Origin of the sequence: Bartonella sp. AU15XJBT (assembly GCF_028618615.1) — a bacterium.
Taxonomy (GTDB): domain Bacteria; phylum Pseudomonadota; class Alphaproteobacteria; order Rhizobiales; family Rhizobiaceae; genus Bartonella.
On record NZ_JAQITG010000010.1, the window covers coordinates 1 to 57,671 of the forward strand.

The 57,671-nt window shown below is 36.2% G+C and carries 51 protein-coding genes, 1 tRNA gene and 1 pseudogene (1 of these 53 running past the window's edge); 28 read left to right on the forward strand and 25 right to left on the reverse strand.

Going from position 1 to position 57,671, the window contains the following annotated elements:
* Positions 1 to 817: 817 nt before the first annotated feature.
* Positions 818 to 2,059 carry a UbiH/UbiF family hydroxylase gene (locus PVV57_RS05745; protein WP_273718376.1) on the reverse strand — a complete coding sequence of 414 codons (1,242 nt, stop codon included), beginning with the start codon at positions 2,057 to 2,059 and terminating at the stop codon, positions 818 to 820.
* A 178-nt stretch (positions 2,060 to 2,237) separates the two neighbouring features.
* Here PVV57_RS05745 and pcsA point away from each other — a divergent pair, with 178 nt between their 5' ends.
* Genes pcsA through PVV57_RS05760 form a run of 3 tightly spaced genes read left to right on the forward strand, consistent with a single transcriptional unit; the run spans position 2,238 to position 4,535 of the window.
* Complete coding sequence (gene pcsA / locus PVV57_RS05750; protein WP_273718379.1) at positions 2,238 to 3,056, forward strand: phosphatidylcholine synthase; 819 nt, start codon at positions 2,238 to 2,240, stop codon at positions 3,054 to 3,056.
* 22 nt (positions 3,057 to 3,078) lie between these two features.
* Positions 3,079 to 4,125, forward strand: coding sequence for an enoyl-CoA hydratase/isomerase family protein (locus tag PVV57_RS05755; protein ID WP_273718381.1), 1,047 nt, complete (start codon positions 3,079 to 3,081; stop codon positions 4,123 to 4,125).
* Entirely contained in the window at positions 4,122 to 4,535 is a 414-nt protein-coding gene (locus PVV57_RS05760; protein WP_273718383.1) for a DUF6163 family protein, read from the forward strand. The genes PVV57_RS05755 and PVV57_RS05760 overlap by 4 nt, the downstream gene beginning before the upstream one ends.
* A 391-nt stretch (positions 4,536 to 4,926) precedes the next feature.
* On the opposite strand, the gene PVV57_RS05765 is transcribed toward PVV57_RS05760, so the two are convergent.
* From PVV57_RS05765 to PVV57_RS05805, 9 genes are all read right to left on the reverse strand, one after another.
* The gene (locus PVV57_RS05765; RefSeq protein WP_273718385.1) at positions 4,927 to 5,286 is read right to left on the reverse strand and encodes a hypothetical protein; all 360 of its coding nucleotides are present in this window, start codon (positions 5,284 to 5,286) and stop codon (positions 4,927 to 4,929) included.
* 115 nt (positions 5,287 to 5,401) lie between these two features.
* Entirely contained in the window at positions 5,402 to 6,211 is an 810-nt protein-coding gene (locus PVV57_RS05770; RefSeq protein ID WP_273718386.1) for an MBL fold metallo-hydrolase, read from the reverse strand.
* Positions 6,212 to 6,221: 10 nt separating this feature from the next.
* The gene (locus PVV57_RS05775; protein WP_273783632.1) at positions 6,222 to 6,995 is read right to left on the reverse strand and encodes a TatD family hydrolase; all 774 of its coding nucleotides are present in this window, start codon (positions 6,993 to 6,995) and stop codon (positions 6,222 to 6,224) included.
* Positions 6,985 to 8,544 carry a methionine--tRNA ligase gene (metG, locus tag PVV57_RS05780; protein WP_273718390.1) on the reverse strand — a complete coding sequence of 520 codons (1,560 nt, stop codon included), beginning with the start codon at positions 8,542 to 8,544 and terminating at the stop codon, positions 6,985 to 6,987. The genes PVV57_RS05775 and metG overlap by 11 nt, the downstream gene beginning before the upstream one ends.
* 76 nt (positions 8,545 to 8,620) lie before the next feature.
* On the reverse strand, positions 8,621 to 9,667 hold the full coding sequence (locus PVV57_RS05785) for a DNA polymerase III subunit delta' (RefSeq protein ID WP_273718392.1): 1,047 nt from the start codon (positions 9,665 to 9,667) through the stop codon (positions 8,621 to 8,623).
* Entirely contained in the window at positions 9,664 to 10,308 is a 645-nt protein-coding gene (tmk, locus tag PVV57_RS05790) for a dTMP kinase (RefSeq protein ID WP_273718394.1), read from the reverse strand. The genes PVV57_RS05785 and tmk overlap by 4 nt, the downstream gene beginning before the upstream one ends.
* Positions 10,309 to 10,338: 30 nt before the next feature.
* Positions 10,339 to 11,502: a D-alanyl-D-alanine carboxypeptidase family protein gene (locus tag PVV57_RS05795; protein WP_273718396.1), complete on the reverse strand. Its 1,164-nt coding sequence runs from the start codon at positions 11,500 to 11,502 to the stop codon at positions 10,339 to 10,341.
* 1,046 nt (positions 11,503 to 12,548) lie between these two features.
* The gene (locus tag PVV57_RS05800; protein WP_273718397.1) at positions 12,549 to 13,445 is read right to left on the reverse strand and encodes a septal ring lytic transglycosylase RlpA family protein; all 897 of its coding nucleotides are present in this window, start codon (positions 13,443 to 13,445) and stop codon (positions 12,549 to 12,551) included.
* Positions 13,446 to 14,031: 586 nt separating this feature from the next.
* Positions 14,032 to 14,107, reverse strand: a tRNA-Lys gene (locus PVV57_RS05805).
* A gap of 1,373 nt (positions 14,108 to 15,480) precedes the next feature.
* Between PVV57_RS05805 and lexA the strand changes: the two genes are divergently transcribed.
* Positions 15,481 to 16,194 carry a transcriptional repressor LexA gene (lexA, locus tag PVV57_RS05810; protein ID WP_273718399.1) on the forward strand — a complete coding sequence of 238 codons (714 nt, stop codon included), beginning with the start codon at positions 15,481 to 15,483 and terminating at the stop codon, positions 16,192 to 16,194.
* 473 nt (positions 16,195 to 16,667) lie between these two features.
* Positions 16,668 to 17,981, forward strand: coding sequence for a 30S ribosomal protein S12 methylthiotransferase RimO (gene rimO, locus PVV57_RS05815; RefSeq protein ID WP_273718401.1), 1,314 nt, complete (start codon positions 16,668 to 16,670; stop codon positions 17,979 to 17,981).
* 533 nt (positions 17,982 to 18,514) lie between these two features.
* Here rimO and ttcA read toward each other — a convergent pair.
* From ttcA to PVV57_RS05835, 4 genes and pseudogenes are all read right to left on the reverse strand, one after another.
* Positions 18,515 to 19,390, reverse strand: a complete 876-nt coding sequence (ttcA, locus tag PVV57_RS05820) for a tRNA 2-thiocytidine(32) synthetase TtcA (protein WP_273718403.1) — start codon at positions 19,388 to 19,390, stop codon at positions 18,515 to 18,517.
* A 261-nt stretch (positions 19,391 to 19,651) separates the two neighbouring features.
* Positions 19,652 to 20,269 carry a 30S ribosomal protein S4 gene (rpsD, locus tag PVV57_RS05825; protein WP_012231733.1) on the reverse strand — a complete coding sequence of 206 codons (618 nt, stop codon included), beginning with the start codon at positions 20,267 to 20,269 and terminating at the stop codon, positions 19,652 to 19,654.
* A gap of 170 nt (positions 20,270 to 20,439) precedes the next feature.
* Positions 20,440 to 21,267, reverse strand: a complete 828-nt coding sequence (murI, locus tag PVV57_RS05830; protein ID WP_273718406.1) for a glutamate racemase — start codon at positions 21,265 to 21,267, stop codon at positions 20,440 to 20,442.
* Positions 21,260 to 22,097, reverse strand: a pseudogene (locus PVV57_RS05835) (RNA methyltransferase). The gene murI and the pseudogene PVV57_RS05835 overlap by 8 nt, the downstream one beginning before the upstream one ends.
* Positions 22,098 to 22,396: 299 nt before the next feature.
* Here PVV57_RS05835 and sfsA point away from each other — a divergent pair.
* From sfsA to radC, 3 genes are read left to right on the forward strand one after another with little or no spacing between them, the layout of a single operon-like run.
* A complete protein-coding gene (gene sfsA / locus PVV57_RS05840; RefSeq protein WP_273718409.1) occupies positions 22,397 to 23,113 on the forward strand; it encodes a DNA/RNA nuclease SfsA in 717 nt (238 codons plus the stop codon).
* Positions 23,106 to 23,936 carry a type I methionyl aminopeptidase gene (gene map / locus PVV57_RS05845; protein ID WP_273718411.1) on the forward strand — a complete coding sequence of 277 codons (831 nt, stop codon included), beginning with the start codon at positions 23,106 to 23,108 and terminating at the stop codon, positions 23,934 to 23,936. The genes sfsA and map overlap by 8 nt, the downstream gene beginning before the upstream one ends.
* 17 nt (positions 23,937 to 23,953) lie before the next feature.
* Entirely contained in the window at positions 23,954 to 24,751 is a 798-nt protein-coding gene (gene radC, locus PVV57_RS05850) for a DNA repair protein RadC (RefSeq protein ID WP_273718413.1), read from the forward strand.
* Positions 24,752 to 24,795: 44 nt separating this feature from the next.
* On the opposite strand, the gene PVV57_RS05855 is transcribed toward radC, so the two are convergent.
* From PVV57_RS05855 to PVV57_RS05870, 4 genes are all read right to left on the reverse strand, one after another.
* The gene (locus PVV57_RS05855; RefSeq protein ID WP_005773530.1) at positions 24,796 to 25,008 is read right to left on the reverse strand and encodes a DUF3126 family protein; all 213 of its coding nucleotides are present in this window, start codon (positions 25,006 to 25,008) and stop codon (positions 24,796 to 24,798) included.
* Between the two features lie 589 nt (positions 25,009 to 25,597).
* The gene (locus PVV57_RS05860) at positions 25,598 to 26,371 is read right to left on the reverse strand and encodes an alpha/beta fold hydrolase (protein ID WP_273718418.1); all 774 of its coding nucleotides are present in this window, start codon (positions 26,369 to 26,371) and stop codon (positions 25,598 to 25,600) included.
* Positions 26,368 to 26,880 (reverse strand): DUF192 domain-containing protein, encoded by a 513-nt coding sequence (locus PVV57_RS05865; RefSeq protein WP_273718421.1) that lies wholly within the window; start codon positions 26,878 to 26,880, stop codon positions 26,368 to 26,370. Before PVV57_RS05865 ends, PVV57_RS05860 begins: the two co-directional genes overlap by 4 nt.
* A gap of 235 nt (positions 26,881 to 27,115) precedes the next feature.
* A complete protein-coding gene (locus tag PVV57_RS05870) occupies positions 27,116 to 27,691 on the reverse strand; it encodes a cold-shock protein (RefSeq protein WP_273718423.1) in 576 nt (191 codons plus the stop codon).
* A 301-nt stretch (positions 27,692 to 27,992) separates the two neighbouring features.
* On the opposite strand from PVV57_RS05870, the gene PVV57_RS05875 reads away from it, so the two are divergent.
* The 5 genes from PVV57_RS05875 to PVV57_RS05895 all read left to right on the forward strand — a co-directional run bounded on the left by PVV57_RS05875 (position 27,993) and on the right by PVV57_RS05895 (position 32,849).
* Positions 27,993 to 29,126: an ABC transporter substrate-binding protein gene (locus PVV57_RS05875; RefSeq protein ID WP_273718425.1), complete on the forward strand. Its 1,134-nt coding sequence runs from the start codon at positions 27,993 to 27,995 to the stop codon at positions 29,124 to 29,126.
* 112 nt (positions 29,127 to 29,238) lie between these two features.
* Positions 29,239 to 30,315: a branched-chain amino acid ABC transporter permease gene (locus PVV57_RS05880; RefSeq protein WP_273718426.1), complete on the forward strand. Its 1,077-nt coding sequence runs from the start codon at positions 29,239 to 29,241 to the stop codon at positions 30,313 to 30,315.
* Complete coding sequence (locus tag PVV57_RS05885; RefSeq protein ID WP_273757708.1) at positions 30,315 to 31,373, forward strand: branched-chain amino acid ABC transporter permease; 1,059 nt, start codon at positions 30,315 to 30,317, stop codon at positions 31,371 to 31,373. Before PVV57_RS05880 ends, PVV57_RS05885 begins: the two co-directional genes overlap by 1 nt.
* Entirely contained in the window at positions 31,370 to 32,152 is a 783-nt protein-coding gene (locus PVV57_RS05890; RefSeq protein ID WP_273718429.1) for an ABC transporter ATP-binding protein, read from the forward strand. The genes PVV57_RS05885 and PVV57_RS05890 overlap by 4 nt, the downstream gene beginning before the upstream one ends.
* On the forward strand, positions 32,139 to 32,849 hold the full coding sequence (locus PVV57_RS05895) for an ABC transporter ATP-binding protein (protein ID WP_273718431.1): 711 nt from the start codon (positions 32,139 to 32,141) through the stop codon (positions 32,847 to 32,849). Before PVV57_RS05890 ends, PVV57_RS05895 begins: the two co-directional genes overlap by 14 nt.
* 94 nt (positions 32,850 to 32,943) lie before the next feature.
* Here the strand turns inward: PVV57_RS05895 and gatA are convergent, their stop codons facing one another.
* Together gatA and gatC are read right to left on the reverse strand one after the other, a co-directional pair.
* Entirely contained in the window at positions 32,944 to 34,428 is a 1,485-nt protein-coding gene (gene gatA / locus PVV57_RS05900) for an Asp-tRNA(Asn)/Glu-tRNA(Gln) amidotransferase subunit GatA (protein WP_273783633.1), read from the reverse strand.
* A 31-nt stretch (positions 34,429 to 34,459) separates the two neighbouring features.
* Positions 34,460 to 34,747, reverse strand: coding sequence for an Asp-tRNA(Asn)/Glu-tRNA(Gln) amidotransferase subunit GatC (gene gatC / locus PVV57_RS05905; RefSeq protein ID WP_273718435.1), 288 nt, complete (start codon positions 34,745 to 34,747; stop codon positions 34,460 to 34,462).
* 147 nt (positions 34,748 to 34,894) lie between these two features.
* Here gatC and ruvX point away from each other — a divergent pair, with 147 nt between their 5' ends.
* Complete coding sequence (gene ruvX, locus PVV57_RS05910; RefSeq protein ID WP_273718437.1) at positions 34,895 to 35,374, forward strand: Holliday junction resolvase RuvX; 480 nt, start codon at positions 34,895 to 34,897, stop codon at positions 35,372 to 35,374.
* On the opposite strand, the gene PVV57_RS05915 is transcribed toward ruvX, so the two are convergent.
* A complete protein-coding gene (locus tag PVV57_RS05915; protein WP_273718439.1) occupies positions 35,359 to 36,978 on the reverse strand; it encodes an acyl-CoA dehydrogenase family protein in 1,620 nt (539 codons plus the stop codon). The genes ruvX and PVV57_RS05915 overlap by 16 nt on opposite strands.
* Before the next feature lie 125 nt (positions 36,979 to 37,103).
* Between PVV57_RS05915 and PVV57_RS05920 the strand changes: the two genes are divergently transcribed.
* Genes PVV57_RS05920 through dprA form a run of 4 tightly spaced genes read left to right on the forward strand, consistent with a single transcriptional unit; the run spans position 37,104 to position 41,200 of the window.
* Positions 37,104 to 38,069 carry an aspartate carbamoyltransferase catalytic subunit gene (locus PVV57_RS05920; protein WP_273718441.1) on the forward strand — a complete coding sequence of 322 codons (966 nt, stop codon included), beginning with the start codon at positions 37,104 to 37,106 and terminating at the stop codon, positions 38,067 to 38,069.
* Positions 38,066 to 39,367, forward strand: a complete 1,302-nt coding sequence (locus PVV57_RS05925; protein ID WP_273718443.1) for a dihydroorotase — start codon at positions 38,066 to 38,068, stop codon at positions 39,365 to 39,367. The genes PVV57_RS05920 and PVV57_RS05925 overlap by 4 nt, the downstream gene beginning before the upstream one ends.
* Positions 39,368 to 39,378: 11 nt before the next feature.
* On the forward strand, positions 39,379 to 40,011 hold the full coding sequence (gene plsY / locus PVV57_RS05930) for a glycerol-3-phosphate 1-O-acyltransferase PlsY (protein WP_273718445.1): 633 nt from the start codon (positions 39,379 to 39,381) through the stop codon (positions 40,009 to 40,011).
* Entirely contained in the window at positions 39,968 to 41,200 is a 1,233-nt protein-coding gene (dprA, locus tag PVV57_RS05935; protein WP_404977242.1) for a DNA-processing protein DprA, read from the forward strand. The genes plsY and dprA overlap by 44 nt, the downstream gene beginning before the upstream one ends.
* On the opposite strand, the gene PVV57_RS05940 is transcribed toward dprA, so the two are convergent.
* The gene (locus tag PVV57_RS05940; protein ID WP_273718448.1) at positions 41,130 to 41,336 is read right to left on the reverse strand and encodes a hypothetical protein; all 207 of its coding nucleotides are present in this window, start codon (positions 41,334 to 41,336) and stop codon (positions 41,130 to 41,132) included. The genes dprA and PVV57_RS05940 overlap by 71 nt on opposite strands.
* A 265-nt stretch (positions 41,337 to 41,601) precedes the next feature.
* On the opposite strand from PVV57_RS05940, the gene topA reads away from it, so the two are divergent.
* From topA to PVV57_RS05975, 7 genes are all read left to right on the forward strand, one after another.
* Positions 41,602 to 44,175 (forward strand): type I DNA topoisomerase, encoded by a 2,574-nt coding sequence (topA, locus tag PVV57_RS05945; RefSeq protein ID WP_273718449.1) that lies wholly within the window; start codon positions 41,602 to 41,604, stop codon positions 44,173 to 44,175.
* Positions 44,176 to 44,178: 3 nt separating this feature from the next.
* Positions 44,179 to 46,449 (forward strand): ribonuclease R, encoded by a 2,271-nt coding sequence (gene rnr / locus PVV57_RS05950; protein ID WP_273718450.1) that lies wholly within the window; start codon positions 44,179 to 44,181, stop codon positions 46,447 to 46,449.
* A gap of 284 nt (positions 46,450 to 46,733) precedes the next feature.
* Positions 46,734 to 47,903 carry an MFS transporter gene (locus PVV57_RS05955; protein ID WP_273718451.1) on the forward strand — a complete coding sequence of 390 codons (1,170 nt, stop codon included), beginning with the start codon at positions 46,734 to 46,736 and terminating at the stop codon, positions 47,901 to 47,903.
* 103 nt (positions 47,904 to 48,006) lie between these two features.
* Positions 48,007 to 48,174: a 50S ribosomal protein L33 gene (gene rpmG / locus PVV57_RS05960; RefSeq protein ID WP_004864083.1), complete on the forward strand. Its 168-nt coding sequence runs from the start codon at positions 48,007 to 48,009 to the stop codon at positions 48,172 to 48,174.
* Between the two features lie 343 nt (positions 48,175 to 48,517).
* Positions 48,518 to 49,078 (forward strand): thermonuclease family protein, encoded by a 561-nt coding sequence (locus PVV57_RS05965; RefSeq protein WP_273718472.1) that lies wholly within the window; start codon positions 48,518 to 48,520, stop codon positions 49,076 to 49,078.
* Positions 49,079 to 49,106: 28 nt separating this feature from the next.
* The gene (locus tag PVV57_RS05970) at positions 49,107 to 49,736 is read left to right on the forward strand and encodes a uracil-DNA glycosylase family protein (protein WP_273718473.1); all 630 of its coding nucleotides are present in this window, start codon (positions 49,107 to 49,109) and stop codon (positions 49,734 to 49,736) included.
* Positions 49,737 to 49,752: 16 nt separating this feature from the next.
* Positions 49,753 to 50,244, forward strand: coding sequence for an Lrp/AsnC family transcriptional regulator (locus tag PVV57_RS05975; protein WP_273718474.1), 492 nt, complete (start codon positions 49,753 to 49,755; stop codon positions 50,242 to 50,244).
* Positions 50,245 to 50,273: 29 nt separating this feature from the next.
* Here PVV57_RS05975 and cobT read toward each other — a convergent pair whose 3' ends face one another.
* The 3 genes from cobT to glpD form a co-directional block, all read right to left on the reverse strand.
* The gene (cobT, locus tag PVV57_RS05980) at positions 50,274 to 51,281 is read right to left on the reverse strand and encodes a nicotinate-nucleotide--dimethylbenzimidazole phosphoribosyltransferase (protein WP_273783634.1); all 1,008 of its coding nucleotides are present in this window, start codon (positions 51,279 to 51,281) and stop codon (positions 50,274 to 50,276) included.
* Positions 51,282 to 51,648: 367 nt separating this feature from the next.
* Positions 51,649 to 52,632, reverse strand: a complete 984-nt coding sequence (gene dusA / locus PVV57_RS05985; protein ID WP_273718477.1) for a tRNA dihydrouridine(20/20a) synthase DusA — start codon at positions 52,630 to 52,632, stop codon at positions 51,649 to 51,651.
* Between the two features lie 679 nt (positions 52,633 to 53,311).
* Positions 53,312 to 54,841 carry a glycerol-3-phosphate dehydrogenase gene (gene glpD / locus PVV57_RS05990; protein ID WP_273718478.1) on the reverse strand — a complete coding sequence of 510 codons (1,530 nt, stop codon included), beginning with the start codon at positions 54,839 to 54,841 and terminating at the stop codon, positions 53,312 to 53,314.
* Positions 54,842 to 55,176: 335 nt separating this feature from the next.
* On the opposite strand from glpD, the gene PVV57_RS05995 reads away from it, so the two are divergent.
* The 3 genes from PVV57_RS05995 to accC form a co-directional block, all read left to right on the forward strand.
* Positions 55,177 to 56,049 (forward strand): DsbA family protein, encoded by an 873-nt coding sequence (locus PVV57_RS05995; RefSeq protein WP_273718480.1) that lies wholly within the window; start codon positions 55,177 to 55,179, stop codon positions 56,047 to 56,049.
* Between the two features lie 262 nt (positions 56,050 to 56,311).
* On the forward strand, positions 56,312 to 56,812 hold the full coding sequence (gene accB / locus PVV57_RS06000) for an acetyl-CoA carboxylase biotin carboxyl carrier protein (protein WP_273718481.1): 501 nt from the start codon (positions 56,312 to 56,314) through the stop codon (positions 56,810 to 56,812).
* A gap of 14 nt (positions 56,813 to 56,826) precedes the next feature.
* Positions 56,827 to 57,671: the 5' portion of an acetyl-CoA carboxylase biotin carboxylase subunit gene (gene accC, locus PVV57_RS06005; RefSeq protein ID WP_273718483.1), read on the forward strand. It continues 514 nt past the right edge of the window; 845 of the gene's 1,359 nt are visible here — the first part of the coding sequence; its start codon is at positions 56,827 to 56,829; its stop codon lies off the right edge, out of view.

The window sequence follows — 57,671 nt, forward strand, 5'->3', positions numbered from 1 at the left end:
AAATATATTTATTTTTTCTCTTACTTCATATCAATATGCTAAATATATAGAGTAATTTTTTCAGAAAATATGAGATATATAAATATTAGTTTTATATATATTATTATACACATTAAAAGAAATATGCTTCGTCATTTTAATATAATTTGTTTTTTTAGAAAGAACAAAAATGGTGTAAAAAAAACAGTACAGAATTTTAAATGCTTGATAACAATATGAAAATCAAAAATTTTATCATATCAGTAAGAGATATGCTTCAAAGCGCAATATTAAACCATAGAGCGATTATATTGCTCATTGATAACCATAGATTTATAACGATAACTCATTATTTTGTATGTTAAATAAGCGTTTCGAATATTGTATGATTGCTCTCATTTGAAATCTGTTTATTCTGAATTAATTAAAATCATTTGTTTGTATGTCAAAAAGGGGCTGGTGTATGAGTAAAAAGCTATGAAGTGTACAGATTTGCACTTTCATAAGTATAAAAATGATAGGTTTAATAGCTTTTTGTTTATAGCATTAACGAAGCGCTATTGCGAAATAGATTTAAGTGCTAGATGTTGCTTTAAAACAAGCGCGCAAATCAATAAAATGAAATAATTATCTTTTATTATTCTATATGTTCAAATTTAAAAAAATCTTAAATATTTACATTAGAAAACGTATGATAGAATATAGCATTTATTACTCAATAAATGTACTAGTAAAATGTATTATTAGAAATAACTATTTCTTTGGTTGTTTATACATTATGTACTTTTTTAGTTTGCATGAGTAAGTTAGATACAAAATTAGTATTTATTTTGCGTTATTATCCATTATTTCCCAATAGAGTTTGTTTAGGCGATTTTGTTGGGAATATTTGCATCATTTCCTTGAATCCATAACCAGGATACATTCCTTCGCGCATAAATAAATTACGTAATGGCGAGCAATGATGTAATAGAGCAAGCCCAATACTGCGCATGATATGAACAGGTAACATATGAGAAAGCAAAGCAGAGTTGAGGGTATGAACAGCTCCACTTCGGATTAATATATCTGGTTTGCGGTATTGGTTATATCGTGTAACAATCATTTCAGAGTTAGAATCGGATATTTGATTGGGTAGAATATCAATCAAAGTTTGAACATCACGGAATCCTAAATTTAATCCCTGTGCTCCAATAGGGGGGAAAACATGAGCAGCTTCCCCCACCAAAATCGTTCGATTTGCAGCAAAATGATGAGAGAGAAGCCCTGAAAGCGGCCATGCTTGAATTGATGTTTCTAAGGTTAGCGTTCCAAGCATTGATTGCATTTGGTTTTCGATTATTTTTGTAATTGCTTTTGATTCTATATTCAATAACTCCTCAGCTCGAGAAGGGTGAACAACCCACACAAGACTGGATCTTCGCCCTGGTAGCGGAACCTGTGTAAATGGACCATGTTCTGTATGAAATTCAGTTGATGTATTTTGATGAGAAAACTCATGAGAAAAGTTGAGAACAAGTGCTTTTTGTGGATAGTTCCACTGTTTGATACTTATCCCCGCAGCCGCACGCGTAAGAGAGTGACGTCCATCAGCAGCAATAACAAGTGGCGCTTGAATGTTTCTACCATCAGCAAGAGTAATAGATACATGGCTTTTGGTATGATTAAAAGATTTGGCTTCAGAAACAAATCTTTTAATATTGGGCATATGTGTAACAGCATCAACTAAAGCATTGTTTAATTCTACATTGGGTATATTATAGCCAAAAGCTTTTTCACCAATTTCAGCAGAAGAAAAATGCACCGTAGGAGCATGCACAATCCTGGAAGTTATATCTATAATTCTCATGCACGATAAAGCTGCAGCCTGTTTTTGAAGATTATTCCAAATATTGAGTTTTTGAAGCGTGCGTATTGCAGGCATCATAAGAGCTGTTGTCCGTAACTCATCTGTATGAGCAGGGGGCCCAACAAGAAAAACAGAAAAACCTTCATGCGCAAGCCTCAACGCGGCTAACATCCCGACAGGACCTGCACCAATAACAGTAATAGCTTTATATTCTTTCTTTTCAAGTATCACAACGATTTGAGCCTTTCCTCATCGAGCAAATATTTTAACATTTCCAAATAATTGCTCTCTTTTTATTGTACGAAGCCCTTCTATTATATTATGTAATAAATAATGCGATATAAAAAAGTAACCTTTTTATGATTTTTTTACGCTAAATCATATCATGGGTAAAATGGCGTATTGGTAGATGGATGAAGACTTTAAAAACGAGGATAAGAAAGCCTTGAAACGTAAGCTAACAAAGAAAATTAAAACAAACGCTAAATTATTACGCCATAAAAAAGTAACAATGCCACAAGCAAAAGCTTTTTCTGTTCATTTACTAACAGCTTCGGGATCATTTTTAGCGTTTCTTTCTCTTATATCGGCATCTCAAAAAGAATGGACAGCTATGTTCTGTTGGCTTGGGCTTGCACTTCTCGTTGATGGTATAGATGGACCAATTGCACGCAAACTTGATGTTAAATACGTACTTCCAACATGGTCTGGAGAGCTGTTAGATAATATCATTGATTATGTAACTTATGTTTTAATTCCTGCTTTTGCCCTCTATCAAAGTGGTTTTATGGGGGTAGGGTTATCGTTTGCATTGAGTGCAATCATTGTTATTTCATCCGCTATTTATTATGCCGATACTGGTATGAAAACCAAAGAAAACTTTTTTAAAGGATTTCCTGTTGTTTGGAATATGATGGTTTTTACACTTTTTGTCGTAAGACCAGCGGAGTGGATTACTTTTATCATCATTGTTTTATCGGCAATTATATCTTTCTTGCCAATTTATTTCATCCATCCTGTAAGAGTCCTTCGATTACGGAGAGTTAATTTTCCAATTTTTCTCTTATGGTGTTTCTTTGGTGTTGCAGCCTTCTTTTATCAATTAGAGGCTCCATATTGGGTCAAAATAGGGATTTCAATAACAGGAATTTATATATATTGTATTGGCGCGATTATGCAAATATTTCCTCAACTTGGGGCAAAAAATATAAAAAAAACAGTTGATTAGTTGTTTTTAAGAAGGGTGTGAGATGCAAATTGATTTTGGAGCGGGTAATGATATTTCTTTTACGAAAGAAGGGCGTGCTGGTATTATAAAACTCTCACGTCCTTTAGCATTAAATGCTCTTAATGGGCGGATGGTTTCCGCTTTAAAAAAAGCTCTCAAGACCTGGGAAACGGATAATGATATTTTTTGTGTCTTAATTGAAGGGGAGGGACGTGCTTTTTGTGCTGGTGGAGATGTTGTAGAAATCTACCATATGGGGAGAAGTGCTTCTGCTTATCAATATTTTAGAGATGAATATAGTTTAAATGCTTATATTAAACGTTTTTCAAAGCCTTATATCTCTTTCTTAAACGGTATTTGGATGGGAGGAGGGGTAGGCATTTCTCTCTATGGTTCACATCGAATTGTTACAGAAAATACAGTTTTTGCAATGCCGGAAGCTGCGATTGGATTTTTTCCAGATGTTGGTGCAAGTTTTTTCTTACCATCTCTTCCCAATCATTTTGGCATTTATCTTGCATTAACTGGTGCTCGTATCAAATGGGGAGATTGTTTAAATTTAGGATTAGCAACACATGCTGTTCCTGAAATTGAATTCGATATAATTAGAAAAGCTGTTATTGAGAAAGGAAATCCTACTTTAGCTTTAGAGGAGTGCGCAATTACAAAAGACTATGAAACAAGTCATGAAATACGTTGTATCATTAACACTTGTTTTAGTGCTAATACATTAGAAGAATGTCTTGAATTGCTTAATAAAAAAAATAATGAAGGTATTTTATTTGCTAAAGAATGTTATGATATTTTGCAGTCACGTTCTCCGATGAGTTTAAAAGTTATCTGGAAACAAATGAAACAAAATATACCTCGAACTTTAGAAGATTGTATAAAAATTGAAAACCGCATTGCACATCATATGATTAATGCACATGATTTTCATGAAGGGATACGTGCTATGTTAATCGATAAGGACAAAACACCTCAATGGCAGCCAGATAAACTTTCAAATGTAACAGATGAAATGGTCAATTCTTACTTCCAACCTATTGAACAAGAGCTATTATTGTGAAAAATAGTGCACAAAAACGGATTTCAAAAATCGACTTAATTTATAACTGTTATTTACGTTTTTTGGCGCTTATTTGCTTAAGTTTGAGTGTTTTTTATTGGATACGCCTTGTTGGTGTTTTTCCAGGTGTTCTATGGCGCTTTGACCTTATGCCTTGGCAGTGGCAATTTGCATCAGCTATATTGGCCATTCTCTATCCTGTTGCCTTGATTGGACTTTGGATGTATTCGCTATGGGGCATTATTTTATGGTGTAGCGCTGCATTGATTGAAACAATAACAATCTATTATTCCAATTTTATTGATCAGCCATTTGTACCATTATTTCATGGAATATTATTTTTAGCTTTTGTGATCCTACAAATTATGATGATTTTTTTTAAAAGAGTAAAAAACAAAAAACGAGTGTGATTAAAACTTTCCAGCTAAAATAAAACACGATCGGTTTTCAATCTAAAGTCATCAAGTCTTTAAAATTAAAAAAGATATTCGCTACAATTGCCAAACAACTCATATTTCAAAGTGCTGATACTATAAAATACCCTTTCCAAAAAAGTTACATAATATATATTATGCGATAATCTGATGCAGAAAATAAAGCCTCTAATCCAAATAGAAACACCTAAATTCTCTATTAGAACATATATATCCTCTCGCCCCAAATTTACGGAAGATTTGGAGAAAATGGAAAATGAATTTGGCTATAATTTTAAAGAGCGTATGCTGCTTAATTGGTCTTTAAGTATATTCCCCTTAAAGACCAAATAGTTATAATAAAATTACGGAGTATAAATAAGAAAAATTATTGTGCTATTTTACAGCGTTTCATACGCGCAAGATCACTCAAAACAGCATTACGATTATTTAAAGCTGAAATTTCATTACTTTCGCTTGATTTTACATCCATAAAAAACAAAGCAGGTACAAATACAACACCTGCTGCTGCTAAAGCTACATTTTTGTTTCTTGCTTTAGAGCGCTCTGCAATTGTATCATTAATCTGACGTTTATTAGCAAAAAATTCCCGTTGAATATCGGCGCAACTCATTGCTCCATCATGTAATGTTGTCGTTGAAATATTTTTTTCTAAACGCCCCCCACATGCTGTTAAGGAAACAGCTAAAGCCACAATACATATTCCCCGCTTAAAATATCTATACATAAAAAAACCTCATTCTTGACATAAAAAGCACCAATTACGACAAAAATAAAACAAAATAAAGGATAATCTTTAAAAAGTATTTTTATTTAACCTGAAATATTACGTTACAATAAGCTTATGCCTCTGTTTCAAAAATAAGCCCTTGATATGCAGGTTTTACGTATGCTGGAACGTAATTGACAACCTCATTGTAATCTAGCGATCTGTCCATATGTGTGAGTATAGCTTGTTTTGGCTTTAAATATTCTATCCATTGTAATGCTTGATCAACAGAAAAATGACTCGGATGAGATTTAAATTGAAGAGCTTCAATGATAAGAATATCCAAATCCATTAATTTAGATAATGTTTTTTCAGGAAATTCACTAACATCTGTACAATAAGCAACATTCCCAATACGAAAACCTAAAGAATGAATATTACCGTGACATTGTAAATGTGTACTGACAGTTATTGCTCCACCCTGCCCTTGAATGATGAATTGACTATCTTCATCGATAGGATGTTCTTTTAAGATAGGCGAATAAGATGAATCTTTTGGCGTTTGAAAACAATATCCGAAAGCATTTTTGAGATGTTTTAATGTAAACTTATCTGCATAGATATCGATTAAACATTTTTGTGCAAGTGCATAGCTGCGTAAATCATCAATACCGTGGATATGATCTGCATGAGAATGCGTATAAAGTGCAGCATCAAGATGGTTTACACGCGCATCGATCATTTGTGAGCGAAAGTCTGGCCCTGTATCAATAACGACTGTTGTTTTTTTTCCTGATGGTTTAATGCGTTCAACTAATAAAGAACTTCTGTAGCGTTTATTTTTAGGGTTATTCGGATCACAAGCTCCCCAATCACCATTGGGGCGTGGGACTCCTGGAGAAGGACCACAGCCTAATATTGTAAATCGGTATCGATCAAACATACCCTTTGCCTTATTTCATTTTGCTAAATAAACGAAAAGCATTACGCGTTGTTATTTGAGCTGTTTCTTCAATGCTTAGGCCAATTGTTTCAGCCAAAACAGCTGCTGTATAGCATACAAAAGATGGTTCATTGGTTTTTCCTCGATGAGGAGTGGGGGCTAAAAATGGTGCATCTGTTTCCACCAATAAACACTCATGGGGCACAATTTTTGCTATTTCACGGATTTCAAATGCGTTTTTAAAAGTAAGAATACCTGAAAAAGAAATATAACCACCAAGTTCAATGCCAGCGCGAGCAAGCTGTATTCCAGAGGAATAACAATGAAGAATAAAGGGAAAAGCCCCTTCCTTTATCTGTTCGCGTAAGATTTTCTCCATATCAATATCTGCATTGCGTGAATGTATAACAAGAGGAATCTGTGTTTCTCGAGAAGCAATGATATGTTCTTGGAAAACTTTCTTTTGCTCTTCTAGTGTAGAATAATCATAATGGTAATCAAGCCCCCCTTCCCCAAACGCAACTATTTTAGGGTGCTTTGAGAGCTGTATAAGCTCTTTGGCTGTAATATTTTGTTCTTCATGCGCATGATTGGGGTGTGTTCCAACGGAACAAAAGACTTGATCATAGCTTTGTGCTATGGCTAACAGCTTATCTAACTTACGAACATGGGTTGAAATTGTTATCATACGTCTAACGTCAGCATCTAAAGCTCGTTGGATAACATTATCCAAATCTTGTGAAAAATCTTCAAAATCAAGATGACAATGTGTATCAATGAGCATGATGAGAATCTTCTTTCTTCAAGACATAACGAGGAAAAATCGGTTCTGGCGGTGGAAGATCAAGTCCTTCTTGAATTTTTGCATGACTTATATGATATAACAACCGATCATCTTCAGCAACCGCAAGGCTATCAAGAAGTTTTGCTGCTGATTGGGGGATGAAAGGCAAAAGCATAATTCCTATTCGTCGCAAGATTTCTACAGTTATATAAAGAACTGTAGAAAATCGCTCTGGATCATTTTTCCGTAAACTCCAAGGTTGTTCGTTGGCAAAATAGCGGTTGGCATCTGCTACAGTTGAAAAAATAGCTGAAAGAGCTAAATGCATACTATGAGAAGACATCGCTTGGTGTACAGTTTCAAGCACTTGAAGAGATTGTTCTAAAAGCTGTTTATCTTGAACTAAAAATGTAGCGGGTCTAGGAACCTTTGCATCACAATTTTTGGCAATCATAGATAAAGAACGCTGTGCTAAATTACCAAGGTCATTAGCAAGATCGGCATTAATACGGTTCATAAGGCTTTCATGGTTATAACTACCGTCTTGTCCAAAGGGTACTTCACGGAGAAGAAAATAACGAACCTGATCAAGACCGTAATGATCAATCATTTCAAAAGGATCAATGACATTTCCAACAGATTTTGACATTTTGGCACCACGATTAAGTAAAAAACCATGTGCAAAAATATTTTTAGGTAATTCAATTCCCGCAGACATTAAAAATGCCGGCCAATAGACGGCATGAAAACGAATAATATCCTTACCAATAATATGCGTATTTGCAGGCCAAAAATCACATTTTTTTGAATTTTTATTAAAAAAATCAATTGCTGATAGATAATTTGTAAGCGCATCAACCCAAACATACATCACGTGTTTGGGATTTTCAGGAACAGCAATCCCCCAATTAAAACTTGCCCGTGAAATAGAAATATCTTTTAAACCTGATTTGATAAAACTTATAATTTCATTACGCCGCTCAAGGGGAGCAATAAAATCAGGATGTTTTTCATAATATTCAAGAAGAGCTTTTTCATAACGAGAAAGTCTAAAAAAATAACTTTCTTCTTCATTCCATTCAACGGGAGAACCTAATTCTTTTTCGCGACGGATATTATCTGGTCCAACTTCCGTATCTTTCTCTTCATAATAGGCTTCTTGGCGAACCGAATACCAACCCGTATAACGGCCGAGATAAATATCGCCATTTTCTTCCATCTTTTTCCAAATTTCTTGACAAGCTTGATAATGGCGCTCTTCTGTTGTACGGATGAAATCATCGTTAGAACAATTTAATACCGCAAGCATTTTTTGAAATACAGCACTATTACGATCTGCAAGTTGTTGAGGTGTTATGCCCAATACTGCTGCGGTTTGTTGCATCTTTAAACCATGCTCATCTGTACCAGAAAGAAAAAATACCTTTTTTCCGTTTAATCGTTGAAAGCGGGCTAAGACATCACTTGCAATGGCACTATAGGCATGTCCAATATGCGGATTACCATTAGGATAAAAAATAGGAGTTGTTATGTAATATGTGTCACGCATGTCATACTCACTGTAAAACGCTATAAATAAAAGATACAATGACATAACGCCTGTTCATCACATTGTCACGGAAAAACTAATCCTCATGAATAATCTTATGAACTCTAAAAAGTAAGTTAATAACAAACTGCTTCTTATCGAGATTAAACAGTTGTATTTCCTCTATTTCTTGATGAATCTCTTGCCATTTTTGCGCATATTTTTTTGAGAGAAATAAGTTTCCTTTTTCAACGAACATGATAGCTTTTTGTTGAATTTTATCAAGAATTTCATCACAAAATTGTTGAAATTGGAAGGGGGAAGAAACAGATGAGAATGTTTGTGCAAGCGTGTGTACAATCGTTGCGTTACAAACAGGTTGTTTTAGAAGGGCATCAATCGTTTTAATAATTTCAAGACCGCCATGGCGAATAAATAAAGCAGCTTTTCGAGGGCTTCCTTTGGATTTTTTAATGATCATTTCAATTGTTTTTTCATCAGGTAAATCCTGATTGGTGAAAATATGTGTAATGACTTTTTTCATTTCATCATGACACAGTGGGCGAAAAGAAATTTTTTGACAGCGTGAATGAATTGTTGGAAGCAATTTGCCTGAAGAATGTGCGATAATAATAAAGAGCGTCTTTGCAGGAGGTTCTTCAAGTATTTTAAGAATTGCATTTGCTGCATTTCTGTTCATATCATCTGCGGAATCAATAATAACAATACGCCATCCATTATCTTGCGATGTTCGGCTTAAAAAATGCATAATATCACGGATATCATCAATGAGTATTCCTGTTTTAAACTTTTGTGTTTTTACATCAAATCGACGTGAAATATACAAAAGACCAGGGTGACTTCCTTGTGTAATTTGGCGCCATGAAGTAGAATGAGGATCGGGTTTTAGGAAATTTTTCTTTTGAGAACTTAAAATATTCCAAGCAAGATGAAACGCTAATGTCGCCTTTCCAATTCCATATTCCCCTTCGAATAATAAAGCATGGTGCAAACGCTCTTCTTTAAGCATTTCTGCCAAAAAGTGACGAACATCTTCATGACCAAAGATAACATTATTCTGGGACGGCGATAAAATTGTATCAATATCATCATATTGTCGTAAAATATTTATTACATCACTCATGAAAATTGATCCAACAATACCTGATGACAAATATTTTTTATTTGATGCGCAATGACTTCCACTGAGCCAGTAGCATCAATGACTCGAAATCTCTGTGACTCTTGTTTAGCCAATTGAAGAAAAGCTTGACGCCTTTGTTCTTGGGTTTCCAGCGGGTCTTTTTCAAAATGATCGATTTCTTCAGTTTTTTTTCTTCGCAAATTTGCACGCTTTATACCACACGCTGCTGGCATATCTAATAAAAATGTTAAATGAGGCATGATACCATTAAGCGCAATACACTCTAAGATAGAAAGAAGAGAAGTATTGACTGTCTCATTGAGCCCTTGATAGACCCGTGTAGAATCAATAAAGCGGTCACATAAAACGATTTTACCTTTTTGCAAAGAAGGCGCGATAACCTCGGCGATATGGTCGGCGCGTGCCGCAGTAAACAAAACCGCTTCAATCAATGGTCCATACTGCTGTGCCTGCCCCGACAACAAAATATGCCGGATTGCTTCTGCCCCTGCTGTTCCTCCTGGTTCTCGTGTTGTAATAACATCATAACCTTGGTGAGAGAGATATTCAGCAAGTAAAGAAATCTGCACTGTTTTTCCTACCCCGTCCCCTCCTTCAAATGTAATAAAATAACCTGACACGTATAAACCTTAACCCTTATTAGCGCGTAACTACAAATATTTCCGTAACCATCCAATTGTTATTTCATAGAATGCATCTTTTACTTTTGTAAAGAAACTTCCTTCCTGAACATCCACTTCGGCAAAAACTGGTTTTTCCAAAAGAACCTTTTTATCTTCTAAAATTTGAATAACGCCAACGGGTTGTCCTGAAACGATGGGAGCTTTCAATGGACCATGATATTTAATTCTTGCTTTAACGTTGACTTCTTTTTCATTGGAAAGCATAAAACTTATCGGTTTTTTAACAATAAGTGGAACAAAATTTTGCTTCCCACCATAAACAGAAGCACGACCAACCGTTTCCCCTTTTGTGAAAATCGTTTTGAGATCAAAAGCCGTTATTCCCCATTGAAGAATGCGTTCTATTTCCGTTGTATGTTTTTTACCATCTTGCAAACCATTGATTGCTAAAAAAAGACGTCGATGATTTTTATAAATGGTGGCAACCATTGAAAATCCTTCTTTTTCGCTGTAGCCAAAGCCAAATCCTTCTACACCAATTTCCTTAGAAATAAGAGGGTTTTTATTCCGTTGAAAAATATTATTCCACGTAAAATGAGGCTCACGATAAAGTGCATAATAATCCGGATATTCGTGAGCAATATGGCGCGCTAATATAATCATATCGTGCACGGTTACAAATTGTCCCTCCTCGGGAAGCCCTGTTGCATTAACAAAATGGCTCTGAGATAAACCAATTATTTTAGCGCGCTGATTCATCAGCTGTGCAAAATGGGCTTCATCTCCTGATATTCCTTCAGCCAGAATAATAGCAGCATCATTTCCATTAACAATAATTAAACCACGCAAAAGATCAGAAACACTAATTTCTGTCTTTATTTTTGCAAACATAGTGGTTGTACCAGAAGGTGCCCCACCCTTGCGCCAAGCATTTTCACTGACCTTAAATTTTTGGGAATTCTGTAACAATCCTTCTTTTAATTGATGAAAGATGACTTCCGCTGTCATCAATTTTGCTAATGAAGCAGGAAAAAAAGGAATATCAGTTTGTTTTTCATAAAGTATTGTCTCTGTATCATCATCTAGTAACAACACTTGTGAAGCGGAAATTTGAAAATCTTGCGCTCTCCCCCACGTATTAAATACCAACATCCCCCATAAGATCAGTAAGATCCTTAATACTGTATACATAGCCACTCCTCCCATCCAAAGATTAGCATAGAGAATCACTATATAGGAAAAAACTCTCTTATTTCCGCAAATTGAGGAATTATTGATAACTCAAGAAAAGATTTTATTTTCATTCAGCATGAGCAAAAGTAAAATGATATATTTTTTATCTTCCACGCAAGAGCTAATATTAACATTTTAAAGCATGAAAGACAAAAAAGACTTTTTAGCTTTTTTATTTCCAGTACATTGATTTATTTATGATAAATTATTAATTTTTAAAATTTAAGCTGACCAAAATACTGTAAAATTCTCTCATCATCCCACCTCTTTAAAGCAATTAAAATCGCTTTTTTTTATTCTTCATAAGCAAGGTTAGTATAGGGGTGAAGATTAAGATTATTAAAGAGAGAATAAAAATACTTTTTATAAATCTCTCAAGTCCCAAGGTATTGCAAAACATAAAAGCTTTGCAAAATGTATGATGGTGTCAGTTTATATCTTCATACGTGTAAAGACTATGATGCCTAATGGCTTTACATTCTACTATTCAGGAAAGCTGTCATAAAATGGGCTTGAGAGCCAGATATACCTCTTTAAAATGGAAAATGAGCACATGTGAACAGACAATACAAAAGTGTATTTTTTTTGAGGTTGTTCAGTTTACGTGAAGGGTGTTATGCTATTAAGAAATCGATAAAAAAGCATAAAACAATGCATAATCTCCTCATAAGATATTACCCTTATGCTTTCGAAGGCCGCAAAGTCAGAATCAAAAGGAAATATCTTTTGCTTTTTAGACTTTATATTCTTTCCCAATTAGATTGTATAGTCGTTTCAGAGATTACACAAACAGACTCACACAATCCGGCTTTTCTCATTTGACAAAAGCCATTATAGCAGAAAAAAACACGCGCTTTATCAGCAAACACTGTCATAAAATCAAAAATAGACTGGCAATGGATTGGAGAGACGTATTAAATTATTAATGATAACACTCAACCTCGACCTTTTTTCATCACTTTTTATTTGAAAATGATATCGATTAAAAATTAACATATTTTTTCTCAAAACAGTTGTAGCCAATTAATCTTTGTTCTTTTGTTTAGCTTATTTATAGAAGCAACTTGATCGAATGGTACCGGTTTATCAACCATGATAGGACCAATTTCTGGCAATTTTACTGAAACAGTTTTATTGCGCTGTTCTTGTGAAACAGAGGAGGCTTTAGCTAATTCTTCTTTGTTTCCTGTATTGCGCTCCTTGAACAAAGCAGTTTCTCTTTTTTTCGAAACATTTTCCAACGCTAATGAATATGAGGCAGAATTTCCAGGAGTATAAGAGGCCATTAAATATGCACCATCATAGTAGCCAATGGGCGCTTCAGCAATATACTCTACTTTAACATCTGCGACTCCCCTATCCACATAACCAAGTATTGCCGCAGCTTGCTTTGATAAATCAATGATACGATCTTTCATAAAAGGTCCGCGATCATTCACTCTAACAATGAGTGAAGATCCATTTTTCAAATTAGTAACACGAGCATAGCTAGGTAAAGGCATTGTAGGATGAGCAGCAGTCAGAAGATTCATGTCGTAAATTTCACCGTTGGCAGTTAAACGCCCATGAAAGTCTGAACCATACCATGATGCTTCACCAACACGTTTATACGTTGGATCATTTTCAGGGTAATACCACTTTCCTTTTATTTGGTAAGGTTTACCAACAACTGCTCGTCCACGCCTTTTTTCTTCTGATTGATTTCTGTTATTGGACATTTGTTTCGGGAGAACAGAAGTATTTACGTCAATTGGTTTATTCTGATAGGAATCTTTTATTGAAAAATGCATAGTTTCGCTTGCGCAACAAGACACCAATGACAGAGAAATGACGATCATAGAAAATAATTGAAATGTCGGTTTAATAATAGAAGTAAATTTCTTTTTACTATTTGAAGGCATCTATTCAGTCCACTTAGTTTTTGTTAAGTACTACTGTAAAAACCACGTCACGCTTTTTGTACGCGATAGGAGAATTCACGTTTTTAAATGATACCCCTCGCGCATATACCACCCTTGAATTCGCCCCTTTTATCAAAAAATTAACACATTGTTAACCATTTTATGATTGTCATAAGAAATAAATGCACTTTATAAAAACGTTAGAAAATAAAAAAATAGATAAATCAATATGTTATTATATAAAATCATCTTATAAGATAAGCTGTGAATAAACACAAACTGTGAATAAGTATGACGATTTTACCAGCTTGTTCCATATAATGCAGCGGGTATTAAAGCACAGCCCATGAATTGCGAAAACGAGTAGCTATACGTGCTATCAGCACAGGTTTAATTGTTTCATAAACATAAAGCACTTTTGGGTTGGAGAAAAAACGCTCTATATAAAAACAGCTGATAAAAAATGATCGACTATAGAATCAATCAAAAAATCTCAAAAAGAATTAGGGCAGTCAAAAAAACTAAAAAGAATCAAAATAACAAAGATTCTCAAACTTCTGTATAGTTTATTGATATTATTTAAAGTTGGTGAGCGCGCAGGGATTCGAACCCTGGACCTACTGATTAAAAGTCAGTTGCTCTACCAGCTGAGCTACGCGCTCTCACACAAGCTATCTAGTTTGCAGACTATATAATTTGTAGAAAGTGAAGGGAACATACGGTTGACTTTTCATTTGGTCAACACCTTTTGAAAAAATATTATTATTTTTTTCCAGTTATCAATAATTTTCCGTTTTTTCCCTTTCCTCGTCATTGTAAAGTTACTCTTTGATCTTCTTTTTGAAATCTCGATAAAGAAATAATCTAACGATAAAAATATCTCATAGATTCGAAATGGTAAAATTATAAGCCCCCCTCTTCCTCCACACATGGGCTGTTAAGCATCATGGATAGAGCAGAAAAATACTTCTTACTATAGTTTATTTTTATATCTTTATGTCTTAGTTTTCAATTTTCAAATATAAATAGAGATTTATAATATATCCCATTGATTTATAATAATTTATCATTTTATCACTCGAGTGAGAGATCTGAATACCGTAAGATTTTCTCATATCAAATTCTTTTGTTCTTTTTATATTAAAATAATAAAAATCATTTGCTTACTCAACACAAGGAGAAGAATAAAACGATTAAAAAAAGAAATGAAAATGCCTCTTGTATGTCCTTTCAACAACCAAAAATTATTGCAACATAAGGGGCGGACAAAATAGTATGGTGGTGTAGACTTTTGAGATATGAAGATAGCGTTGCTCAAAAGATTTTATGTTATTTGCAAGATCATTTTGATGGAAGCAGGCATATTGAGAGATATCTTTTTAAAAACAAATATGCGAATGAGCAATAATGGCATTTTGAAGATATGACTTTTACTCACGTACAATGATTCTATAACAATAGCCAATTATTCTATAGAATAAGGCAGATATGAAGCAAAAAAATTTAGTTTCATTGAAAATATCAGACATGACTATAAATTATGCTCATTATTGTAGCTGTAGATAATTTGACTAAAAAATAAAAAAACAGAAACAATATGCGAAATGATTCTAAATACACATAAAATAATTCTAAATACACATAAAGTCGCTATTGAAAGAATGTATTCTATTTAACTTTTTATACGAGAAATGATAAAATACGTAGATCTATTAAAAAATAGAAGGATAACACTCTGACCATAAAATTTAGTGTAGGGTAATTCAGTCAGAGCTATAAAATATTTTTTATATATTATTTAATATTAATGTGTTTTTACAATATATAAGAAATATTATGATAACTTTATTAAAGTAAAATTCCATACCTATCATACCTTAAATATGTCTCTAAATAAATAGATTGCCTAATTAACTTCACTTATAAGGTCAAAAATAAAGCAAATAATTTTGATTTAGCGAAAAAATTGTAGAATTATTATATATACACGTATTTTTTACTATAAATTTTTTTATTTTTTTGATTGGAAGATTGAATGCTGACATGTAAACAATATGAGCTCCTCTTATTTATTCACAATCATATAAAAGAAACTGGTGTTCCTCCTTCTTTTGAAGAAATGAAAAATGCTTTAGAACTTTCTTCAAAGTCAGGCATTCATAAGCTCATTATAGCCTTAGAACAACGAGGTTTTATACGCCGTTTGCCCAATCGCGCTCGTGCAGTGGAGGTGATTCGACTCCCCGAGAGAATAACATTTAACCTTTCTCTAGCACGTAAGATTTCTCCCAGTATGATAGAAAAAAATAAAAGGGAAATATCAAAAAACTTGACTAATCTTGGTAACTTTGAGGTAGAAGAAATAAAAAATATCACTATTCCCATTATGGGACGTATTTCTGCAAGCGTGCCTGTCTCTGCCATACTTCAACAAACAAGTACACTTTCTCTTCCACACGATATGGTTAATACAGGTGAGCACTATGCATTAGAAGTTAAAGATAATTCTATGGTGGAAGCTGGTATCTTTGATAAAGATACAATTATTGTGAAACGTCAAAATACAGCAATATCAGGTGAAATTATTGTCGCATTTATTGATAAAAAAGAGGCAACATTAAAACGTTATCGACGCAAAGGAACCTCTGTTGCATTAGAAGCCGCTAATCCTCATTACGAAGTACGTACATACAAATCCGAGCGTGTAGAAATACAAGGCAAACTTACCGGTCTTATTCGCAAATATTAAAAAACAACCCTATTTTATAATACGCTATACATACGCCAATAAAATAGAGTAAAAGAATCTGTTAAGTATTTTTTATTGTGTCACACGCAATTGACTTTCTCCCCATAGCCAAAGGAAAAGGATGCCTCCAGTTTGGTCTATAAACAATCCAAATCCTTATCGAACGGATTCCTCCTTCCCTCTTATGTTTTTCGATGATGGAAGGCTCGACAAGTAAGCTTAAAATATTCACTACGTACTCTAAAAGAGCTTGAATACTTTGAAGGAGTCTGTCTTATATCATCATCCTCAACGACGGTATTTTACGGTATAATAAGTTAAAATCGTATGCCAGTATAAAATCACATAAAATATTGTAGAAAAAAATCAAATAAATTTGTAACAGATTGTTATATATAAAAATAAAAAACATTTTTTACTTTTTAAGTCAATAAAAGCGGAACTCAATCGTTCATAGTAATTATAGGATCATCATGGTAGCACCTCGTATTAGTTTTGTCTCCCTCGGATGCCCAAAAGCACTCGTAGATTCTGAGCGAATTATTACAAGCCTCCGCTCTGAAGGGTATGAGATTTCACGTCAACATCAAGGAGCTGATGTCGTTATTGTAAATACCTGTGGTTTTCTTGATTCTGCCAGAAAAGAATCATTAGCCAATATTGATGAAGCGCTCAAAAAAAATGGCAAAGTTATTGTGACTGGTTGTCTTGGTGCTGATCCTGATGTTATTCGTCAAACCTATCCAAATGTATTAGCTATTACAGGACCGCAAGCTTATGAAAGTGTTATAGAAGCTGTTCATACAGCAATTCCTCCAATTCATGATCCGTTTATTGATTTAGTTCCTCCCCAAGGTATTCGTTTAACACCTCGCCATTACGCCTACTTAAAGATTTCTGAAGGATGCTCTAACAGGTGTAGTTTTTGTATCATCCCTACACTGCGTGGTGATCTCACTTCACGCCCCATTAGTGACGTTCTTCGCGAAGCTGAAAAACTCGTACAAGCGGGTGTAAAAGAACTTTTGGTTATTTCACAAGATACGAGCGCTTATGGTATTGATCTTAAATATCTCGAAAATTCTTGGAAAGATCGTACAATTAAAACAAAGTTTTTTGATCTTTGTCGTGAACTAGGTGATATGGGTATTTGGGTACGTATGCATTACGTTTATCCTTATCCTCATGTGGATGAAGTTATCGAACTTATGGCTGCGAAAAAAATTCTCCCTTATCTGGATATTCCTTTTCAGCATGCATCACCGACTGTTTTGCGTCATATGAAGCGTCCTGCTCTTATGGAAAAAATAAACCGTAGAATTGAAAAGTGGCGAAAAATATGTCCAGATCTTACTTTGCGATCAACATTTATTGTTGGATTTCCAGGTGAATCGAGTGAAGATTTTAATATGCTGCTAGAATGGCTAGAAGAAGCAAAAATTGAACGCGCTGGATGCTTTAAATATGAAGAAGTAAAAGGGGCCGTAGCAAATGATTTGGGATTAGAAAATATTCCTGAGGACGTGAAAGAAAATCGCTGGCATCGTTTTATGGCAAAACAACAACAAATTTCGACACATCTTTTAAAGAAAAAAATTGGAAAAAGACTCCAAGTCCTTATCGATGAAAGTCAAGGAAAAGTTGCCAAAGGACGTAGTCAATACGATGCTCCAGAAATAGATGGTGTTGTCCATATATCATCACGACGCCCCTTACGTATCGGTGAATTTGTCACCGTTAAAATCGAACAATCGGATGCCTATGACCTTTATGGTATAGCAGTTTGAAAAAATTTAACTTATTCCCATCCCCAATGACAAAGTTTCTGATCAGAGACAGTTTATAAAAAAACAACTGCTCACAATAGGGCGCGATCACTTATGTGACTCACTTCATGAGGATTTACGGATAATCCCTGCCTTGAGTTTTTGCTATACACTCTAAAAATACTTAATTTATCAAGTGCTTATATCATTTTGGTTCACCACCCTAAATGACGAGATGTTTTATTGCACAACAGGATAAGATAAAATAAAATCTAAAAGGTTCTCTTAAAAAAAGAGCAAACCAACCGTCATATTATTTTCCCATTTTTCCATATTGCGACAGTCATTAATTATTTAAAGGAAGCTTTTTAAAATGTGTTTTATACACACAAGAGCTCTGTTTGTGATATGCAAGGAGATGTTTTTATGGATACAATATAAGAAAATTTGAAATAAAACACCTATGGTCGTTAAATTGCAAAGCAATAAATTATCATTATAAATAAGTATTTTATCTTAAACTATTTGAACTTATTTTTTTATATCTCATTTTATTAACACCTTTTAAAATCAAAGAATTTTTTATCAAGCAAATGACTTGGGCGCACATTCGTTAAAGCGCGAATCATTGTATCTTTACGTCCTGGCATTTGTCTTTCGATATTTTTCAGCATTTCTTTCATTGCATTACGTTGTAAACCATCTTGACTACCGCAAAGATTACAAGGAATAATTGGAAATTGCATTGCTTGAGAAAATTTTTCCATATCTTCCTCAGCGGCATAGACAAGAGGGCGTAATACAAAAAGATCTCCTTCATCATTTTTAAGTTTTCCAGGCATAGCGGCTAATCGGCCACCGTGAAATAAATTCATAAAAAATGTTTCCAAAACATCATCACGATGATGTCCTAAAATTAATGCAGAACACCCCTCCTCACGTGCAATGCGATAGAGATTACCGCGTCGTAATCGAGAACAAAGTGAACAATATGTCTGTGTCTGTGCCAATTTATCTGTAACAATGGAATAAGTATCTTGATATTCAATACGATAGGGAATTTTATAAGAACTCAAAAAATCTGGAAGAATATGTTTAGGAAATCCTGGTTGTCCTTGATCAAGATTACAAGCCAGAATTTCAACGGGTAAAAGACCACGCCACTTTAAATCTAAAAGAAGTGCTAATAAACCATAAGAGTCTTTTCCACCCGATAAAGCGACAAGCCATTTTTTTCCAGTCGAGAGCATCGAAAAATCATCCAAAGCCTGCCGCATATGACGCAAAAGTCGTTTGCGTAATTTATTAAATTCCACACTTGAAGGAGCACGCCGAAATATTGGATGACAATCATCTGATTGGTTTGCCAAAAAATCATCTTTCTTTTCGTTTTCTTCTGTTGCCTGATATTCAACTGAAACATCATTCATAAGATCATAACCTGCACAAGTAGTCGCTCGTTTTGTAAAGACAGAAACAAAATATAAAGCACGCTTACATTTATGTTTTCTGAATTTATCAAAACAGATATGAAAAAAAAATGGAACTATATAAGCTTATAACACGAGAATAGTGTCATAAACTTAATATAGAACCATTCACAAAATATTTGTTAACCTCAAGGATTATAAAAACAACACAATAGTTTGAAATTATAATAATAGAAGAGAAACAATTTTTTTCATAAAAAATTATCGAGAATAAAATTCAACGACCAAATTAGGCTCCATTTGCACAGCATAAGGAACATCTGCAAAAGCAGGAATACGTGTAAAGGTCGCTTTCATCTGTTTATGATCTGCTTCAATATAATCAGGGACATCACGTTCTGCTAATTGCACTGATTCTAAAACCAAAACAAGCTGTTTCGATTTTTCCCGAACCTCAATAACATCACCTGGCTTACAACGATACGATTGAATATTTGTGCGTCGCCCATTTACATTCACATGACCATGATTAATAAATTGGCGAGAAGCAAAAATCGTAGGAACGAATTTTGCACGATAGACAACAGCATCCAAACGAGATTCCAACAGACCGATAAGATTTTCACCCGTATCACCCCGTCGACGAGCAGCCTCCACATAAGTTTTATGAAACTGCTTTTCTGAAATATCGCCATAAAACCCTTTCAACTTCTGTTTAGCGCGCAATTGCACCCCATAGTCAGAAAGTTTTCCTTTACGGCGCTGTCCATGCTGACCTGGACCATAATCACGACGATTGACAGGAGATTTGGGACGACCCCAAATATTTTCTCCCATACGACGGTCAATTTTATACTTTGTTGTTTCGCGTTTACTCATCGCATTTCCTTTAAAATAAAACACGAGATCTTGAAGATCCCAAGGAAACGCGCCCTCCTCTGCCTTTAAATACAAAAGACTGACAGAATAGCTTAACATACCAATATGCAAAGTTATCCACGGGACACGTCAATTACTGCCATTTCTTGAAAGAAAAAGCTGGAGCATCTTTATTGATCTCGTATTTCAAAGTCAACTCTTTTCATAAGTTTTAAGCCAAATCCTTTTAACAAATGCTCCGTTGAAGCAGTGATATTTTTCGACGTCAGCAACGCAAAATCTTGATATTTCTTTATGGGTTTCTGATGTATTTTTTCAGACAAGGGTAATAATGATCTAATATGTTTGGCGATCGCTTTTGCTGGATCAATCCATTCAACGGACCATAAAGCTTGTTCACGAAAGAAATTAATCAAAAAAGGGTAATGAGTGCAGGCTAAAACAATAACATCAGTATATTTGCCATTTTTTTTCACAAAACATGGCTGGATTTCTTTTCTTAACTCTTCTGAATCGATAGATTTTCCACGTAAATAATCTTCAGCAAATCCAGCAAGCTTTTCACTTCCTACAAGCTGAACATGACACTGTCCAGCAAAAGAGTTAATTAATTCATTTGTATAGGCACGTTTAACTGTTCCAGGAGTTGCTAATACGGAAATAAAACCAGATTTTGTTTGTTCAGCAGCAGATTTAATTGCAGGAACCGTTCCTACGAAAGGAACATGAGGAAAGTTTTGTCGTAAATCTGCCATCATCAGTGTAGAAACAGTGTTGCAAGCAATCACACATAAGACGGGATTATAGCGCGTTAAAAGATTTGTAAAAATCTTTAAAACGTGCTCTTTTAGGATATTTTCTTCCCAATTACCGTAAGGGAATCCCGCATCATCAGCCACATAAATAAATTGTATTTCAGGGATGAGCGCGCGCGCTTCCCTCAATACTGTCAAGCCACCAATACCACTATCAAAAAAAAGAACTGGCCTCTCATCCATCAGTTTTCACACTTGTTTTTAATTTTTTGACGATCGCGCTCTCGAGGCGCTCTACTCCCCCGTGGATATTGTGGAGAAAAATGATCCAATGAAGATACAACACCTCGCAATAAGCGAACCTCAGATTCACTAAAGTTGGCGCGCGTAAACACAGAGCGCAAATTTGCAAGCATAACTTCTTTTCGTTCTTGGGGTCTAAAATACCCACGAATATCCAAAGCCTCTTCTAATTGAGATAAAAAACCATGAAACACTGTTTTATTTGCAGGCTCCATCTCTGGTGCACGAAATGCTGTATCGCTCACATTTTCTAGACCTGTTTTCATCCATTCATAAGACATCAGAAGAACCGCTTGCGCAATATTAAGTGATGCAAAAGCAGGATTAACTGGAAAAGTGATGATTTCATCAACAAGGCTGATTTCATCATTTTCTAGTCCCCATCTCTCTCTTCCAAAGACAATACCTGTTTTATGTCCGATATTTTCACGCTGACGGATTACATTTGCGGCTTCGACAGCACTTTTTACCGTTTTAAATCCGCATCTTTCACGTGCTGTTGTGGCAAAAACATAGTGTAAATCTGCAATTGAATCACGCAATGTGTCAAAAATCACGGCGTTGTTAATGACATGATCGGCTTTACTTGCAGCAGCTCTAGCTTTTTCATTCGGAAATGTTTCTCGAGGTTTGACGAGCCGAAGCTTAGAAAGCCCAAAATTTGCCATTGCCCTTGCAACCATACCAATATTCTCAGGAAGCTGCGGTTCAACTAAAATAATGATGGGACCATTTGTTAAATTTTCACGATTCTTATTCGTTCCAGCCATCAATCTTACCTAGTTTCACTTAAACAATCTCCCTCTCCACTATTTTTTAATGCAACCTTTTTTATATTATTCTAATGTTGTTTAATAATAAATTATAGACAATGTCATTTTCTCACTCAAAGAGTGTAGACTTTCTAATAGTAAATTTCAAAAGCCATTAAAATAAATGATGCAGTTTATAACAATTTATATAAGCTATCGTAGCATTTTTTACATCAATTTTATCTTTTTTAATAAGAATAGCCCCTACAAATCATAATCTCAGTTGAATTATGAAATCATAAACCCTAAAAAAGAATATGCATTTTACTCCCAAACTTTTTCCTGCAAAGCTTATCCGTCGTTATAAACGCTTCCTTGCAGATGTGAAACAAGATGATCAACATGTCTTCACCGTGTCGGTACCAAATACAGGATCAATGCTTGGACTGACAGCTCCCAACGCCAATATTTGGCTTTCATATCATAACAACACCAAGCGAAAATATGCCTATCAATTAGAAATTGTTGAATCCGATAATACTTTGGTTGGTATTAATACCACTTTACCTAATAAACTTGCATTAGAAGCAATTCAAAGCGGATTACTACCAGAATTAAGTGGATATAAAACAATTTTAAAAGAACAACGCTATGGAACACAATCACGCATTGACTTTCTTTTACGGGATGGCATTCTTCCTGATTGTTACCTAGAAGTCAAAAATGTTCATTTTATTCGCCAAAAAGGATTAGCAGAATTTCCTGATACTGAGACAAAACGTGGTGCCCGTCACCTTGAGGAGCTCATACAAGTCCTACAACAAGGAAAACGAGCTGCGATGCTTTATATTATTCAACGAGAAGATTGTGCAGCTTTTACAATTTGTCATGATCTTGATCCACTCTATGGACGTAAGTTTAATTTAGCATTAAAATCACGGGTAGAATGTTATGCTGTAAAGTGTCACGTAAGTGTAGAAGGCATTTTTCCGATTCAGAGAGTAAAAATAGAAAACAGAAAAAACAATGATTGAGTATATCGAATATAATAAAATCCCTTTAAAATTTAACGGGAAAATTCGCATTTTCGATGACTATGCTTTCGCTAAAATGCATGAAGTTGGTCGTATTGCTGCAGAATGCCTTGATGCACTTACGGATATTATTAAACCTGGCGTCACTACGCAAGAAATTGATGATTTCGTATTTACTTTTGGTGCACAAAAAGGAGCTCTTCCTGCTGATCTAAATTATCATGGATACAGCCATTCATGCTGTACATCTATCAATCACGTTGTCTGTCATGGTATTCCCAATAAAAGACCCTTGCAAGAAGGCGATATTGTGAATGTTGATGTGACCTTCATTCTTGATGGTTGGCATGGTGATTCAAGCCGTATGTATCCTGTTGGAAAAATCAGACGTGCTGCAGAACGCCTTTTACAAATAACCTATGAAAGTCTTATGAGAGGAATCGCTGTCGTTAAACCTGGAGCAACAACAGGTGATATTGGTGCAGCCATTCAACAGTACGCAGAATCTGAACGGTGCTCAATTGTAAGAGATTTTTGCGGACATGGTATCGGTCAACTTTTTCATGATGCCCCCAATATTCTCCATTATGGAAATCCTGGAGAAGGAATCGAATTAAAACAAGGCATGATGTTTACGATTGAACCTATGATTAATCTTGGTAAGCCACAAGTTAAGATTTTATCTGACGGTTGGACAGCCGTTACCCGTGACCGCTCTCTGACAGCACAATATGAACATACAATTGGTGTCACAAATGAAGGGTATGAAATATTTACACAATCACCTAAAAATATTTTTTATATTCCAAATTCGAAGACCTAACGCAATGTAGAGAAGTTATGGCTAAAAAGTTAAATCAAAAGGAAGATATTCAAAGGAATCACTTTGCATTAACATCAAGTTCTCCACTCATCACCCCCGTATCAGAAAGAAAAAGTGAAAAGCCTAAGAGAAATACACCGCTTGATAAACATTATCAAGGACATCGTGAACGTCTTCGGAAACGCTATTTAAAGTCAAAAGGAAATGCAATTGAAGATTATGAATATCTTGAATTATTGCTTTTTCGCACAATACCCCGCGCAAACACAAAACCGATAGCTAAAAATTTGATAGCACATTTTGGTTCATTAGCTGATGTGTTAGGCGCTGATATTCATCGACTTCAAGAGGTTCAAGGATGTGGTCCGGCAACTGCAATTGATTTAAAAATTATTTCAGATGTTGCTGGACGTCTTGCTCGTGCAGAGTTGTTTAAACGCGATATTTTTTCATCATGGGATAAAGTATTAGCTTATTGTAAAGCAGTTATGGCTCACGAAACACGTGAACAATTTCGTATTTTATTTCTCGATAAGAAGAACGGCTTACTTGCCGATGAGGTACAACAAACCGGAACCATTGATCATACCCCTGTTTATCCTCGTGAAGTTATTTCTCGAGCTTTAGAGTTATCCGCATCAGGACTGATCTTAGTCCACAATCACCCCTCTGGTGATTCCACCCCCTCTGATGCAGATATAACAATGACATACAGACTAAAAGATGCAGCAAATGCATTAGGCATTACGATCCATGATCACCTTATTATCGCACGACATAACCATACAAGTTTTAAAGCATTAAAACTTATATAAATCTTATGGGATAAAAAAGACTGCATTCAAGGATGAATAGCAAATCAATTTTCTAAATCAATATCCAATATAGCCATTGAGAAATTATAGGATAGCTCATCTTCATCTTCATCTCGATAGATAACGCCTAAAAACTCATCCCCCATATAAACCTCACAAGAATCATCCTTTTTAGGCCGTGCTCTGACTTGCAATGCTGAGTTTTGGAATGTATTTTTTAAATAATTATCAAGTTTTTTTATTTCATCAGCATTCACTATGCTCTCCTGTTTTTTGATATGATTAAACTAATTGCGTGTCGCGCGAATAAGACACTCCTCTGATTCTGTAAAGCCATTAAAAAAGCTTAATCTGAATATTGACTTAATATTACATATATTTACAGCTCTTTCTTTATATCTTCATAAAGAACTTTTATAAAAGGATTCTATCATTATTAAATATACTCGTATAGATAAAAAAATGGCAGAAAACTCTATGACTTTTAATAATTTTACTTTATCTCCAATTTTAGCATCTGCATTTATGATGCATATTCAGAAGAAAAATTAATCAACGATTTATAATTTTGTTCCTTCTATAAAAAATTAAAATAATAATAATTTTTTATTTAAAACTAAATTTTTTAGCCTAAAATATTATTACATCATTTTAAAATATAGTTATCTAACCTTAAAAGAATTACACATCTTAAAAAAGGTAAAAAATAAGTGAGTAAGAGTTTATTTTTGTGCCTATTTTTTATAAATAACTTATGTCAAAATAGAAAAGTTTTTAAATAAGCTTTTCAGTTTATACGCAAAAAATATTGGGTATTTTTGTAAATGCTAAAACCTATAAAAATTTTTATTTTATAGGATAACGAGAAAGAAAATCGATAACGCCTTTTTTATAAACTTTATCGCCTACAGCAAGCATATGATCGCGATTAGGAATTGATAAAGCTTCACCACAAGGCAATAAAGCCGCTAATGGCTCTGCTGCACCACCAATCTCATCTAATGAACCAACGGCAACAAGTGCAGGTTGTTCAATTTTACAAATTTCAGATGCCGTCAGCTCTTGTTTTGATGTGATTATACAAGCAGCCAAAGCACGTCTATCACTTTTCGTTTGATCGGCAAATTTACGGAACATTAAACCACGCGTATTAGTAATGCTAGAAGTATCCTCCGCTAAAAGAGCCTCAGCAACAGGTTCCCAATTTCCTGCTCCCGTTACCATACCAATACCTAGACCACCAAAAATAACACTGTTCACATATGTTGGATGCAAAAGAGCCATAAAAGCACTAATACGAGCTCCCATAGAATATCCCATAACATGGGCTCTCGATAACTCTAAATGCTGTAATAGTCTTACTGCATCGCCAGCCATAGCTTGAGGTGTATAAAAAGCAGGATCATAACTTTTAACTGAATCTCCATGCCCCCGATTATCAAGAGCAATAACACGATACCCTGCTTCAGTGAGAATACGAAACCAACCCGTTGTATACCAATTTATCCGTGCAGAAGACCCAAAACCATGGATCAATAAAATAGGTGCGCCTTGTCCTTCTTCTCGATAAGCAAACCGCAAACCATCATATTCAAAAAAACGAACGTCTTCAGTTGTCATTTTTTATTGTACTTTCCACAAACGACAGGATGAATAACACGTTGCCCTTTTTGTATCTGTTTTTCAGAAACTTCACCAGCGTTAATCTCAACTGCAAAAGCTGCAGAAACGCCTGATGAAATGATCTTTGTTGAAAATGGAGAAGTGTTTTCAATAATCGATACAATAATCCCTTCAGAGTTTAAAAAAATCATATCTAAGGGCAAAGGTGTATTGGCCATCCACATAAAAAACTTCTGTTCATCTCCCGATTGATAACTTTCTTGCTGCTTAAAGAGCATTGCACGATCGCGTGGGAAATCAGTCCGATACATTAAACCAGCTTCTGCTTGAGAGGGTGTAAAAGCAATCTCTACTTTATAAGAAACCGTACCGTTCTCTGTCTGTATTTCTAAAGGAATCGGATGAACAGGGATCTTTATGGGCTCCTTCGCGATAGTAACGCGCATTTCCAACATAAAAAGTATTGCCAATAAAACAATATGCCCTTTTCTAAAAGGCTTTACCATTCTTATCTCCACCACAGAAAATTTTTTCGTCTCTAAAATAAAAAATATCAGAGTTTAAAAGCCAAACGACAAGAGAGCTGTTTCCTTGTTTTTCTTTATTTTCTTCAATAGGATATGCACATTATTTCACTTAGTTTATAAATTCACAAGAGCCATAACAAAGCTACTCCCATAGCCATTTATGCAATAACCGCCCTTTAAAAACACAGAAAAATACTGATTTCACTCGTAAAATTTAATGCGTAGCAAAAGGAAACCCTATATCTGGATAAATTTCTGCTGTCATCAAACCTTTCTCTCCTTTACCAAAACGGACAAGAACAACTTGTCCAGAACGAAGCTCTGCTAAACCAAAACGGCGCAACGTTTCCATATGAATAAAAATATCTTCTGTCCCCTGCCCGCGGCTAAGAAAACCAAAACCTTTATCACGATTAAACCATTTAACAATTGCACGTTCTAGGCCACTTTCTGGAGTAACAACAACATGAGTACGGGCTGGAACTTCTGATGGATGAACCGCAGAAGAACAATCGATGGATTTCACTTGAACGCACTTTAACCCTCGTTCCGTTTTCTCCACAGCGCAAATAACTTTAGCGCCCTCCAAAGCTGTTTGGAAACCATCTCTTCGCATGACTGTAACATGCAATAATATATCGGGGAAATGAGGTAAATCAGGTACAATAAATCCATAACCCTTACTACCATCAAACCACTTAATGACACCACTGATTTCGATAATCTCCCCACAAGCGCCTATACTATCCTCAGATAGGGAACAATCCTTTAATGCATCCTTACTCGTCATAATAACGTGATCCTGTAGCTTATAAATTGCACGATATTGATTCTCTAGGTTTAAGTAAACATTGCTCTTGTATCAACACGCAAGCCCCAAGATAAGATTTCCCCATATTGTCTTATCTCTTACATGTTAATATCAACATGAATATTTATAAAAAATATTTATAAAACTATTTGATTGTACGCTTTACATATCTTACAAAGAGTGCCCTACAAAAAAAGTTTTTTACATAATGTGTAACTTGCATGATGAAGAAGTTCAATATAAGGTGCAAAAACGACAATTCAATTAAGGAAAATGCGCAATGCAATTGAAGAAAATCCTTACGACAATCACAGCTTTCATGGCGCTTACAGCAAATGTTTATGCGAGTGAGCCTATCAGAATTGGTGTTTATCTTCCATTAAGTGGTCAAAATGCTTTTGGAGGTCAGCTTGAAATTCGAGGTATCGAATTAGCCCATAAACAAGTTCCAGAAATTTTGGGACGTAAAGTGGAACTTGTTGTTATTGATAATAAGTCTGATAAAGTGGAAGCGGCTAATGCTGTTATGCGTTTAACAGCAAGTGAAAAGGTAAGTGGAATCATTGGCAGCTATGGTTCTTCACTCTCATTAGCGGGTGGTGAGATATCTGAAAAAGCAAAGACTCCAACCATTGCAACTTCTTCAACGAGTCCCCTTGTTACACAGGGTAAAAAATATTACTTTCGCGCTTGCTTTATTGATTCCTATCAAGGGATAGGAATCGCAACTTATGTAAGCCAGATTTTACATGCAAAGAAAGCTGCTATCCTCAAAGATATTTCAAGCGATTATGCCATTGGTCTTGCAAGTTATTTTACGCGTGCTTTTAAAAAATTAGGTGGTGAAGTTATTTCAAATTTAAATTATAATTCCGGAGATCAGGATTTTTCAGCTGTTCTCACACAGATCATCGCGCAAAAACCTGATATCTTATTCATTCCATCTTACTTTTCTGAAGGTGCCATCATCATGAAACAAGCGCGTGAATTAGGGGCAAAGTTTCAAATTATGGGTGGAGATGCCATGGATAATCCAGAAACTATTACGATTGCAGGAAGTGCTGCAGAAGGCTTCTTACATACAACACTTCCCTATAGTGAGGATATGCCAAATATGTCAGCAGCTGCGCAAAAATTCACAGAAGAATGGAGAGAAGCTTATCCTGACAAAGAGCCAAATATCAATTCAGTTTTGGGATACACAAGTTATATGATGTTCATGAAGGCTATTGAAAATGCTGGTAGCGCTGATCGTGAAAAAATTACGATTGAACTGAGCAAATTAAAAGATTTTCCAACGCCCTTTGGTGAAATGTCAATGGATGAAAATCATAACCCTAGGATTCCTATTGGTATCATTAAAATCCAAGATGGAAAACGTGTTTATTTAGAAGAAGTAAAGCCTGCTTTTTAGTGTAAGGGTTGTACTTATTAAAATACAAGAATTGGTTGAGATTTTTTCTCAACCAAAAACTTAAAATTTTCTTATTATCCTATGTAAATTAACAAATGTGGAAGGATGAGAGATGAGCACTGAAATGTTCATCCAGTATTTTTTTAATGCACTGGCATTAGGTTCTCTTTATGGGCTTATCGCTATTGGTTACACCATGGTATACGGTATACTGAGGCTGATTAACTTTGCTCACGGTGATATCTTTATGCTGGGAGCCTATTTTGTTTTCTTTTCCACAATTAGCTTTATGCCTGCTTGGGCAGCACTTCTTCTTTTATTCTTTGCTGCTCTAATTTATTATTCAGTTTTTATAGGATTTAAAAGGCGCCCTCCAATTTATTGGATCGCTATTTTTTTAATTCTTGCGTTAGGATTTGTTTATTATTTTAAAATTTCCCCACAAGCTTTTACACCGATTTGGGTTTTAGCTCTTTGTTTTTCTATTTTTATTACAAGTGCAGTGGGGATTACTGTTGATCAATTTGCTTATAAACCTTTACGCCATGCTCCCCGTATTTCGGCACTTATCGGTGCAATTGGTGTTTCTTTTTTCATTGAAAATCTTTCTACAGTACTCTTTAGTGGTGTTCCCAAAGGTGTAAAACAGCCAGATTTTCTGGTAACACCATTTTTATGGCATCTAGGATCAGAAGCAGAAGGTATCATTAGAATTGCTCCCATGTCTCTGATTGTTCCCATTGTATCACTGATTCTTATTGTTTTACTGTTATGGATTATTCATAAAACAAAACCTGGTCTTGCTATGCGTGCAATCTCCCATGACATTGAAACGACGCGTTTGATGGGGGTTTCTGTCAATAAAGTTATTGCATTTACATTTGGGATAGGTTCAGCACTTGCCGCTATAGCAGGCATTATGTGGTCTTTACGTTATCCTCAAATTCATCCTTATATGGGCGTTCTCCCGGGTCTCAAAGCCTTTATCGCTGCCGTTATTGGAGGTATTGGTTCGATACCAGGAGCAATGTTAGGAGGATTGTTATTAGGGTTTATTGAAATTATGATTATCGCATTTTTTCCCGCGCTATCTGGATATCGAGATGCCTTCGCTTTCATTTTATTGATTCTGATTTTATTGGTATTGCCCACGGGATTAATGGGTAAAAAAAATCAGGAGAAAATCTAATGGCAAAGTCAGCGACAACTTTTTTATCGTGTGTCAGTATTTTAGTTCTTATAGGTTTTTTATTTTATGCGGACAGCCATTTTAATGACTATACGCTTCGTATCATAAATCTGATTGCTATTAATGCTATATTGGCAATTTCGCTTAATTTGATTTATGGTTTCACAGGTATGTTTTCTCTTGGACATGCCGGCTTTATGGCTATTGGTGCTTACGTCTGCGCAATTTTACTTCTTTCTCCTGAACAAAAAGAGATGATGTGGATTTTGGAGCCTATCGCTGAACCATTGTATTATCTGCAGTTACCTTTTTTTGTCGCTGTTGTTGTAAGCGGTTTGTGTGCGGCTGTTATTGGTTTATTGATTGCTTTGCCAATATTGCGTCTTGGTGGCGATTATCTTGGAATTGCAACATTGGGTTTTGCGGAAATTATTCGCATCATCATTACGAACGCAACATCACTCACAAACGGCTCTTTGGGAATCAAAGGAATACCTCAGAATGCAACATTATGGTGGAACTACGGTTGGTTAGCATTTACAGTTCTCTTTATTGTCCTCTTACTGCGAAGCAATACTGGTAACGTATTACGTGCTATTCGTGATGATGAAATCGCTGCGAAGACTATGGGAATTAACGCTTTTTTCTATCGTAGCTTTTCTTTTACTGTTGGAGCATTTTTTGCAGGTATAGGTGGCGCCTTAATGGCTGCTCTTATTTCAACCATTGATCCGAAAATGTTTAATTTTTTGCTCACTTTTAATATTTTAATGATCGTTGTTGCTGGTGGTCTTGGTTCAATTACAGGAAGCATTATTGGGAGCATTATTATTACAGTCATGCTTGAATGGCTTCGTATTATTGAAAGTCCTTTTGACTTAGGTTTTATACATATTCCAGAAACACCAGGACTTCGCATGGTTGTTTTTTCTCTTTTATTGCTGGTAATTATCTTGTTTTGGAGAAAAGGATTGATGGGACAACGTGAATTTTCATGGAATGGAATTTATAGCTTTTTGACACGCAAAAAGCTTTCTAATACTGAGGGAAAGCTATGAACGACGCCATCCTTTCACTCAATGATATTGTAATGCGTTTTGGCGGATTAGTGGCTGTCAATAAAGTTAATATGGCCATTAAACGAGGAAGTATTACTGGGTTAATTGGTCCCAATGGTGCTGGAAAAACAACAGTTTTCAATATGATTTCTGGGTTTTATGCCCCTACAAGCGGCACCATTCTTTTTGATGAACAAAAAATTTCTGGAGAACCTCCTTATATTATCTGTAGGCGTCATATTGCCAGGACATTTCAAAATATTCGCCTTTTCTCAGGATTAACGGTTTTGCAGAATGTTATGGTGGGGGCGCATGTTCGACAAAAATATCCTTGGTTTTCTTCAGCTCTCTTTTTTTCAAAAGCAATGAAAGAAAAAAAGGAAGTTTATAAAAATTCCATGGAACTTCTTGAACGGTTACAACTTGATCATCTTGCCAATCAATTGGCAACAGCTTTACCTTATGGTGTGCAACGACGTTTAGAAATTGCACGCGCGTTAGCCACAAAGCCTAAATTGCTTCTTCTTGATGAACCTGTCGCTGGCATGAATCCACAAGAAAGTGAAGATCTTAGAAAATTCATAGCAAAAGTGCAAAAAGACTTCGATCTTACAATTCTTCTTATTGAGCACGATATGAAAGTGGTTATGGGGCTTTGTCAACATATTTTGGTTATGGAACATGGCTGTTGCATTGCCAATGGCACACCAGATGAAATTCGTAATAACCCTAAAGTTATTGAAGCTTATCTTGGCGGAGATGTTTATGGATATTCTTAAAATAAAAAATCTTCACGTTCATTATGGCGCCATTAAAGCTGTACAAAATCTTTCTATGTCCATAAAAAAAGGAAGTATTGTTACTTTAATTGGAGCCAATGGTGCAGGAAAAAGCAGTATTGTACGTTCTATTACAGGACTTAATCGCTCTGTTTATGGAGAAATTACCTATAATGGCGAATCAATTGTTAAAAAATCACCAGAAGAGATTTTGCGATTAGGGATTGCTCTTAGTCCTGAAGGGCGGCGTATTATGCCCCATCTCACTGTTTTAGAAAATCTCCATTTAGGCGCTTATATCCGTCATGATAAACAGGGAATTTCTCGTGATATTGAATGGATATTTGATCTTTTCCCGCGCCTGCGTGAAAGATCAAAACAGTTGGGAGGAACAATGTCAGGTGGGGAACAACAAATGGTTGCTGTAGGGCGCGCCCTCATGAGCAATCCTAATATGGTCATCTTAGATGAGCCCTCGTTGGGGTTAGCCCCCCTTCTCGTTCGGGAGATTTTTTCGATTATCCGAAAAATTAATGATATGGGAAAAACTGTTCTTCTTATTGAACAAAATGCATTTGCTGCACTTTCCATAGCTGATTATGCTTATATTTTAGAGGTAGGGCATATTTTATTTCACGGTGAAGGCAAAGCGATGCTTTCTGATCCCCGTGTTAAAGAAGCTTATCTTGGTGGATAAAAGTGAGACATTAAGGAAATAGAACTCATCCCTCCCCCTTTTAAAAAAGCATTTTTCATCAATGATAAGAAATGCTTTCTTATGGGTTTGATGATTATATCCACCATTTTTCTGCACAGAATATTCCTGCGGTTTGTTCAATAATGTGTGCTATTTGAAGAATGACTTCTTCAGCAAAAGGTCTACCAATCAGTTGCAATCCTAGGGGTAAACCATTTGATGACAGACCAGCAGGAACAGAAATTCCTGGTAAACCAGCCATGTTAACGGGTACCGTAAAAATATCATTAAGATACATTGCAACAGCATCATTTTTTATTTTTTCATCAGCAATACCAAAGGCAGGTGTTGGTGTTGTTGGTGTAAGAATAGCATCAATACCTAAATCAAAACATTGATCAAAATCACGTTTTACGAGTGTTCTTACTTTTTGAGCTCTTAGGTAACAGGCATCATAATAACCTGATGAAAGAACATAAGTCCCAACCAAAATACGCCGCTTGACTTCATCACCAAAACCAACAGAACGCGTATTTTCATACATCTCAATGATATCTTTTCCAGGCACGCGCAAACCAAAACGGACACCATCATAACGCGCTAAATTAGAAGAGGCTTCTGCAGGAGCGATAATATAATAAGAAGGTAGAGCGTATTGTGTATGAGGTAAAGAAATATCGTGTATTTCAGCACCTGCATCTTTTAACCAATTTATTCCCTTTTGCCAAAGTTCAATAATTTCAGAAGGCATTCCATCCAGATAATATTCTTTTGGAATACCAATTTTCATTCCTTTGATTGATTGGCCAAGATAACTTTCATAATCTGGAACGGGTAAATTCATGGAAGTAGAGTCTTTTTCATCAAAAGAGGCCATTGATCTGAGTAAGATAGCACAATCACGAACATCTCTAGCAACAGGTCCAGCTTGATCAAGGGACGAAGCAAACGCGACAACGCCCCATCGTGAACAACGTCCATAAGTTGGCTTTATTCCTACAGTTCCAGTAAAAGCTGCTGGTTGACGTATTGAGCCACCTGTATCTGTTGCTGTTGCACCAGCACAAATTTGTGCGGCAACAGCGGCTGCCGATCCCCCCGATGAACCACCGGGGACGAGTTTTTCATTCGAGCCTTTTTTTCTCCATGGACTAATAACGGGACCATAATATGATGTCTCATTAGAGGAGCCCATAGCAAACTCATCCATATTAAGTTTCCCTAACATCACGGCACCATCTTGCCATAAATTAGCCGTAACGGTTGATTCATAATGCGGTTTAAAACCATCAAGGATATTTGAACAGGCTTGAGTATGAACGCCACGGGTTGCAAAAAGATCTTTAATTCCCAAGGGAATTCCTTCCAAAAGCCCCCCCTCTCCTCTCGCCAAGCGGCCTTCTGATTCAGCAGCCATTTTTCTTGCTTGTTCTGCTGTTATTGTTACATAAGCGTTCAAAATTGGATTAGCCAATTCTATTGCTTTTAAATAAGCTTCCGTTAATTCCGTTGCTTTAAGCTTTTTCTTTATCAGAGCATCACGAGCTTGTGCAATTGTGAGGGTTGTTAAATCGGTCATATTGGTTCTCAAATTTCAAAAATATAAAAAGTTACTCAACAATTTTTGAGACAAGAAAAAATTTTTCTTCTGTAACAGGTGCATTGGCGACAATATCTGCTGCTTTATTGCCATCTGTAACACTATCTTCACGCATTCGTAGAGTCATCGGTATCACAGATGTTAATGGATCAACTTCACTAACATCAACTTCATTCAATTGCTCTACAAAACCTAAAATAGCATTGAATTTTTTTGTCATAGGTTCCACCTCATTATCGTGAATGGCAATCCGCGCTAAACGTGCAACCCGCTTGACGGTTTCTTGATCAACAGACATACTTTTTACGCCTTTCTGTTTTTTGTTTATTTATTGATCTTTATTCTGGCTATACAAGGCTCTGCTTACAAGCGCAAGAATATTAGATAACATAAATAAGGAATATAATTATAGATCTGAAACATTAAAAAACGTATTATAATCCCTATGGCTGTTATTAATATAAATGAAGTTATAACACATCTTTTGCCTGGCCAAACAATAGCAGGCTTAGATTTAGGGACAAAAACGATTGGAATTGCAATTTCTGATATGGGATTAACTATTTCAAATCCGCGTCCTGTGCTCCAGCGAAAAAAATTTACAGAAGATGCCCACACACTTATTAAAATTTTTGATCATGAAAATGTAGGCGTTATTATCATTGGCTTACCTCTTAACATGAATGGAAGCAGTGGCTCTCGTGTTCAAGCAACCAAAGCTTTTGTGAGCAATATGAAAGAGCATACAAAAATTCCATTTGTTTTTTGGGACGAACGCTTATCAACAATTGCTGCAGAACGTTCTCTTTTAGAAATGAATGTATCGCGCGCTAAAAGAGCAAGCAGAATTGATTCGGCCGCCGCCGCTTTTATATTGCAAGGTGCTCTCAATAGAATTCACAACTTTCATCATATGGAAGGATAAAGAACATTGAGCAAATGCCCTGCATTATAGCGTGCAATGAGCATCCCGTAGGAAGATCTCCATTGTCCTCCAAGTCGGCTTTCCATATAGGCATTTGCAACATGTTCTATATCCGTAGAACGTAATGACGCAGCAGCTGCTGCATAGGCTACTTGTTCAACAAAAAACCTTCCTGCACCTTCATTTGCAGCGGCCATATCACCGGCAGACTTAATAATTTCAATGGCGCGTGGTCCTGCTGGTCCAATATCAAGAGCAATTTTTTCCAACAATTTCTGAAACAATCCCGGTGCCTTTTCAGCAATAAGAATGGCATCCTTTACCAATTGATTAGCAGAACTATTTCTCACAATTCGCGCAGGCCCATTATGCAACATTTGTGATAATGGATTATTTTCTATAAAGCTTTCAATACCAAGTTGTGCAATAATTTCACCAATAATAGGCACAACCAACTGACTGACGTGATAAGCAATAATAGGTGTCATAATGCGCGCAAAAGCTGCTTCAGAACGGTCATTTGCTGCATTGTCAAACGCTCGCGCTAAACGCAAAACCAATGCTTGTGAAGCAGCAATATCTAATGCAATATCTGCAAAAATACGTTCTGTCAGTGGTGGTAAAGGCTGATTTGGCATTTTTTTCCGGAAAAAATCTATACCAAATTGAAGGGCTGCGCGCAAAACACCTGCCGATATGACAGATTGATCAAAACGCATCATCGTCTCGATATCTTTAATAACTTTAAGACCTTCTCCAGCATTTCCCAAAAGCCAGCCATAACTGCCTTGAAAATCAACAACCCCCTCTGGTGTTAAAAGTTCTCCAGAACGCTGAATTAAATGACGAATCGATATCAGTCCATTTAATGCACCATTTTCCTGTATACGTGGAACAAAAAAGCAACTTAAATGACCATTTAAATCTGCACTAACAAGGTATCCATCAGCTGTAGGATTAATAACATTGGTTTTTACGACATTTAAGCGATACAGATCGCGTTCCATATTTTCATCGAAAGAAATTTTCTTAACACTTGGAAAATTGAAAGCGTATTGTTCAATATCATCAAAGGCACACGTCAGAGAAGCAGATTTTTTATGATGAATAGGCTTTGATGAAGAATCATATTGGCGTGACAAAAGGACATTTTGCCATTTTTTGAAAAGCTCACTATCACTAATTAAGACAGCAATTGCTGCACTGGTTATAATAACCTCATTCAAATGCCCTGTTTCTAAACCAGCAGATAAAGCCAAACGAATCGCCCGCGCTTGATAGCGTACTCCATTTTCTGAAGAAGTATTTTCCCAAAGCGAGGTAACCAACCCCGCTTGTCTAGAATATCGTTGAAGGTCTTGATAGGAAGAATGTATTTCTAATTTTTCTGTTGGCTTTCCCCATTCATCGTTATAACACAATAAAGGTTTATAATGATTCGCTAAGCAAGAAAGCTTCCATGCTTCTCGACTCGCAGCAAAATCCCCTATTTCTTCAAAACTTGCTAATAAAAACTTAGGCAAAGTAGAGGCCACACGAAACATAAGCGTATCGCTAAGAAATGTATTTTTTCGACGAGCATTTTGCGCAGAGACAGCACTCATAGGTCTATTCCTATATTCAAATCATTCATATCATAGACTATTTGTCTTTTTAGAGTTAAGAAACATTTATCATATTCAAACAAATGCTTGTTTAACCTGTTTAGAGAGAGATAAAGAAGAATGCTATGATTCAAGATAATTTTTTTTCACTTTTCCCTCATGAACATCTTTTAGCTATTAAAGATCTGAGTGTACAAGACCTTAATACATTGCTTGAGCGTGCAGAAGCAAATGTTATCCTTTCTAACAAAATTGATAAAACCAAATCTATTTTGCGCGGACGGACTCAAATTAATCTCTTTTTTGAAGCTTCTACGCGAACACAATCTTCTTTTGAATTAGCAGGCAAAAGGTTGGGAGCAGACGTGATGAGTGTCGCGATCGGCAACTCATCTGTAAAAAAAGGGGAAACTTTACTTGATACAGCTGCAACGCTTAATGCAATGAAGCCAGATCTACTGGTTTTTCGCCATAGCAGTGCGGGAGCAGCAGCTTTATTAGCGCAAAAAGTTGATTGTTGTGTCATTAATGCAGGTGATGGTGCTCATGAACATCCAACCCAAGCTTTATTAGATGCTCTCACCATTAAGAGAGCAAAAGGTCGTATTGAAGGATTAACTGTTGCCATTTGTGGAGATATCTTGCACTCACGTGTTGCACGTTCTAATATCCTTAGTCTTAATGCTTTGGGTGCTCGTGTTCGTGCTGTTGCCCCTTCAACACTCTTACCCGCCGAAATTAATCATATGAGTGTTGAGGTTTTTAACACCATGAAAGAAGGCCTTAAAGATGCTGACGTTATCATGATGTTACGCTTACAGAATGAGCGGATGACAGGCTCTTTTATTCCCTCCACGCGTGAATATTTTCATTATTTTGGCTTACATAAAGAAAATTTAGCTTATGCCAAAAACAATTGCATTATTTTACACCCTGGTCCCATAAACCGTGGTGTGGAGATTGCATCTGACATAGCCGATGGACCACAAAGTATGATTCATACCCAAGTAGAAATGGGAATTGCAGTGCGTATGGCGGTCATGGAGGCTTTATTAGATTCACGCTTGAAGATCAATGGAGAAAAAAAATGATAAAACCGATTGTTTTTCAAAAGGCTCGTATTATTGATCCTTCACGTGCAATCGATGAAATTGGTACAGTTATTGTTGAAAATGGGCGGATTGTAGCTTCTGGAAAAGAAGCTCTGAATCAGGGAACCCCTGCAGGGGCAGAAGTTATTAATGCACAAAACAAAGCAATTCTCCCTGGACTTGTTGATGCACGTGTTTTTGTTGGAGAACCAGGAAATGAAAACCGTGAAACAATTGCATCTGCAAGTCAAGCAGCCGCAGCCGGTGGTATTACTTCCTTTCTTATGATGCCAGACACGCATCCAGTTATTGATAATGTTGCCCTCGTTCAATTTATTAAGCGTACAGCAGAGGAAATGTCAGCGGTCAATATTTATCCCGTTGCGGCAATTACACAAGCTTTCAACGGACAAGAAATAACCGAATTTGGTTTACTCAAGGATGCAGGAGTCGTTGCTTTTAGTGAAGGAAAAAAAACACTTCAAAATTCATCTGTTATGCGACGTGCAATGACTTATGCACGCGATTTTGATGTCCCATTGATACACGAAACGCAAGATAAAGATCTTACAGGACAAGGCGTAATGAATGAAGGACTGCTTGCCAGTTGGCTTGGCCTTTCTGGCATCCCCCGTGAAGCAGAAGTTATCCCACTTGAAAGGGATCTGCGCTTAGCAGCATTAACGCAAACACGCTATCATGCCGCCCAGATATCAACAGCACTGTCTGCTGATGCCCTTCGTTTAAGTAAGCAACGCAGTGAGAAAATTTCAGCCGGTGTATCGATTAATCATTTATCTCTCAACGAAAATGACATTGGCCAATATCAAACTTCTTTCCGCCTCATGCCCCCATTGCGGACAGAAGAAGACCGTATAGCAATGATTGAAGCAATAAAAGATGGAACTATAGATGTCATTGTCTCTTCCCATGATCCTCAGGGTATCGACACAAAATGTTTACCATTCAATGACGCAGCAGCTGGCGCTATTGGTATGGAGACCTTATTGAGTGCAGCCTTACGTCTTTATCATGATGAGAGCTTATCTCTTCTACGGATAACTGAACTTTTGTCAACGACGCCTGCAAAGCTCTTTGGACTCAATGCTGGAACACTGAAGAAAGGTGCTTATGCAGATCTTATTGTCGTTGATCTTGAAGAACCATGGGTTGTTTCGACAGAGAAGCTCTATTCACGTTCAAAAAATACCCCTTTTGAGAATGCACGTTTTCAAGGACGCGTGCTCCAGACCTTTGTGAAAGGGAAATCCGTTTTTCAATTTGATCAACAAACTTAATGAGATTTTTAATGAATGAAGCAGAAATATTTTTTCAGTTCACTCCATGGTTTATTTTCCTCGTATCTTATCTCATTGGCTCGATTCCATTTGGTCTTCTGTTTACGAGATTGGCAAAACTTGGCGATATACGAACAATCGGTTCCGGCAATATTGGTGCAACAAATGTTTTACGAACAGGAAATAAAAAAGTTGCTGCTCTAACACTTCTTTGTGATATGTTGAAAGGAGCTATCGTTGTTTTTGTTATAAAGTTCTTTAGTGATCCGCAAGACAATAGTATCCTTGTTTCTCTAGCGGGTTTTTTTGCTTTCTTAGGACATCTTTTTCCCGTATGGCTTAAATTTAAAGGTGGCAAAGGTGTTGCTACCTATCTAGGGGTTTGTTTAGGAGTCTATTGGCCTGCAGCAATTATTTTTATTATTGTATGGAGTGCGATTTTTCTTCTCATGCGTTATTCTTCATTATCTGCGCTTGTTGCAGTTACGATCACGCCGATATTTGTTTTTTATTTTTCCGATTCTTATTTCTGTTGTATGCTGATCGCGATGAGCCTATTTGTGTTCATAAAACATTCTGCAAATATCAGTAGATTACTCATTGGGGAAGAAAGTAAGATTGGTACGCAAAACAGAGATAAATAAAGGAATCCTGCTTACTGATCGTCAACGTCTAAGCTGGTTACGGTTATTGCGCAGTGAAAATATTGGAGCTGTTAGTTTTCGCAATCTCATTGATCATTATAAAACAGCAGAAAATGCTCTAGCAGCGCTGCCAGAGCTTAGTAGAAAAGGAGGTGGTTCTGCATTACTTAAAATAGCAAGCTTAGAAGATGCGGAAAAAGAAATACAAGAAGCTGAAAGATTAGGTGTTCGGTTTATCGGTATGGGAGAACCAGATTATCCAGCTTTTCTTAAGGTTACGGAAGCTCCTCCTCCACTTATTGCTATCAAAGGGAATGTTTCAATTTTTCAAAAAACTTCTATTGGAATTATAGGCTCTCGAAATGCTTCAGCTGCTGGGAAAAAGCTTACGGCTCAATTTGCACATTTTCTCGGAGAAGCAGACTTTATAACAATTTCTGGGCTCGCTCGTGGAATTGATAGCGTTGCGCATCAAGCAAGTTTAAAAACAGGAACTGTTGCAGTCATGGCTGGGGGAATTGATCATATTTATCCTCCTGAAAATAAAAAGTTGCATGAAGATATTATCGCCAACGGTGGAGCCATCATCAGCGAGATGCCCATTTCTTGGAAGCCACGCGCTATCGATTTTCCGAGAAGAAATCGTATTATTGCAGCTCTATCGCTTGGTCTCTTGGTTGTGGAGGCAGCCCTGCGCTCCGGGTCCTTAATTACCGCGCGTCAAGCCGCTGAAATGGGACGATTGATTTTTGCCATTCCCGGTTCTCCACTTGATCCAAGATCTGTTGGTACAAATAACCTTATCAAGGACGGCGCTCTACTCACCACACATCCTTCTGACATCATAGAAACACTTACACCATTAATTTCACCACTTCCAAATTCCCAACTCAATTTTTTTGAGGAACCACCCTCTTTACAACTTGCAAAGGAGAATTTTAATTCAGTAGACGAAAAAAACAGCCAGCCCTCTTTAACAAATGATGATGCAGCACGTGCAGCAGTTCTCTCCGCGCTCTCAACAACACCAATCGACTTAGACACACTCAGTACGCACTCAGGTGTTTCACTCCCAACTCTCTACCTCTTGTTGGTAGAACTCGACCTTGCTGGAAAGCTTATTCGACACTCTGGTGGTTGTGTGTCATTGTCGAATCTTGATCTTCCCCAAGAGCCTCAGCACTATTAATAATGCTTTGCCCTTCTTTGGCAACCATATCCAACAGCAATGCTAAAAGCGGACTACGCGCCTGATGCGCCATCTGATTCATTTGCTTTGACATATCTGTAATATATTGGATAACTTTCAAATGATTTATAAACATAATCCTCTATCCTTGAGCATTTCCCCTCCTACCTCTCAATAGACGTTATCTTAGTATTTCGCCGTACATTTTTGTAATAACAGTGGAAAACAAATCGTGTAATTCCATATAGGGTACGCTTTAATAATAACAATCACAAGTTGTACAATATTCATGTTTTTTATATGGCTAATATTTTTTTTATCTGTTCTTAAGCAATTGCCATTAGCTATTCGCGTGAAAGGCGTTTATAAAAAGGTTTTTATTTCAATATTCGGGTAAAATTATGAATATCGTTATCGTTGAATCTCCAGCTAAAGCAAAAACAATTAATAAATATCTTGGGTCTCAATACAAAGTTGTCGCATCATTTGGACATGTTCGTGATTTGCCTGCAAAAGATGGTTCCGTTTTACCGGATCAAGATTTTTCGATGAAATGGGATATAGATTCTGCTGCTGCTAAACGTTTAAATGAAATAGCAAAAGCCGTTAAAGAAGCCGACAGCCTTATCTTAGCAACAGACCCTGATCGTGAAGGGGAAGCTATTTCATGGCATATTCTGGATGTTCTTCGTCAAAAAAAAGTTTTAAAAGATAAACCTATTAAAAGAGTTGTCTTCAATGCCATCACTAAAAAGTCTGTACTTGATGCCATGAACAATCCACGTGATATTGATACATCACTTGTCGATGCTTATCTTGCACGTCGTGCTCTCGATTACCTCGTAGGTTTTACACTTTCACCTGTTTTATGGCGTAAACTCCCTGGTGCACGCTCGGCTGGGCGCGTTCAGTCGGTTGCTTTGCGTATTATTTGTGATCGTGAATCAGAAATAGAACATTTTATCAAAGAAGATTATTGGTCCATTACAACACAGTTAAAAACCATCCGAAATGATCATTTCCAAGCCAGATTAACAATGTTTAATCAAAGAAAGATTGGCAAACTTGATATTCAATCTCAAGAACAAGCAGATCAAATTCGCCTTATGTTGGAGAAGGCTCAATATCATACACTCAGTGTTGAAGCAAAACCTACAAAGAGAAATCCTTTTCCTCCGTTTACAACCTCTACACTACAACAAGCGGCTTCTTCAAAATTAGGCTTTTCAGCTTCTCGCACGATGCAAATTGCCCAAAAGCTTTATGAAGGGATTGAAATTAACGGTGAAATGGCAGGACTTATTACTTATATGCGTACCGATGGTGTGCAAATAGCACCAGAAGCCATTGATGCTGCAAGAAAAGTAATTTATGAATCTTTTGGAAAGGACTATATTCCTGAAAAACCGCGTTTTTATTCAACAAAGGCAAAAAATGCTCAGGAAGCGCATGAAGCAATCCGCCCAACAGATTTTCAACGGTCCCCCAACCAAGTCCGTGATTTTCTCGACAATGATCAGGCAAAGCTCTATGAGCTGATATGGAAGCGCGCTATTGCTAGCCAAATGTGTTCTGCTGAAATTGAACGTACAACCGTTGAAATTGAAGCCCAGCAGGGAGACAACCGTGCAAATCTTCGTGCAACAGGATCTGTTGTGCGTTTTGACGGGTTTATTTCCGTCTATACGGATCAACGAGACGAAGAAAATAATGAAGAAAATGAATCAACACGTTTACCACAAATAAACACGGGTGAAGTACTTACAAAAGAAAAGGTTGAATCTGTACAACATACCACAGAGCCCCCTTCCCGTTATTCTGAAGCCTCCTTAATTAAAAAGCTTGAAGAATTAGGAATTGGTCGTCCTTCAACTTATGCCTCCACATTGGCAACATTGTGTGATCGTGGGTATATTGTCATTGATAAGCGCAAACTTATTCCTGATGCTAAGGGGCGTATTGTTACAGCCTTTCTTGAAAATTTCTTTAATCGCTATGTAGAATATGGTTTTACAGCAGATCTTGAAGAAAAGCTGGATCTTATCTCTGATGGCAAACTTTCTTGGAAAGACGTATTACGCGATTTTTGGGATGGATTTAATGCATCTATTAGCAATATCCAAGAACTCCGTATCGCCAATGTTCTTGATGTTTTAAATGTGACATTAGCACCTCTTGCCTTTCCTGAACGCGAAGACGGAAGTGATGTGCGTTCCTGCCCTCTGTGTAAAAATGGTCAGTTATCATTAAAACTCGGTCGTTATGGTGCTTTTGTTGGCTGTTCCAATTATCCTGAATGTAAATACACACGCCAACTTGGTACAGATACAGAAGAAGAGAATGAAGCTGTGCGCAATGACGAACCTGTTATGCTTGGTCTTGATCCTGAAACTGGAAAAGATATTTCTCTTCGCAATGGCCGTTTTGGTCCCTATATTCAATTGGGTGAAAGCAAAGAAGTTAAACGTGCAGGACTACCAAAAGAATGGCAGGCAGAAAATATAACCCTTGAAAAAGCCTTGGCTTTACTATCTCTTCCCCGTGAAATTGGCGTCCATCCTGAAACTGGAAAAATAATCACGGCGACAATTGGACGATATGGTCCCTACCTTAGCCATAATGGAAAATCTGCGCGCCTTCTTCATGCAGATGAAGTTTTTGATATTGGTATCAATCGCGCTGTTACAGTATTGGCAGAACAACAAGAAAATAAAACCAAGCAAAGCAGAACAACATCTGCAGCATTGGCAACATTAGGAGAGCATCCAGAAGGAGGAACTGTCACCGTGCGCAATGGGCGTTATGGTCCTTATATCAATTGGGGTAAAATTAATGCAACATTGCCAAAAGAGAAAGATCCCATTAGTGTAACACTTACAGAGGCATTAGAGCTTATATCGGCTAAAGAATCGAGTAAAAAGACAACTTCAAAAAGAGCTTCTTCCAAAACAAAAGCAAAAACAAAAGAGACATAAATTTTGGCTAAAGGTGAAAAAAACGTAAAATACCTCTCCTCAGTCAAGGGAGAAAAATTGCCCAATAAGGAAGAAATTCTTTCCTTTATCAATGAGAACCCTGATCGATCAAGTAAACGAGAAATCGCCAAAGCTTTTAACTTAAAAGGCGATTCTCGTATTTGGCTTAGAGATATATTACGTGCACTAAAGGATCAAAATCTTATATCTAAACAGCGTAAAAGGGCAATAAACAAAAAAAAATTACCCCCTGTTGCTTTAGTAAAAATCAGCGGTCGTGATAAAGATGGCAGTTTTATTGCACAACCTTTTGAATGGGAAGATACTCCAAAGCCCAATATTGAAATACACTCTTTTCATCACATAAAGGGAGGGAGCATTGGCGTTGGAGATCATGTTCTTGTAAAAGTTTTTCGAAATAAAAATTCTCAAAGTTCCTCTTATACGGGGCGAATTATTCGTAAAATTGATGTATCCCCAAAGAGCACATTTGGTATTGTACGAAAGTTGGAAAATAATCAATGGCGCCTTGATCCTATAGACCACAAAACCGATGAGCTCATGGTTGAAATATCTCCAGAAATGAAGATTGAAACGGGTGATCTCGTCGAAGTTGAAATAAAAAAAAATACTGGTTATGGACTGAAAAGTGCGCAAATAAAAAATGTTTTAGGGCATATTAAGAGTGAGAAAACGCTCTCAATGATTGCTCTTCTCTCAAAAGGAATTCCTTATATTTTTCCTGAAAGCGTTCTTGAGCAAGTTAAACATATCAAAGCTGCCAATATGGATAATCGCGAAGATTGGCGACAATTGCCATTTATTACGATTGATCCACCAGATGCAAAAGACCATGATGATGCAGTCTATGCAAGCAAGGATGAAGACCCTACAAATAATGGTGGTTGGATTATTATTGTGGCCATTGCGGATGTTTCTTATTATATCAAAACAGGAAGTGCTTTAGATAAAGAAGCATTAAAACGCGGAAATTCTATTTATTTTCCCGATACCGTTGTACCAATGCTGCCTGAACGCCTTTCTCATGATTTGTGTTCTCTGCATGAAGGAAAAGAAAGACCAGCTTTAGCCGTTCGTATGATTTTTGATGCAAACGGTAATAAACAAAAACATAGTTTTCATCGTATTATGATGCGTGTAAGAGCTAAACTCTCCTATCAAGAAGTACAATTGGCAAGAAAAGGACATATCCATAAAAAAATCGCTCCCCTGCTTGAGAATATCTTGCACCCTTTATGGGAAGCTTATACATGCCTTGAAGCAGCGCGAGATCGTCGACAACCACTAGAATTAGAAATAGCAGAAAAAAAAATTATTCTTGATCAAAATGGATGCATCCAAGATGTTGTGAGTGAAGAACATTTAGAAGCTCATCGTTTGATTGAAGAGTTTATGATACAAGCCAATATTGCTGCTTCTGAAACATTAAAAAAACATCATCAGCCCCTCATCTATCGTATTCATGACAAACCCTCTCTTGCCAAACAAGAAATATTGCGGAATTTCCTTCGAAGTTTAGGGATATCCCTCTCCAAAAGTGCAGAATTAACTTCAGCACGCCTTAATAGAATTTTAGAAAAGGTTGCTCATACCGAACAAAAAGAACTAGTCAATCAAGTTATTTTGCGTTCACAATCACAAGCAGAATACAATCCTAAAAATAGTGGCCATTTTGGTTTGAATTTGCAGAACTATACACATTTTACATCACCAATTCGTCGTTATGCTGATCTCATTATTCATCGAGCACTCATTAAAGCTCTTAAACTAGGAAATGATCAATTAACTGATACACAAGAACAGAATCTTGTAGAAATTGCTACGCAAATTTCTTTATATGAGCGTCGTGCAATGATGGCTGAAAGAGAAACGATTGATCGGCTTGTTGCTCACTATTTAACGAATAAAATCGGCCGTGTTTTTACAGGCCGCATTTCTGGAGTCACAAAAGCAGGCCTTTTTATCTCACTTGATAAACTCAATACAGATGGTTTTGTCCATATTTCTACACTTAAAAATGATTACTATCATTTTGATGAAGCGCAACATATTCTTGTAGGACAACATAGCCATAAAGGCTATCAGCTCAGTGATATTGTAGAAGTAAAACTTATAACTGTACAACCTTTTGCTGGTTCTTTAGGCTTTGAACTCTTAACAGAGCCTCGTCCAATCAAATTTTCATCGACATCCTACCATAAAAACAAATTAAAAAAACAAAAGCGCACTTTTTATGGAAGAAGGAAATATTAATTAAAAATAAATTAAGCTTTTTATTCCCTCTTTAATAATTAATAATATAATAATGATTTAACACAATAAATTTTCTATACTGTTTATTCTCTATATTATTTTATGTATACAATACGCTTTCTTTAGCATATAATAACATATATGTTTTATTTTTTATTAAAAGTATTGCAGAGTTTTTTATACTCAATGAAATGAGAAAATCTGCAAAAGTTGGTTTGATCTTTCTTTTATTTCAGCTCACCTTTTGGTTGTTTGAATAAACAAAAGTACCTTAAACTATTTTCATGAAAAAATTCTTTGACGCTCAAAATAATTCTTTACGTGCAATTATTGCAGCTATTGCAACCATTGGCACTGTTGGAACAGCATTGGCAATGGGAACACAACTTGTCTCTATTCTTATGACAGAGAAAGGACTTTCCAACAGTACGATCGGTTATAGTGGAACAGTTGGTGGAATTGCCACAATTATTGCAGCTATTTTTACGTCTCGAATTGCTTTATGCTTAGGCATCGCTCAAACAATATTGCTTATGATGGCGATAGGATCTTTAAGTTTTTTAGGATTCTATTTTTTTGATCCCATATGGGTTTGGTTCATTTTAAAGTTTATATTACATTTCACCATGACAGTTATGTTTATCCTGTCAGAGTTTTGGATCAACAGTTATGCTCCTCCTAGAAAACGTGGTTTGGTCCTTTCTATTTACGCTATTGTCTTAGGATTAGGGTTTGTGATAGGTCTAACGCTGCTAGCAAAAGTGGGAACACAAGGATTTATTCCTTTTGCTGTTGGCTATAGCCTTATTATACTTTCTACTATACCAATTCTTGCAGCTTGGAAATTAAGTCCAGAATTTCAAAAAAATCAATATACGCCATTTTTTCGTTATCTTTTTCACGTTCCAAGCGCGATGATGGCGGTCCTTGTTTACGGGGCCATTCAAATGGGCACATTAACGCTTATAATACCCTTTAGTTTATCCATTGGTTATAATGAGAATGAAGCAGCACACTTTATGGCAACCCTTGCACTCGGGAATGTTTTCCTCTTAATTCCTATCAGCATGATAAGTGACTACGCCAAAGATCGGCGCTATCCGTTGATAAGTTGCGCTATCTTAGGCTTTGTGGGAACTTTTATAGTACCATGGATTACTCAATATCCATGGATTCTGATGTTTGATCTGTTTGTTCTAGGGGGGGTATCAGCGAGCCTTTATACAATTAGTCTTGCACATTTAGGAGCACGTCTCAAGGGGCAAGAACTTGCTGCTGCTAATTCAGCTTTTATTTTTTGCTATGGAATTGGTATGCTCATCGGACCGACCTTTATTGGAAAATCCATGGATATTTTTAAACCCTTCGGTTTTTCAATAGCCATGGCTATTTTTTTCGGTTTATATGCCATTTTGGTGTTTGTTCAACTTATAAGAAAATTAATCAGCTCTTGACTTTTTTGAGAACATCCGTAGTGTTGCCGGGAAATCTGATGATGTCAGAAATAAGTTTTGGCAGGGATAATATTTTTTTCAGTATAAATAGGGTTTTTACATTATGGCTAAAGCAGCAACCATTAAGATCAAGCTTTTATCAACTGCAGATACTGGTTTTTTTTATGTAACAAAGAAAAACAGCCGTACAATGACAGATAAAATGAGCAAACGTAAATATGATCCAGTTGTAAAAAAGCACGTTGAATTTAAAGAAACAAAAATTAAATGAATAAGCCAATCATTCTTGATAGGTTTTATACTCTAAAAGAAATGTGGCGTTATTGCTCTTCAAAGTTATTTTCTGGGGAGTGTTTTTTGGTGTCTTAAAAAATTCACCTTAAAATCTGTACAACTTTAAATTTGTATGTTCTGTACAAATTTGGCTGAGTTGATTTATTTTTTAAGTTGCTTACATATCATACTGCATGAGTATTTGATTATTGTGATATCTAACAAAGATTTTATCATTAAAACGAGATATTGTTTTGTCATGTGAATAAAAGTTTTTTGAAAGAATTATACGTAATACTCTATAAAATGCGTTATAATGATAGTAGCAGTTTCTTTATTTCATGAAAAAATTTCTTTCTCATTTTAATCTAAGAAGCTTAAAAAAAATTATCGGTTTTAGTATTTTTGTCGCCTCTAGCATGCTTATCATTATGGCAACTTATTTTAAGCAGACTCAACCGTTACCTCAAAAAGAAAAATTTTCTTCTCAAAATTCTGTTGAAGGAAAGGCATTAATCATGGATGGCGATTCCATCACGATTTCTTCCATTAAGATTCGACTGGTTGGAATTGATGCTCCCGAGCTCCACCAATTTTGTGGAAAAAAAGATGCACAATACCCTTGTGGGCTTGAGGCAAAAAAATATTTAGAACAACTACTCGAAAATCAAATTGTCACATGTCACTGGCATAAAACAGATAAATATCGCCGCATTCTTGCAACATGTCAAACGAAACAAGTCAGCAATATCAATGCAATGCTTGTACAGAATGGTTGGGCTGTAAGCTATTATGAGTATCCCAAAGAAGAGCAAGAAGCCAGAAGAAAAAAAAGGGGGATATGGGCATCAAGTTTTCAACGACCGAAAGAATGGCGCAAAGCAAATCCTCGCACAGAATAAGAAAAATATTTTTAAATTTTATTGACCAATGAAACAATGTAGTCAGATTATCAAACTTGAAAAAAAAATCTATTCCTGTCGGGTTTGTATCCAACAACCACATTATTTTCCTCCTCTTCCTCATGAACCCAATCCCGTGGTTTATTTATCTGATACGGCTTCAATTGCAATTGCAGGACAAGCACCAGGATTGCGTGTTCATGAAACATCTATCCCTTTTAATGATCGCTCTGGCGAAAGATTACGTGATTGGCTTAATGTAACAAAAGAAGAATTTTATAATAGATCTCTTTTTGCACTTGTTCCTATGGGATTTTGTTTTCCAGGTTATGACAAAAATAAAGCTGATTTGCCGCCACGACGTGAATGTAGAGAAATATGGCATGAAAAGATATTTCAAGCGATGCCTCAAATAAAGCTTGTTCTTGCTATTGGCAGTTATGCGCAAAAGTGGCATATTACAGAATTAAAACATAAAACCGTTTCAGCAACCGTTCGTGATTGGAAAAATATCCTTTCCATCTCTCAACCTCGAGGCTATAATGTTATGCCTTTGCCTCATCCATCATGGCGAAATACTTCTTGGTTACAGAAAAATCCATGGTTTAACGATGAGCTTATTGTATATCTGCGTCGTTTAGTGCGTAAATTTTTATAAACTATTGAGAAAAAATATGGATCGTCTTGACCGAAAAATTTTACATCTTCTGCAAGAAAATGCGACACTTTCTGTCGCTGATATTGCTAAAAAAGTTGGGCTTTCGACCACCCCTTGCTGGCGTAGAATTCAAAAACTTGAAGAAGATGGTGTCATTCAGCGACGCGTTGCCGTTCTCTCTCCAGAAAAAGTAAATGCGCACGTTACTGTTTTTGTTTCTATTCGTACAAACACTCATAGTCATGAATGGTTTAAGCGTTTTTCAAAAATTGTGCAAGAATTCCGTGAAGTTATTGAATTTTATCGAATGAGTGGAGATATTGATTATTTATTGCGTGTCGTTGTTCCCGATATTGAAGCTTATGATCTTTTTTATAAAAAATTAATTTCTAAAATTGACATCCGTGATGTTTCATCTTCTTTCGCAATGGAACAGATTAAATATACAACAGAACTTCCACTTAATTATATTAAATTACACGAAAAGGCGAGTGAACAAAATTCTTAAGAGTTTTTTATATCCTTCTCATCATTCTTTTATGTATTCAAACTTTCTTGTTCCAAAACCGTCATTTGCGCATGTGTTAAAACAGCAGCCTTGACAATACCAGCAGCCATAGCGGCTCCTGCTCCTTCACCAAGGCGCATTCCCAAATCCAGAAGTGGTTCTTTACCAATTTTTTTTAAAAGTTTACGATGAGCTTTCTCAGAAGAAGCATGTCCAACAAGGGTATGTTCAAGAGCTCTTGGATGCATTTTATAAAGGATAGCAGCAGCGGCCGTTGCCACAAAACCATCTAAAATAACGGGTATTTTTTCCATTCTTGCCGCTAAAATAGCACCAACCATAGCAGCAATTTCACGTCCTCCTAAGCGGCGCATTATCTCAAAAGGATCATTAAAATGTTCCTTATGCAAAGCGACGGCTTTCTTAATCGCTGCTATTTTACGTTGATAAAAATCACCTTCCGATCCCATACCATTTCCTGTCCACTCTTCAACTTCTCCACCAAATAATGCAAAACATAAAGCTGAAGCTATTGTTGTATTTCCAATCCCCATTTCACCGATACATAAAAGATCTGTCCCACCAGCAATAGATTCCATACCAAATGCCATTGTAGCAGCCGCACTCCGCTCGTCCATCGCGGCATCCCTCGTAATATTCATTGTTGGATATTCAAGTGCTAAATCGAATATTTTTAATCCAAGATCATAAGCTATACAAATTTGGTTGATAGCAGCACCACCAGATGCAAAATTTTGAACCATCTTTTGTGTCATAGATTGTGGAAATGGTGTAATATTCTCTTCTACAATACCATGGTTTCCAGAAAAAATAGCGACCAAAGGTCGCGTTACGATAGGTTTTTCTGTACCTCTCCACCCCGCATACCAAACAGCAATATCTCCCAGTTTTCCTAATGCTCCTCGCGCTTTTGTTAAGTTTTCTTGCCGTTTTTTAGCCAAAATTATAGAAAACTCATCAGCAACAGGTAAATTTGTAAGCAAAGCACGAAAATCATCAAATGGACTAACGGTCATGAGGATACCTTTTAAAATCTGCAATGTTTAATGAAAATCACGTCATATATATAGGGTATGAATAATTTATTGCTTTTTTAAACAGTGTTTTAAAAATATTAAATATTATAAAAACGATGATTTTTATATTCTATTTTCTACCCCAATAACAAACATACAAGATCCAAAATATCATCAATATCTTGTGATTGCCTTTACAGGATACCCTTAACCTATTTTCTATAATAAGTATGCCCTTTAATATATAAATTCTAACATTCTTTTCATAATAAAAGTTATGAACTTTTAAAAATTATAAAATTAAAGTGGGAAAAATCATCGCGAAAAAATCAAATTGCATAAATGATCTAAATTAATTGTCGAGCTATCATCCAAGGAGAGCGGAAAAAGCCTCTTTTAAAATATATATATCTGCATTTGGTTTTGTCGCATCATTTGATAATATTTGTCGCCATCGACGTACCCCACCCCGCCCATGAAATAAACCAATCATGTGACGCGTCACATGAGAAAGCCGCCCTCCCGATGCAATATGTTGAGCCGCATAATCACACATGGTTTCAATAAGATCACTCTCACTCAAATTATTCTGCGATTCCCCATAGAGTTCAAAATCAATATGTTTTAACAAAGTTGGATCATGATAAACTTGGCGGCCAACCATGGTAGCATCACAGAAAACCAAGTGCTCTTTGATCTCATCAATTGATTTAATTCCCCCATTTATTCCAATGAATTTATGAGGATATTTGCGTTTTAATTTATAAACTCTTTCATAATTAAGGGGCGGAATATTGCGATTTTCTTTCGGGCTTAATCCTTTTAGCCACGCTTTACGCGCATGGACCCAAAGGGCATCACACCCTGCATCCCAAACTTTATCCGCTAAAAGATCTAACGCTAATTCTTCATCTTGTTCATCCACTCCAATTCGACATTTGACCGTTACAGGTATAGTAACTACTTTTTTCATCGCTTCCACAGCATTTGCCACAATATCAGGATGTAACATCAAACAAGCTCCAAATACGCCTGCTTGAACACGATTTGATGGGCAACCAACATTGAGATTTATCTCGTTATAACCAAAATCTTCAGCAATCCGTGCAGCCTCTGCCAACTTTTTCGGATCTGCTCCCCCTAATTGTAATGCAACTGGACATTCCTTATGGCTAAAAGCCAACAATTGTTCGCGAACACCATGAATGATAGCATCTGCTACCATCATTTCCGTATAAAGGAGTGCTTTTTTTGTTAAAAGACGATAAAAAAACCTGCAATGTCGGTCTGTCCAGTCCAACATTGGTGCTACTGCAAATTTTACAGGCGATGGAAGATTGTAAAATATCATAAGGGCACTGCTCTTATATCCCTATAGCTCTCTCTTTGATATAGAGAAAAATACTTAACTTTAGTTTACAGAAAATTTTATTTTCTAAGACCATTATGAGCATAATAACACCCCCTTTATTCAATTGATATAAAGGGATATAATAATCGATCATATTAAACTATACTTCTCATAGAGTCATATTCAGATATATATAAACATGAAGAAAGAAGATTGTTATCTATAATGTAAAAACTCATTTACAAGTTCTTATTACAGCCCATTAACCTTCTATCGTTACATGTTTTAGCACAGAGTTTAAAATAATAAACTAAAACATTATACAACTTCCCATGATAGGTTTAATTTTCTTTAGCCTTTTTCAATTCATTGTGAAACAAAAGTACTTTTATTTCTTCTCCAATAAAAAACAGAGATTTCTTATTCCATACGAATCCGATTATAAATTATCTTCTCTCCATGAGTTTTTCTTAGTGAGATTTATTAGTTTTTCCTGCATAGAACAGACAAATTTCATTCTAAATATTCCACCCAATTTTGCCATTTTATGATTGTTGCAAAAAAAACTAAATTGATGATATAGACAATCGTTGTCTTTTCGACCTGTATGGTTTGTATCAATATCTCTTGAAGAAAAATATTTTACAACATTGCAGATAAAATCTATGAAGCTAAACGATTATAAACGTTTTTCAATTTCTTTTTGGCTTTGCATATAGGAAGAAAGAGTATCAACCTCTTGCTCATTAAAGAAAAGGCCAAGTTTTGAACGACGCCATAACACATCTTCACATGTTTTAGCCCATTCCTTTTCCATCAACCATTTTACTTCTACTTCATAAAGCCCATGTCCAAAATCTTTTCCTCTATCTGCCTTACGATCTGCAAATATCACCAATGCTTCCGTACCATAGGAGCGTGCAAGTCTGCGATGTGTAAAAGCATCTAAATCTGGTGTCAAAAGAGCAATCCTATTTTCAATTGTATCTAATTGGTTATAAGGAAAATCACCTCCTGGAAGTACTGCATTAGCCGTCCATGAAGCTCCCTTTTTCCCAAGCGCTTTTTCAACGAATTTCATCGCATCTTCAGCCAATTTACGATAAGTTGTAATTTTTCCACCATAAAGATTAAGAATCTTTGGTGTATTTCCTGTTCCCATTTCTTTTAAAACATAATCGCGCGTAATTTCTTGTGCCTTTGCAGATCCATCATCATAGAGTGGACGAACTCCAGAGTAAGACCAAACAATAGTTTCAGGCGACACTGGTTGTATGAAATATTCACTGGCTGCTGCGCAAATATAACTAATCTCTGTATCTGTAATATGAACATCGGCCGGATCGCCCTGATAATTACAATCTGTTGTTCCAAGCAAGGTAAAATCTTCTTGATATGGAATAGCAAATATAATACGCCCGTCACCATTTTGAAAAATATAAGCACGATCATGGGTATAAAGCTTGGGAACCAAAATATGAGACCCCCTAATAAGCCGTACTGGTGGATGTTCTTTATAGCTTAATATGCTTCTCAAAACATGATCAATCCACGGACCTGTCATATTCGCGACATAAGAGGCTGTGACACTGTATTCTTTACCACTTAATTTGTCTTGTAGAACAATACGCCATTTTTTGTCTTCTTTTTTTAAAGAAAGAACTTCTGTCCGTACTTTTATATCAGCTCCCCACTTTTCCGCATCACGCGCATTGGCAATGACTAAACGGGCATCATCTACTCTGGCATCAGAATATTCAAAACCTCTCTGATATTCTTTCTTCAGTATAGAGCAAAACTTTTTTGAAAAATTAATCGTTTTACTGCGCCATAATTTCTGATTCCATTTCCCTAAATAATCATAAATAAAAAGTCCAAGACGCAACATCCAAGCAGGGCGCAATTCTTTATGATAAGGAAGAAGAAAACGCAAAGGACGCACAATATGTGGAGCCATACGTAAAATGATCTCACGTTCTTTTAGTGCTTCACGAACAAGTTTAAACTCGTAGTGTTCAAGATAACGAAGACCACCATGAATAAGCTTTGTTGATGTACTTGATGTCCCCGATGCAAGATCATTCATTTCAGCTAATCCCACTTTAAAACCGCGTCCAGCTGCATCTCTTGCCAATCCACACCCGTTTATTCCCCCCCCAATGATAAACAGCTCATAATGTGTTATGGTTTTCATAATTTTATTTTTCATTATTTAAATTTGTTTCATACGACTCAATAAAGTAACAGTAAAAAATCAATACAAGTGCGCTTCGTATTATCAACCTGCTTTTCTCCACAATCAATAGGCATAAAAAGCTTTTTGACACCCTTTTATCAAAACAACATTTGACAAATTAAAGAGAAATTTTTTATCCTTCAGAGACCATAATCTTTGCAAATGTGCATCATATAAAATTTTTTAGAGAAAAATTGATGTTTTTGCTCATTCGTGAATGCACAATATAACTAATGCTTTATTGCACATAGAGAACGCTTTTCATATAGTTTACTCAATGACACAATAGAAAATACGAAGGGATACAGATGATTCATCAACTTCAAAACTCAAAAATAACGCTTGTTTCAAAAATTTTAGCCCCTGTTATGTTGAGTATTTTAATTTTTTCCCCTTCTTTATCAAACGCAACATCAGCCCCAAAAACAGCAGATCATTTAAACTTAGAAAATCTTAAAATACAACTTCTGGAGGATTCTAACTTTTTATCTAAGCTTAAAGAAAAAGTTACACCCCATATTGATTCTCATCATATTCAACAAATTGTGAGAGAGTATCTTCTTACTCATCCAGAAATTATGATTGAAATGCAGCTTATCCTTCAAGACAAGCTAGAAAAACAGAATGCATACGAAAGTCAAATACAAACTTCTGTCATCCATTTATTAGAAAAGGAAATTTTTCATTCTCCTCATGACGCTGTTTTGGGCAATCCAAATGGTAAAAAAGTACTTGTTGATTTTTTTGATTACAACTGTCAACATTGTAAAAGTTCCTATTCAGATATAGAAAACTTGATAAAAGATTACCCAGATCTACGGGTTATTATCAAGGATTTGCCGATTTTAGGACCTGATTCTATAGCGGTCCATAGCGTTGCCTACGCATTTCGAAAACAATTTTCAGAAAAATATCCACAGTTTCACAAAGCACTTTTAATGCATAAGGGGCGCGTGAATGAAGCCAAAGCTATAAAAATAGCTATTTCATTAGGAGCAGATGAAAAAAAACTCCGTAATGCAATAAAAGATCCTGACCTGCAAAACACCTTTAAAGAAAATATTCAAATTGCCTCTAAACTTCATATTACGGGAACACCTTCTTACATTATCGGTAATAAAATACTCATTGGCGCAGCCGGACAAGATACTCTAAAACAAGCAATAGACAATATACAGTGAATAGCTGTTCTATACCTGATCCGTTTTAGGAAGAATACTGTAAATGAAGTGATTTTATGCTTTCTCTTTTTTGACAACAGGCTTATAAGTGCAATTTTGCGTAAAGCAGATACGAGTTTAAAATTGCAAAGTGTAATGACTTAAAGGAAATAAATATCTTTAAAGCCTCAAAAGGTATCATCCCTAATCTAGAGATATTCAGTCATAAATTAAGATAATATGACGTATGACGATCTTCATTGATCAAGGAGTTAGAAATAAAATGGCAACAAAAAAAATAGATTCGGCAAAATATACCGCAATTGATACGAAAATTATTCGCGATCTTGCTGAAATTTTGAATGATACAAATTTAACGAATATTGAAGTTGAACAAGGGGAGCTTCGTATTTGCGTTTCACGCCAAAATACCTCAACTTCTTCCGAACAAGCAATTTATTCACCTGTTGCTACTCCTAGCTTTTCTGTAACATCTTCTCCAGTTCCAACAACCGAATCTCCCATACAACCTCCCCAAGAAGATAAATCAAAAAATACAATAACCTCTCCAATGGTTGGAACAGCTTATCTTGCCCCTTCACCAGGTGCGCAACCATTTGTAGAAGTAGGGCAAAATGTTTCTGAAGGAGAAACATTACTGATCATTGAAGCCATGAAAACAATGAATCAAATTTCATCACCACGCTCAGGCAAAGTAACCGCTGTTCTTGTCAAAGATGGCCAACCTGTTGAGTTTGGTGAATCACTTATTATTGTTGAATAAAGCGAGGGGTAACCATGATTCGAAAAATCCTCATTGCTAATCGGGGAGAAATTGCTCTTCGCGTTTTACGTGCCTGTAAAGAACTTGGCATAAAAACCGTAGCTGTTCACTCTATTGCTGATGCAGACGCAATGCATGTTCGTCTTGCTGACGAAAGTGTCTGTATTGGCCCTCCCCCCGCTCGTGATTCTTATTTGAGTATTCAGCAAATTATTGCTGCTTGTGAAATTACAGGAGCTGATGCAGTTCATCCAGGTTATGGCTTTCTTTCTGAAAATGCAAAGTTTGCAGATGTTCTAGAAGCCCATGATATTACATTCATCGGTCCAACGGCTGCTCATATTCGAATCATGGGCGATAAAATTGAGGCAAAAAAAACTGCCAAAAAGCTTGGTATTCCTGTTGTTCCTGGTTCAGATGGAGCTGTTAGTGAAGAATCAGATGCTTTACGCACTGCTCGTGAAATTGGTTATCCCGTTATTATAAAAGCTTCTGCCGGTGGTGGTGGGCGTGGTATGAGAGTCGTTCATTCTGAACAAGAATTTTCTATAGCTCTTAAAACAACGCGTTCAGAAGCGAAAGCAGCTTTCGGTGATGATGCTGTTTATATAGAAAAATATTTAGAAAAACCCCGTCATATTGAAATTCAAGTCATAGGTGATGGTGCAGGAAATGCTATTCATTTAGGTGAACGCGATTGTTCAATTCAACGACGGCATCAAAAAGTATGGGAAGAAGCGACATCACCTGCACTTAATGAAACTGAACGGAAAAAAATTGGCAGTATTGTTGCAAATGCTTGTGCTGAACTTGGATACCGTGGAGCTGGTACTGTTGAATTTCTTTATGAAAATGGTGA

Bases quoted from the DNA above. Each gene is read 5' to 3' on its own strand.
- PVV57_RS05875 (WP_273718425.1), top strand. From the start codon at position 27,993: ATGCAATTGAAGAAAATCCTTACGACAATCACAGCTTTCATGGCGCTT.
- map (WP_273718411.1), top strand. From the start codon at position 23,106: ATGATTGAGTATATCGAATATAATAAAATCCCTTTAAAATTTAACGGG.
- radC (WP_273718413.1), top strand. From the start codon at position 23,954: ATGGCTAAAAAGTTAAATCAAAAGGAAGATATTCAAAGGAATCACTTT.
- PVV57_RS05885 (WP_273757708.1), top strand. From the start codon at position 30,315: ATGGCAAAGTCAGCGACAACTTTTTTATCGTGTGTCAGTATTTTAGTT.
- gatA (WP_273783633.1), bottom strand. From the start codon at position 34,428: ATGACCGATTTAACAACCCTCACAATTGCACAAGCTCGTGATGCTCTG.
- metG (WP_273718390.1), bottom strand. From the start codon at position 8,544: ATGCGTGACACATATTACATAACAACTCCTATTTTTTATCCTAATGGT.
- dusA (WP_273718477.1), bottom strand. From the start codon at position 52,632: ATGATATTTTACAATCTTCCATCGCCTGTAAAATTTGCAGTAGCACCA.
- plsY (WP_273718445.1), top strand. From the start codon at position 39,379: ATGAATGAAGCAGAAATATTTTTTCAGTTCACTCCATGGTTTATTTTC.
- PVV57_RS05785 (WP_273718392.1), bottom strand. From the start codon at position 9,667: ATGAGTGATGTAATAAATATTTTACGACAATATGATGATATTGATACA.
- rimO (WP_273718401.1), top strand. From the start codon at position 16,668: ATGGTAGCACCTCGTATTAGTTTTGTCTCCCTCGGATGCCCAAAAGCA.
- PVV57_RS05920 (WP_273718441.1), top strand. From the start codon at position 37,104: ATGATTCAAGATAATTTTTTTTCACTTTTCCCTCATGAACATCTTTTA.
- PVV57_RS05770 (WP_273718386.1), bottom strand. From the start codon at position 6,211: ATGTTTGATCGATACCGATTTACAATATTAGGCTGTGGTCCTTCTCCA.
- lexA (WP_273718399.1), top strand. From the start codon at position 15,481: ATGCTGACATGTAAACAATATGAGCTCCTCTTATTTATTCACAATCAT.
- PVV57_RS05965 (WP_273718472.1), top strand. From the start codon at position 48,518: ATGAAAAAATTTCTTTCTCATTTTAATCTAAGAAGCTTAAAAAAAATT.
- PVV57_RS05925 (WP_273718443.1), top strand. From the start codon at position 38,066: ATGATAAAACCGATTGTTTTTCAAAAGGCTCGTATTATTGATCCTTCA.
- PVV57_RS05755 (WP_273718381.1), top strand. From the start codon at position 3,079: ATGCAAATTGATTTTGGAGCGGGTAATGATATTTCTTTTACGAAAGAA.
- PVV57_RS05970 (WP_273718473.1), top strand. From the start codon at position 49,107: ATGAAACAATGTAGTCAGATTATCAAACTTGAAAAAAAAATCTATTCC.
- gatC (WP_273718435.1), bottom strand. From the start codon at position 34,747: ATGTCTGTTGATCAAGAAACCGTCAAGCGGGTTGCACGTTTAGCGCGG.
- PVV57_RS05865 (WP_273718421.1), bottom strand. From the start codon at position 26,880: ATGGTAAAGCCTTTTAGAAAAGGGCATATTGTTTTATTGGCAATACTT.
- PVV57_RS05915 (WP_273718439.1), bottom strand. From the start codon at position 36,978: ATGAGTGCTGTCTCTGCGCAAAATGCTCGTCGAAAAAATACATTTCTT.
- PVV57_RS05765 (WP_273718385.1), bottom strand. From the start codon at position 5,286: ATGTATAGATATTTTAAGCGGGGAATATGTATTGTGGCTTTAGCTGTT.
- PVV57_RS05775 (WP_273783632.1), bottom strand. From the start codon at position 6,995: ATGCTCATTGATACACATTGTCATCTTGATTTTGAAGATTTTTCACAA.
- PVV57_RS05890 (WP_273718429.1), top strand. From the start codon at position 31,370: ATGAACGACGCCATCCTTTCACTCAATGATATTGTAATGCGTTTTGGC.
- PVV57_RS05940 (WP_273718448.1), bottom strand. From the start codon at position 41,336: ATGTTTATAAATCATTTGAAAGTTATCCAATATATTACAGATATGTCA.
- glpD (WP_273718478.1), bottom strand. From the start codon at position 54,841: ATGAAAAATAAAATTATGAAAACCATAACACATTATGAGCTGTTTATC.
- PVV57_RS05800 (WP_273718397.1), bottom strand. From the start codon at position 13,445: ATGCCTTCAAATAGTAAAAAGAAATTTACTTCTATTATTAAACCGACA.
- PVV57_RS05975 (WP_273718474.1), top strand. From the start codon at position 49,753: ATGGATCGTCTTGACCGAAAAATTTTACATCTTCTGCAAGAAAATGCG.
- ttcA (WP_273718403.1), bottom strand. From the start codon at position 19,390: ATGAATGATGTTTCAGTTGAATATCAGGCAACAGAAGAAAACGAAAAG.
- rpsD (WP_012231733.1), bottom strand. From the start codon at position 20,269: ATGAGTAAACGCGAAACAACAAAGTATAAAATTGACCGTCGTATGGGA.
- PVV57_RS05860 (WP_273718418.1), bottom strand. From the start codon at position 26,371: ATGACAACTGAAGACGTTCGTTTTTTTGAATATGATGGTTTGCGGTTT.
- PVV57_RS05895 (WP_273718431.1), top strand. From the start codon at position 32,139: ATGGATATTCTTAAAATAAAAAATCTTCACGTTCATTATGGCGCCATT.
- PVV57_RS05880 (WP_273718426.1), top strand. From the start codon at position 29,239: ATGAGCACTGAAATGTTCATCCAGTATTTTTTTAATGCACTGGCATTA.
- ruvX (WP_273718437.1), top strand. From the start codon at position 34,895: ATGGCTGTTATTAATATAAATGAAGTTATAACACATCTTTTGCCTGGC.
- rpmG (WP_004864083.1), top strand. From the start codon at position 48,007: ATGGCTAAAGCAGCAACCATTAAGATCAAGCTTTTATCAACTGCAGAT.
- pcsA (WP_273718379.1), top strand. From the start codon at position 2,238: ATGGATGAAGACTTTAAAAACGAGGATAAGAAAGCCTTGAAACGTAAG.
- sfsA (WP_273718409.1), top strand. From the start codon at position 22,397: ATGCATTTTACTCCCAAACTTTTTCCTGCAAAGCTTATCCGTCGTTAT.
- topA (WP_273718449.1), top strand. From the start codon at position 41,602: ATGAATATCGTTATCGTTGAATCTCCAGCTAAAGCAAAAACAATTAAT.
- PVV57_RS05795 (WP_273718396.1), bottom strand. From the start codon at position 11,502: ATGTATACAGTATTAAGGATCTTACTGATCTTATGGGGGATGTTGGTA.
- murI (WP_273718406.1), bottom strand. From the start codon at position 21,267: ATGGATGAGAGGCCAGTTCTTTTTTTTGATAGTGGTATTGGTGGCTTG.
- PVV57_RS05995 (WP_273718480.1), top strand. From the start codon at position 55,177: ATGATTCATCAACTTCAAAACTCAAAAATAACGCTTGTTTCAAAAATT.
- PVV57_RS05870 (WP_273718423.1), bottom strand. From the start codon at position 27,691: ATGACGAGTAAGGATGCATTAAAGGATTGTTCCCTATCTGAGGATAGT.
- accB (WP_273718481.1), top strand. From the start codon at position 56,312: ATGGCAACAAAAAAAATAGATTCGGCAAAATATACCGCAATTGATACG.
- cobT (WP_273783634.1), bottom strand. From the start codon at position 51,281: ATGACCGTTAGTCCATTTGATGATTTTCGTGCTTTGCTTACAAATTTA.
- PVV57_RS05955 (WP_273718451.1), top strand. From the start codon at position 46,734: ATGAAAAAATTCTTTGACGCTCAAAATAATTCTTTACGTGCAATTATT.